Here is a 57,671-nt window from a genome sequence, read left to right as displayed (position 1 = left end):
GCCAGCTTGAACTGGCCGATGGAGGTCTGCGGCAGCGTCCAGAACAGATCCACGTCCCAGCCGTCGGTCTTGATCGAACCCAGGTTGGTCAGTCGGTTGTTGAAGCTGCTGACCGCACCGGTGCTGGCACGGGTGATGCCGTTGCAGTAGATCGGGTCCAGCGTATCCACGCACAGGTCCAGCTGGGTCTGCGCGTTGATCGCCTGGATCGCACCATCGATGGCATGGCGGTAGAAGGTCACCTCCACATCGAAGCGCTCCGACCACGACGCGTTGTTGCCGAACCACGGGCTCCACACGAAGCCGGCGCTGAAGCTGCGCGAACGCTCCGGCTCCAGCTCGCGGTTGCCGCCGGTGGTCACCGAGATCTGCGAGTTGGCCTGCTGGAAGCCGGCCGGCACGCCCAGCGCGGCGCAGTTGGCCGCGCTGCCACGTGGCGGCGTACCGCCCAGGCCCACCGAGCACGGATCGAACAACTGCAGGTCTGCACGTGCGGCCGAGCCGTACAGTTCACCGATCGACGGTGCACGGAAGCCCTCGGCGTAGGTGGTGCGCAGCACGAAGTCGTCGGTCACCTGCCAGCGCAGGCCGTACTTGGGCGTGAACTCGCCACCGAAGGTGGAGTAGTCCGAATAGCGGCCGGCCAGGCTCAGGTCCAGCTTCTTGCCGAACGAGGAGTCGGCGAAGATCGGCACGCTCAACTCCAGGTAGGCCTCGTTGACGTCGTAGGAACCGGAGGTCGGTTGCGACGGCACGCCGTTGTAGTGGCCGATCACCGTCAACGGATCGGGCTGGTAGGAGCCCTTGTACTTGCGGTACTCGAAACCGGTGGCGAAGGACACCGGGCCGGCCGGCAGCGAGAACAGCTCGCTGGACAGGTTGGCGGTGAACAGGCTCAGCTCGTTCTGGCTGCGGTCGCGCACCACCGGCTGGATCCACTTCAGCATGTCCGGGGTGATCGAACCGACGCCGCCGAAGATGTTCAGCGGCACGCAGCCCGGCGTGGCCGCGCACACCGCCGGGTCGCCCAGCGCCATGTTCACCTTGTAGATGTCATAGCTGCCGTAGTTGGTCTGTTCGGCCTTGTTCTTGCTGTACATGCCGTTGACGTCCCAGTACCAGCTGCGGTCGGCGGCGTGGAAGTCACCCACCAGGCCGGTGGCGAAGTAGGTGGTGTCCACCTTCTGCTTGAACACGCGCGCACCGCCTTCCACCGGGCGACGACCGATCAGGCTCATGTTGTCGCCGGAAACCAGATCGAAGCCGAACGGGTTGTAGGGGTTGAGTGCGGAGACGATGATGTTGTCGGCCAGCGGATTGCCGGTGGCGCCATCGGGGCCGAAGAACAGCGGCTCCGGGCCGGCCTGGTTGGTCGACTCACGACGGTTGCCCAGTGCCTTGACGTACCACTGCACGTTGTCGGTGATGTCGAAGCGGAACTGGCCGAACAGGCCTTTGCGCTCCGACGGCGTCAGCACCATGTTGTATTCGGCGAAGTTGAAGCGGTCGGCGGTGGTGAAGCAGTGGTAGTCATCCGTGCGGCTGCAGCCGGCGCTGCCGTCGTAGCGCGGATTGCTCACGCCGGTATTGGGCACGATGTTCTGCACCGCACCGGTGTTCGGGTCGGTGAACATGAAACGGCCCTGCGGAATGCCACCGCTGCCGAACGCCAGGCCGGTGCCGGGAATCGGGAAGCGCGACTGCTCGCGGTCCTTGGCGAATACCGGATCCTGCTTGGTCCAGCTGGCGCCCAGGAACAGGCTGAAGCGGTCGCCACTCTTGCCCCAGGCCAGGTCCACGCCCTTCTGCGTGCCGTCGCCCTTGCTGTACTCGCCGTAGTTCAGCGTCACCTGCCCACCATCAAAGTCACGGCGGGTGATAATGTTGACCACGCCGGCAATGGCATCGGAGCCGTACAGCGACGACGCGCCATCTTCCAGCACCTCGATGCGCTCGACGATGGCCAGCGGAATGGTATTGAGATCGGTAGCCGAGCCGACGCCGGAGGCGGACGACTCATTGACCCAGCGGATGCCATCGACCAGCACCAGCACGCGCTTGGCCCCCAGGTGGCGCAGATCGACCTGCGCCGAGCCGGCACCCACGCCACTGCCATCGGGCGGGAAACCGAAGTTGCCGGACGAGTTGAACTTGGCGTTGAGCGCCGAACCGGAACCGGTGAGCTGCTGCAGCACTTCGCCGATCGAGGTCAGGCCGGTGCGTTCGATGTCACCGCGCGTCAATGTCTGGATCGGCACCTGGCCTTCGACTTCAGCGCGCTTGATGCGGGTACCGGTGACTTCCACCGCATCGAGGTTGGTGGTGGATTGTGCAGTGGCACCCAACGGTGCCAGGGCCGTCACGCACAGCGCGACGGCAACCGCCAACGGGCGGTGATGCAGGTGAATCATTCGCTCTCTCTCCAAAGGAATGTCGGGACATGGACTGCCGCGCTCCCCCCTGCATGGCGGCAGCGTCTCCTTTGTAAACAAGTGGTAAAAATCACGACGTGATGACCGGCACTCTTTCACGCGGAATTGACGCAATTACAGGCCGATTGCGTCAGATAGCTGCAGGTTATGACCGGACGATACTGTTCACAGCAGGCAGCCTTGATGCTGGCTGCGACAGCGGCTTCCCGGCTTTCCCGCAATTGGGCAAGTGCTCTTGCCGATCCGTCCAACGACAATGCACCGGTGCCATCGGCAGCATGATCATCGCCGTTGCCGTCGGTTGACGGCGTCGAACAGATCGCATTTGAGCTGGAACTCATACCAAGATGGCGAGTAATCCATAGGCAGGAGCCCTTGCAATGACGGACTGCAGATCGCCGGGATCACCGTGCGAACCTGAGGCACTCAATGGCTGCTCTTTTGGCTGCTGCCATCTCGATGACAGAGCCACATGCATCGACCAGCTTGAATCTACGAAGCAAATTCAGACAACACTTAGGAATAGTTTGAAAACTGCCCGTCAAACGAATTTCCGGGGCCAACCAAGGTGAGACTGAGAGCCCCAGTCATTCTCATGAGGCTCAATTGTGAAAACAATCACCGTCATGATCCATGTCGCGGTTGTCACGGCATTGCTTCTGTTCCCTACAAGCGAATCGAGAGCGGGGGGCCTGATTGAATGCAACAACTGTGCCTCTCCCAAAGATGCAGCCCTGATGTCAGGCTCCGGGTTGGCGGTTGTAATGGACTTCGAAAAAGCCCGACTGAGCGCCTTCGAAGTTGAATATGATCGCGAGATCAGAAAGTGGCGCGCACTTTCGACACCGGTTCCCGCACAGATTCAAATGGCCTTCCTACGGATTCTGGATGCGACGTCAGCCTTTCGAGGGCCACCTGAAGGGGCCCACGCGATGGCAGGAGGCGGATCAGTGGTCGTGCTGCATCCAGACAACCCCGGAAACTCCAATGGAGTGAGGTTCCCCGAGTCTTACAAGTCCTCCAATACCTTTGACATCGTCGCCTCAGCCACACTGCGAACCCGACTTGGCCAGTATCTAGCCACAGAACTGGCAGGAGCCAATACGGGAAGCCCAACCTGGAACAGCATCGCGCTCTCGATTCAACAAGCGGCCCTGAACTGGGCAGGCCTCAAAGGTGGCGGATCCATAACAATAATGATCACATGGCGTGACGGATCGAAGACGCTTTATCGAGTAACACCGGACAACGTTGCCGAAGCGAAGTATCAGAAGGGCGAAAGTCGCGACAGCATAGGCAACAAGGTTCCTGACGAATCCATCGCCGACCCGATCTCCGCCCCTTCGTACGCCGGACAATACTATTTCGGCCAGCATGGCGACCTGGACAACTGGGTCAGATCCGCACAGATGTATGGAGTCCCCGTCCAGCGCGGAAGCAGCAGCCGCATCTCGTGCAGTTGGGATGGTCGCACAGTCTACTGCCAGCAATACTGACACCCTCATCCGCCGCTCATGTCGCAATCTCCCCCTGAGCGGCGGTTTAGATACGCTATCGCACGAAAGCGATGCGCTCCATGCCGGTGGCTTCGGCCGCAGCCAATATCCGGGCCATGCCTTCGTACTCGGCCGACGGATCGGTGGCGATGCGCAGCTCCGGCGGGTTGCCCGCATGTTCGCCCGCCTGTGCCTGCAGGCGCGCCTGCAGATCGCCGATGGCCATCGGCTGGCCATTCCAGCTCAGCTGGTTCGATGCGTCCAGGCGCAGCTCGGTCAGCGGCGGCGGTTCGGGGCGATCAATCGTGCGAGCGGTGGCCTGTGGCAACTGCACGGCAATCGGCCGGGCCATGATCGGCGCGGTCACGATGAAGATGATCAACAGCACCAGCATCACATCCACCAGTGGCGTGACATTGATGTCCGCCAGCGGGCCGCTTCTTCCTGCGCTACTGAACGCCATGTGCCGCTCCCTGCAGCCGGGCCGTTCGCCCAAGGCTGACAGTACGTCGCCGATGCAGGCTGGCGGCAGTGTCTGCGCGTGGAGCATTCAGCTGCCGTTGCCACCGCCGTAGGCTTGCAGACGTTGCTGCAGAGAGCCGAGTGCATCCGAGCCGATCAGAGCCCACAACAACAGGCGACACTTACGTGGGCACAGTGATCCCGCCATCAGCAGCCCCCGCCGCTGCAGGTGGATTTCGCTGCCAGCAAAGCCATAGGTATGGCGTGCCGTCGCGCCGGCGCCGGTGCGCGAGGCGATGATGACGGGACGATGCACTGCGGCACGCGCCAAGGGTTCAACCCAACTGGACGGGACATGGCCCGCGCCCATGGCCGCCACAACCAGCCCCTCGCATCCACTCTCCAGCAACGAATGCAGCACCTCAGGACCTTCGCCCAGCACCGCCTCGAGCATGGCTACCCGTTGATGAACCCGTGTTGGCACCAGTGCAGGCAGTCGTTCCGGAGGCGATCCTTCATAGCTGCATTGCCCTTCCTGCACCCGCCCGATACAGCCTTTACCTGGCGATTGGAAGGCATCCAGATCCAGACTATGCACCTTGCGCACCTGGTCCGCCGCGTACAGTCGGTCCTGCATGGCGACGACCACCCCGCGCATGCGCGTGTGCGGATCCAGTGCCGCAATCGCCGCAGCCAGCACGTTTCCGGGCCCATCAGCACCGGCTGCATCAGCCCCACGCATGGCACCAGTCAACACCATCGGTTGCGGGTGCGGCCACAGCAGATCCAACAGATACGCTGACTCCTCGAGCGTGTCGGTGCCCTGGGTGATGACCACGCCATCAGCGCCGTCGTCCACCATCGCGTCGGCCCAGTCGCGCGCAGCGAGAACGTCGACCCACGACAGCGACGCACTGGGTGACAGACCAAGCGTATGCGTCTGCACCATTGCCAACCTGCCCAGCCCGGGGACTACCTCCGCCAGCATCTGCGCGGAAACCTTCGGAACGATGCCCACGCCCGCCGCATCACCACGCATGCTGAGGGTGCCGCCGAGTGAGCCCAATGCCAGCCGTCTCATATGGCCCCCTTCAGTATCCAGCCCACTGCAGGGACGATCAGCAGAACGCCTGCCGCCATCGAGAGGAGATTGCCGATATACGGATGCACGTGTGCAGGCAAGCGAGCAGAACATGCCGCGGCCAGCGGTGGCGTCAGCAGTGCCCCCAGCAGCGCGGACAGCACCACCACCGCCGCGCTCCCGCCATGGGCTAGAATGCAGGCAGGAACCACGGAGACAATCGGGATGTACGTGGGATACCAGCCCCCCTGGATCCAGCGCTCCCGCCATACCCAGACCCCCACCGCGGAGGCGAGCGCCTGGCCGCACAGCAATGCCATCAGCCAACCGGTGCCATAGAAGGGTCCGGCCGGCTGCAGAAGGGCGGCAAGCAGTACGCCGCCGATCAGCCCGGCACTGGCGAACTCGTTGCCCAGGAAGGGTGCTTCACTGAAGTCCGCCAGTACCCTGCGCATGCCCCATTGCCAGCCATGCCGCGTGACGGGCGCAGCCGGCGCTGCCCCAGGCGCAGCGGGAACCGGATTCCAGCCCAGCCGCCTCGCGGCGACAAAGGCGGCCGCGCTTGCCAGTGTCATTGCAAGAACGTTGCCGATGACGGCGGGCAGGCCCAGCGGTGCGCAGACCTGATTCACCAGCAACAACGCCAGCGGCGTGACCAGCAATGCGCCAGATGCAGCGGCGATTCCCGTAATCTTCCAGCCGCCACCGAACAGCAGCACCATCGCCGCCGGCAGCGAGACGGCAGCAACGAACGTGGGCTGCCAGCTCCCATCCCGCACCGTGCCGGCAAATATCATGTTGGCAAGCAGCAGTCCGCCAATCGACGCTACCGCGACCCAAGGCCAGCGGCCAGTGCCGTAGCAGATCGGGAACCCCTGCCATCGCTTTCCTCGCCGGTGCGCCCAATGGGCCAATGCAGCACCGCCGATCAGGCCGAGCGAGGCAAACTCATGCTTGTAGAAGGTCACTTCACTGGCATCGCCAACCCACCATCGCCAACGACCTGCCCATGTATCGAGGCTACCCATCATCTGGGCGTGGTCTGGCCAGAGCTGGCCGGGAGACGCCGCGCCCCACCCGACAACCAGCGTCGCGACGATCACCACCGCGAACGCCGCGAGGAAGAGTGCCGAGCCGAAATGGCTGCGGGAGGCTGCCGCTTGTGCATGTGACGGGATGCGCGCCATTTCGGTCCCTCAGCGCGGCAGCATGGGATGCTGGCGATAACCCAGCATAGGATCGAAGAGATCGGTACGCCTGTCGCGGCAGAGATCGTTCAGGGAATTCCAGATCGGCGCACTGCGTGCCGTGGACAGGTCCACCTCGGCCATCACCATTGCCTCACCTTCAGGCGCTGCGATCGGGGCCAGCGGCCATCCGTTGGTACCGACAATCAACGAGCACCCCAGGAAGCGTTCCCCGCGATCTGTACCGACGCGGTTGGCCGCTGCGATGAACACGTTGTTGACGTGTGCGGCGGTCATCGTCAGGTAGCAGGCCATGCAGCACCCGCTTTCATCGAACAATGGCGGCGGCGTCCACACCCAGCAGTTGAGGCTGAGGATGATGTCGGCCCCCTGCAGCGCAAGCAGACGCGGCACCTCGGGGAACCAGACATCCCAGCAGATCATCAGGCCGATGCGGCCAATGCTGGTCTCGAAAACCGGGTAGCCGAGATCCCCGGCACAGAAGTAGAGCTTTTCGCGGCACCACAGGTGGGTCTTGCGATAGCGTCCGATATAGCCGCCGGGCCCGAACAGCACGGCGGTGTTGTACAGACGGCTGCCATCGTATTCAGCAATACCCACGGCCAGGTGAATGCCCGCCTCGCGCGCGAAGGCTTCCCAGAGCCGCGAGGTCGGCCCCTCCGGCACCGACTCAGCCATCGCGAACGCCTCCGCCCGACTGCTGAACGAATAGCCAGTGCAGCATAGCTCGGGCAGCACGATCAGGCGGGCCCCACGTTCCACTGCCTGCGTGGCAAGCAGGCGCGCCCGTTCGATGTTGGCGGGGACGTTCTCCGGCCCGCACTGTGGGTCGAACTGGATGACGGCAACCGAGACAGGACTGAACGGCTTGGGCTGATCTGACATGCGATGGTCCTCTGCAGGGGCGGAGCGGCTGCTTCCGTTTGACTGCAGCAGGCACCCGTTGTGCGGCCGCTTCAACTGGCAAAAGCGTCAACTGCGCGAAACGCCTTCAAAGTGGGCTTTATGCGACGACTCTCACTGAATTCCGCGCTGGACTGGCCCGAGCATCCGGCCTGACCCACCGCCAAAGCGGGCCATTTGCATCAGTGCAGCCACCGTGCACGCAATGCGAAACTGAATTCAGCCATCGCCCGCTATGCTGGTTGCCATGACCCGACGCACTCCCACTGCCCTGTCCTTGCTGCCCTTGGCCACCACGCTGCTGATCGGTTGCGCCAACGCCCAGTCCCTCGACGCCCAGAACGCGCAGCTGAAAGCCGCGATCGCTGCCGCCGAACGCGGCCAGTTCGATCCCGGCCAGGCCGGTGCGCTCAGTCGCCACCCGGCCTATGGCTGGCTGGAGTACGCGAACCTGCGTCGCAACATCGACACCGTCGATACCGCGCAGGCCCAGGCCTTCCTCAAGCGCTATGATGGCCAGGCCGTGGCGACTACCTTCCGCAGCGTGTGGCTGCCCTCGGTCGCACGCCGCCAGGACTGGCCGACGCTGCTGGCCAACTGGGCGCCCACGGACAACGTCGGGCTGCGCTGTGCGCAGCTGACCGCGCGCCAGGTGACGGGCAAGGTCGATCCGCAGTGGATCAGCGAAGCACAGGACCTGTGGCGCAAGAACGGCAAGTCGCTGCCGGACGGCTGCGACGCGGTATTCGCCGTGCTGCAGGCACAAGGCGGCCTGAGCGACGCCCTGCGCTGGGAGCGCATCGATGCCGCCGCCGACGCACAGCAGCCGGCCGTGATGCGCAGCGCCGCACGCGGCCTGCCCGCCGCGGACCTGGCGCAGGCCAACAGCTACGCCGCCTTCGTCGACAAGCCCAACGCCAGCGCGTTGAACTGGCCGCGCAACGAGCGCAGCCGGCGCATCGCCACCGACGGCCTGGCCAAGCTGGCCAAGACCGACCCGGGTGCCACCGAACAACAGCTGCCGCAGTACGCACAGGCCCTCGGCCTGAGCGCCGCCCAGCAGGGCCAGGTGCTGTACCAGATCGCCCTGTGGACCGTGGCCTCCTACCTGCCGGATTCGGCGCGCCGTCTCAATGCGGTACCCGAATCGGCCTATGACGAACGCCTGCACGAATGGCGTGTTCGCGAAGCAATGTCGCGCGGGGACTGGCCCGCAGCGCTGACCGCGATCCGCAAGATGGGCAGCAAGCAGCGCAGCGACCCGCGCTGGGCCTATTTCGAAGGCCGCATGCTGGAGAAGACCGGCCAGGCATCGCAGGCACAGCCGTTGTTCCGCGACGCCGCGCGTGCGCCCACCTTCCACGGCTTCCTGGCTGCCGACAAACTGCAGCAGGGCTACACGCTATGCCCGTGGAAGCCGAACGACAGTGCGCAGGCACAGGCGGTGATCGCGCGCGACCCGGCCATCCAGCGCGCGATGGCGCTTTACCAGATCGACCGCACCGGCTGGGCCGTGGCTGAGTGGAACAGCGCGCTGTCGCGCTTCGATGACACCCAGCGCCGCCTCGCCGTGCGCGTGGCGCAGGACAACGGCTGGTTTGATCGCGCCGTGTTCGCACTGGGCAAGCAACCGCAGGAGCAGCGCCTGTACGACCTGCGCTTCCCGCTGCACCACGACGCCACCATCCGCCGTGAATCAGCACGCAATGCGATCGACCCGGCCTGGGTGGCCGCGGAGATCCGCGCTGAAAGTACCTTTACCCCGCGCGCGCGCTCGCCTGCCAATGCCATGGGCCTGATGCAGGTGCTGCCGGCCACCGGTGCCAGCGTGGCCAAGTCCATCGGCCTGACCGGCTATGGCGGCGCCGACAGCCTGTACGACCCGGACACCAACATCGCCATCGGCACCGCCTACCTGCGCCAGTTGATGAACAAGTACGACGGCCTGCCGTACGTGACCATCGCCGCCTACAACGCCGGCCCGACCCCGACCGCGCGCTGGCAGGGGCAGCGCCCGGGCTTTGAGCCGGATCTGTGGATCGAGACGATCAGCTACAAGGAAACCCGCGAGTACGTGGCCCGCGTGCTGGCCTTCAGCGTGATCTACGACTGGCGCCTCAATGGTGATGCCCTCCCGTTGAGCGACCGCCTGATGGGCCGCCTGGTCGACAAGCGCAAGAGCTTCAGCTGCGCCGCAAACGCCGACCAGGGCGGCGATTGATCACAACACGGTACTGCCGGCCGCTGGCCGGCATTCCCCGGTATCCACGCCCTGGAGTGAAACGATGAGCCTGCTGGCCTGGATCAGGCTGGCCGCTGTATCGGGAGTGCCGGCCGCTGGCCGGCAGCTTCGGGGTGACTGCGGTTGCCGGCCAGCGGCCGGGGGGGGGGCGGGCGGGGGGGGGGGGGGCGGGGGCCCCCCCCCCCCCCCCCCCCACTACCGGTGCATCTGCGCCGGGCATGCGATGATTCCAGCCATGAAGATCTATCTTGTCGGCGGCGCCGTACGCGACCGCCTGCTGCAGCGCCCCGCCGGCGACCACGACTGGGTGGTGGTTGGCGCCACGCCCGCGCAGATGGAAACGCAGGGCTACACCGCAGTCGGCCGCGATTTCCCGGTATTCCTGCATCCAAAGACCGGTGAGGAGTACGCACTGGCGCGCACTGAACGCAAATCCGGCCGCGGCTATCGCGGCTTTGTGGTCGATGCCGACCCGGGAGTGACGCTGGAAGAAGACCTGCAGCGCCGCGACTTCACCATCAATGCAATTGCCTGCGCCGAAGACAGCGGGGCGCTGGTCGATCCTTACGGCGGCGTGCGTGATATCGAGCAGCGCGTGCTGCGCCATGTCGGCCCTGCGTTCGTGGAAGATCCGTTGCGCGTGCTGCGCGCGGCACGCTTCATGGCGCGCTTCGCGCCGCTGGGCTTCACCGTTGCGCCGGAAACGATGGATCTGATGCGCGAGATCGCCGCCAGTGGCGAACTGGATACACTGGTGCCGGAGCGAGTGTGGCAGGAACTGCGCAAGGCGCTGGTCAGTGAGCGGCCCTCCGCCTTCCTGCGCACGCTGCACGATGCACATGCACTGGGCCCGATCCTGCCCGAGCTGGAAGCGCTGTATGGCGTGCCGCAGCGTGCCGAATTCCACCCGGAAGTCGATACCGGCATCCACCAGGAAATGGTCAGCGACATGGCGGCGAAGCTGGCCCCCGGCGATGACCTGGTCGGCTTTGCCGCGCTTACCCACGATCTCGGCAAGGGCCTGACCCCGCCGGGGGAGTGGCCGCGCCACATCATGCACGAACAGCGCGGCATCAAACCCCTGAAGGCACTGTGCGCGCGGTTGAAGATTCCCGCCGAGCACCAGCAGCTGGCCGAAGCGGTCTGCCGGGAGCACTTGAACGTGCACCGCATCGACGAACTCCGCGATGCCACCGTGTTGGAACTACTGGGCCGCTGTGATGCGCTGCGCCGGCCGGAGCGCGTGGCCCGCATCGCACTGTGCTGCGAGGCCGATAAACGCGGCCGGCTCGGCTTCGAGGACGCCGACTACCCGCAGGGCGAAACGCTCAAGCGCCTGCACCAGGCGGCACTGTCAGTACAGGCGCGGGACCTGGATACCACCCATCTGAAGGGCCCGGCCATCGGTGAAGCGTTGGCCAAGGCGCGCGTAAAAGCCATCGCCGCCGCCCGCTGATCCGCAACCGCCGTGGCGGCCGCGCACCGACTCCCATGGGTAGTGCCGGCCGCTGGCCGGCAACCCTATATCGCTGGCTTCAATGCGCCATCCCACGGGTGATCGCCGCGGCGCGCTGCTTCAGCTGGGCCACGGCATCGGGAATCATCTCCATGCCCACGTCCAGGCCGGGGTTCAGCACCAGGCCGACGCCGTCGCCGATCCCGGCCAGCAGCGCGTGCACCGCGATCGGCATGGCGTGGGCGAACTGCGGCAGCTGCTCATGCCACAGGCCGGCACGCTCGTGCGCGGTGAACACCGCGAACATCGGCTCGCCGCTTTCGCTGGTCAGCACCAGCGGCGAGATGCTCTCGTCCCAGGCACCGTCTTCGCCGATGGCCTTGTCCAGCAACACGAACGCCGTCGAGGTCAGCAGGCCGTCGAGGAACTGCGACGCGGTCAGCGTGCCGTCCTGGGCCTGCAGCAGGCGCACCTCGAGGTCGTTGAGGGGGTCGAACGGGGTGTCGTGGTCCATGGTCGGTTCCGGTACGTGGTTGCAGGCTGCAACTTTAGCAGGCCGGGGGTGAGGCACGGCAGCGTGTCGGCAGGGGCGCGCGGGGCTTCAGCGGCCGATGTACCAAAGCGCCCAGCGCTCACCGGCCTGGGCCCCGCCATAGGAATTCGGGGCCGTGCGGAAGTCTTGATAGCTTCGGGAGGAAAGCATGGCGGGCAGGATACGGCCGGCCGCAGATGCTACGAACCCTGCTACCCCACCTGAACCGCTCGACGGGGGAATTGTTAAGGCCTGCTTCGACAGTCTGACGAAATCGTCAATGTGTCCAATTCGCTTGTGACCGTGTGCCGGCGCCGCTCCACTCAATCCTGGAAGGACGTTGAGACTGGCATGACCAAGAGCTTTGAGCACGGCTGGAGCGGGTCGTATAGTCGTATGACGTAGAGCAATGGAACGCCGATGAACGCTACCTCGCAAGGCCTCGCGCCACAGGCATGCATGGATGGAGGCCAAGCAAGCTGGCAGCACGAGCGGCGCAACCTGTCGCATGTGCCCCTTAACGCGGTACATCGCGCCGTCTTCCTCGGCCATCCCTCCTGTCCAGCCGATCAAGGATCAGGGCAATCCTGCCGGTATCCTCACGCGCGGAGAACCGTGCCCCGTAGTAACCCTGAAGAGGCGCCTACTTCAATCAGCGACATGGACCGCTCATGCTGAAACCCTCCCCCTCCCTCACTCACGTGGCGTTGATCGCCTTGATCACACTGGCCGTTTCCGGATGCAACAAGGAACGCTCATACCCGGTCTATCGCGAGAATCCTGCACCCAAGGATGCGCTACCGATTGTGATCCGGGTCCACGATGCGCCTGTGGAGCTCACCCTCCCGAAGGTTTTCGTCTCCTACGAGATAGACCCGCTCTGCCTCCCACCGATCAGCAACTACGAGGGTGTGCAGTACGCCCCCCAACGGCACTCAGTAGAGTTCCCAGTACAACGCGTCAGTGCAACCGAGTTCAGCAGCACCGTGTTCGAGGACGGCATGGCAGTCGCTGACTATTACGGGCGGGGGCCATGCGAATGGAAACCCAGCATCATTCGAGCTTCATTCCCAGTCATTTCCGAGGGACGCGAAGGCTTCATATCAGTTGCCGTCCACCATCTCGAACTGAAGAAACTACTCACGTCGATTTCGTACGCAGACAGTCAAATGACCCTGCAAACAAAGAGTTCGACGCCTGGGTGGGTGCGAACGCAGTCCCAGTATAGCTACAACAGATTGTCTGATATCGAGAAGCAGAAGTACTTTGCCATAGAGATATCGTCTCCTTCGAAAGGAATCGTCCCATGAGACCTCTAACCAATGCAGCCCTAGCCAATGCAGCCTACTCCCCACCGTCACATCCAGCTCCAGGCGATAAGGAATCGCTGCGCGTTGATGGTGAAGACTTCGAAGTTCTAGGGCGACGTGACGCAGTCAGCGGCTATCAAGGCGTTGTGTACCGGAACATCAAGACCAACGAGATCATCATCGCCCACCGAGGCACCGAGTTTGATCGCCAGGCCATACTTGATGGCGGCGTCGACGCAGCGATGGTCAGCGCCAGAGTCAACGCACAGATTGATGATGCCCTCGTACTGACCAAGCAGGCAATCGAGCAAGCTGAGGAAAACGGATATGGTCCGGTGTACGTCACTGGACATTCCCTAGGCGGCGCACTCGCGCAGATCACTGCCTACCACTACAATCTTCCTGGCGACGCCTTCAATCCCTACGGCGCTGCGGGGCTGGCGTATCGCCTGCCTGAAGGCCAGCCGGCCAATGCGGCGCCCTTCACCAACCATGTGATGGCGGGCGACCTGGTTAGTGCGGCCGGCCCTCATTACGGCAAGGTTGAGATGTACGCGCTCCCCAAGGAACTGGGAGTCTTGCGCGATGCCGAACAGGGCCAGCGCATCGCCTCGCTCGTATCGCTTGGGATGAAAAGCGGCCATGTCATGTCCGCTGCGGTTGCGGTCCAGTTGGGTGATTCCCATCGAATGGTTCACTTCATTGACCGTATGACCGACAAGGGCCCAGTGCAGTCCGTACTGGACGACCCCGGGGCGCGGATCACTGATGCCGAGGACCTACGCCGGATAGCGGAGTATCGCAAAGACATCCACCAGTTGCGCCTGGGGGCGACCGTACTTGTCGGCGGTGGCCCTGGACTCCTGCGCGACGGGGTCAATTACCTTCTCGGCACTGGGGAAGCCGGAGCGTACGCCCGTCGCGAAGCCGAAGCCGTGCAGCACGCAGAAAGTGCATTGAAGGCTGGGGAGCGTCCGGTCCAAGAGGCAACCGAAAAGGGCTCGCCCTCTCTGAGCAACCCAGGCTTCGCTCCCAAGAGCCCATTGCAGGAGAGCATAGAATCAACCTTGGACAAGGCAGGCCTGGATCCCCGAAAGGAAGGCCACCCCGACCATGCGCTCTACCGGCAGATTCGCGACGGTGTATCGGCCGTGGATGCCAGGCACGGGCGCGGCTTCGATGAAACCAGTGAGCGCGTGACGGCCGGCCTGCTTGCAACGGCCAAGCGCAGCGGCCTGGAACGCGTCGATCATGTTGTCTTGGGCAACCCTCCCAGCGATGGATCAGGCCCTCGCATGTTCGTCGTGCAGGGAGCGCTCGACAATCCGGCACACCTGAGGGCATCGATTGCGGTCAGCGAGGCCGTCAATACACCCGTAGATCAGTCGCTCGCCAAGGTCGAGCAGATTTCGCAGGCACAGCAGGTCGCTCAGCAAGAGCAAACCCAAGAGCAGACCCGAACAGCGATGCGCATGGGCTAGGCCAGCCTGATGGCTTGGCCCCACCGGAGGCTGGCGCCCGCTGGAACGGCCTGCTGAGGCTGTGTCGGCCCGCCCTCTCCCTAGGAGGAGTGCAGGTTCCGCCACATCCATCCGGCCACCGCCAGCCCCACCACCACCACCAGCATCAACGGCAGGCCGAAGCGGTGCCGCCACGGGATCGGCACCCCGCCCAGCTGCTGGTCCATGGTCTCGGTATCCAGCACCCAGCCGTGCTCGCACCGGGTGCAGGCCAGCTCGTAGCGACGCTGGTAGGTGAAACCGAACAGCAGGTCGATGCGCGCCATCCTGTAGCGCAGCCGGGGCGCGAACTCGGTTTCCGCCTGGCAGCGCAGGCAGTGGTGGGCTTCGGTCGGGCCGACCACCACAACCCGCTCCTGCTGGCCGATTAGGATCATGGGTCAGCGCGCCTGGCAGGCGGGCTGGGCCAGCAGCCAGGCTTGGGCGGCGGCCAAAGTGGCGGCATCACCCTCGATACGCTGGTCGGGCTCGATCTTCAAGCCATCACCACGATCATTGCGGTCGCGCATCACGGTGGTGGTCAGCAGCAGGCGACTGCCATCGGCAAGCGTCTGCACGACATTGCCAGTGGAGACACCCGCAGTGGGCTGACCGAAACTCCGCGTCTGCGGACGACCTCGCCACGCCAGCACCGAGGCCTCGCCCGAACTGCCGGTGCGCGGCCCGAACAGCACCGCCACCGGCGCGCCGGGCTGCCGCAGCACATAGCCAGACTGGCCGAAGTCCAGCACCGACTTGCCTGCACGCTGCACGGCGGTCGCGGTCAACGTCCAGCGCTCAGGCCCCTGTGCAGTTTCGAACGACCCCACATCTTCGTTGTTCACTACCGAGGTGCGCAGCAGCGGTGCCATGCCCAGCAGCATCGGCCACATGTTGCCACCGCTGTTGTCACGCAGGTCGACGATCCAGCCACAGCGCGCGCCGTCGTCCTTGCTGCGGATGACCTGCTGCCACCGCGCAGCACGCTCGATGTCCTGGCGGAACTTTTCCTGCGGCGTCGCGCCCGGCGTGGAGGCGTAGCCCTCGATGACCACCCAGCCGATGCGCATATCCACCGCATCGGCCGCCTTGGCCCGGTCCACGGCGGCGGCGCCGGCCTGCTGCGCGCGCGCAAGGAATTCGCTCTGGCGCTGGGTCGTCGTCCATACGCCGTGATTGCCCGTGCTGACCGCAATAGCTTCGCGCAGAACGGCCAGCCGTTGCGCGGGGTCGCCCTGCGCCGATTGCAGGCGTACGCGGGTGGCGGCCCAGTCCACCCGATCGCGATACAGCGCCTGGCGTTCAAGTAGATTGAGGATCTCGGCCTGGGCCACCGGCGAGGGCACCTCGACCGCGCCTGGCGTATCGGCCATGGCGCCGGTCGCCAGCAACACGAGCATCAGCGCGCCGATGCGACGCACTCCCTTGCGAACCTGCATGTGACGTTTCCTTGTCGTTGAGGCAGGCGCACAGCATAGCCCGCAGGTGATGGCTTTCGCCATGCGCGAACTGTCGTATCTGGCCCCGCCGCGGGTTGCAGCAAGACAGCGTGCACGCGATCAGTAAATTGCAACTTTGCCCATGTCATTGCCACGTAGAACGCGAGAAGGTTGCCTCCGTCGGCGCCTCCTGCGCTGGCCGGGATTGGCGTCCTGAATCAAACATCGAAACGATCGAGTTGCCGCCTCAGCGGCAATCGCGACAATGCACCGGCTTGCCCATGGCGGGCGGTGCGTGGGGATCCTCGTGATCCGTCGGCTTTTTTTCGTTTCGATTTTGACCGGCACGCCAACCCGCACCGCCCGCCACCTTGCACGCCGCAGGTGGCCTTGCCTCGTGAGGTTGCCGCCATGAACACGCCCCACCCCACCTATCCACGCCTGCAGGCATTGCTCGGCGCTGCACTGCCCGGCCTGCAGCTGCCCACTACCGCCGCCGAAGCGTTGGAAGATGCACTCGCCGAAGCCAACGAACAGGCGCCGCCCTCCGCATTCTTCGCGCGGTTGCGCGGCATCGCTCACAGCCACGCAGCCGACGGCCAGGCGTGGCGCGAGCGGCAACTCAGCGAGGGGCGCGGTCGGGAACTGGCCGAGGCGACGCGTTGCCTGGCGGCGTTGTCTGCGTGCGGCGGGGTACTGCTGGCTGCACAGTCGGCGCGCGAGACGGACGATGCGCAGGCGCAGTGTCCGCCGCAGGTGGAGGAAGGCCTGCTGCACGCAATGGTGGTGTTGGCCGATCATGCCGGCGCGCTGGTGGAACCGGATGCGTGCGCACCGCTGCTGTAGAGCCGAGCCGTTGCTGGGCTGCGCGGAGGTCATGGCATCGGTGGGATTCGTGCCGACCAAGGTCGGCACCTACCAGAGCAGGTCATGGCAGTGGAAAGCATCGTGCCGACCAAGGTCGGCACCCACCAGAGCGGATCATGGCAGTGGAAAGCATCGTGCCGACCAAGGTCGGCACCCACCAGAGCGGATCATGGCGTCGATTGGCCCTGTGCCGACCAAGGTCGGCACCTACCAGCAGGTCATGGCAGCGAGAAGCATCGTGTCGGCCAAGGTCGGCGCCTACCAGAGCGGGTCATGACATCTGCACCGCGCGCTACCAGTCCGCGCGCAGGCCGATGTTGCCTTCGATGATGCGGCGCTTCTCGTTGCGGTCGCCGCCCAGTTCGCGAGTGTAGTCGGCCACCGCATAGGCGCTTATCGTGCGGTTGAAACGCCCGACCACGCCCACACCGGCTTCCAGCGCGCGCGAGCGCTGCGAATTGACGATCACGTCGTCGTCGAAGCGGATGCGGTCTTCGCCGGAGCGGCCATGCCAGTAATTGAGCTTGAAATACGGTTGCCAACCGTTGTCGGCCAGCTGGTAATCGCCGGCCAGGCGCAGGCCGATGCGGCCGGTCCAGGCGTTGTCGTTGTCGAAGCGCACGCTCGACACTTCATCGCGGCGGTCGTCCAGCGAGGTGCGTTGCAAGATCACCTGCACCTGCGGTTCCAGCCACCATGCGGACTGACCGAAGCGCAGCAGCGACTTGCCGGCTTCCACCGACACGCTGGTGCCGTCGCCGCTCAGGCCGAAGCCGAGCCCGCGCGAGGAGCGCACGCGGCCGTCGTAGCGGCTCTGCATCGCCACAGCATCGATGTAGCCGCCACTGCTGTCGGTGAAGGTCCAGTACAAGCCCACGTGCTTGTCGTCCAGGCGGTTCTGGCCCACCTGCACGTTCTCCCAGCCCAGCGCCAGGCCGGTGGTCCTGCCCTGCGCGCGGGTGCGGCCGACGAACACGCCGATCTGGTTGCGATGGTTGTCGGACGCTGCCGCCCACACATCGAGGCCAGCCTGCAGCCCCATCACATCGCCATCGAAGCCGGGCTGTGCATCGCCCTTCCAGTAGATCTCGCTGCTCTGCCCCACCAAGCGCCCCCAGGCGGTACGGAATGCGCCCTGGTTGTACAGCAGGCGCTGCTCACCCTGGCGTTCGTGGAACGTGCCGAGGCTGGCCAGCGAGGTCTCGCGCAGCAACGGAGGCACCACGGCATAGGTAGCGGTTTCCACGCGGTACAGCGGCACCACCACGCCTTCAGCCGGACGTGCATCAGAGGTTGGCGGTGCGCCGGTGCCGGGCAGTAAACCACCGGCCACCGGTACATCCGGCACCGCCGGGTCACTGGGCGGTGCCACCGGTGCGGGTTCCGGCGGTGGTGGAGGTGGTGCAGCCTCACCGGCGGTCAGGTCGGGATCAACCGGATCTTCCGGCGGCGGTGGCGGCGCCGGGATAATGGGGGGCGGTGGTGCCACCGGCGGCGTCAGCGGCGGCGGGGTGGCACTGCCACCACCGTTGGGTGCCGGCGTCGGCCCGGTCACCAGGGTCGAGCGCAGGTACCAGTTCTCGCTGGTGCCGGCACTGACACCGCCCTTGAACAGGAAGTACTCGTAGGCACCTGCCGCAACCGGTGCGAACAGCGAGAACGCGCCCGGCTCGGTGCGGCCACCATTCAAGGCCTGCACCACCAGGATGCCATCGGCCAGCGTGGCCGCGCCGCTGCCGCCGGCGTTTAGCACGCCGATGCCGGTGGTCCCGGTGGCGGTACCGCCATCGATCACCAGGCGGTCGCTGCTGGAATTGTCCGCGCCCAGCACGGTGCGCAGGTACAGGCCACCGCCGTCACCACGATAGTTGCCACGCACGGTGAACACGTCGCCCGCGCCGGTACCGGTCAGGTCGATGCGCCCGGCATTGACCATCTCCACCAGTGCAGCGCTGTTGAACGGGCGGATGGCATGTCCCCCACTGCCCGCGTACACGGTACTGGTGTCATCCACCGTCAGCGTGCCGGTGCCGGTAACGCTGTCGCCCAGCACCAGGTCGCCATCGAGGGTCAGCTCGGTGCTGTTGGCCAGGCGGATCGACTCCCAGTTCTGGAAACGGCCCACGCCTGCGGTCTTGACGTTGCTCAGGTTGAGCTGGTCGATGCCACTGCCGCCGTCGAACAGCGGCACCGCCCCCAGGTTGCCCTGGTTGAGGTTGCTGAGATTGGCCACGTCGTCGTCCGGCCCCATGTCGATCGCGCCATAGACGATGCCACCGCCATTCCAGTTGAAGGTGTCATTGCCGGTACTGAGCAGCACCTGCCCGCGCACGGTGCCGTCGGTGATGGTCACACTGTCGTTGCCGCCGCTGACGCTGATGTTGCCGCCGATATAGGCCGTGCCCGAGATGATGATGGTGTCGGTGTCGAAGCCGGTTACCACGTTGCCGTCCACGGTGCCGCCGGACTGGTCCCACAGGTTCTTGTCCAGCTTCATGTTGACGCGGCCGATGCGGCCGCCGGTCATCCACGCCTGGTCGCCATCCTCGAACGCGCCGATGATGCGGCCACCGCTCATGCGGAAGGTATCGATGTTGTCGCCCTGCTGCAGCGCGCCGATCGTGCCGCCGCTCATGATGAAATCATCGCGACCACTGCCCTGTGCCACCAGGCCGGTAACGGTGCCGCCGGTGACGGTCATCTGGTCATCGCCGCTGCCCTGGTCGACGCTGTCGATGGTGCCATTGCCCAGCAGCAGCACGTCGTTGCCATCGCCCTGCAGGACACCGCCGCTGATGCTGCCGGCCTGCATGTCCAGGCGGTCGTTGCCGGCACCGAACTGCACGCCGGTGCGCCCGCTGATCGTTCCGCGGTTGACCAGCACGCTGTCGCCCGCGCCGACGAACTGCAGGGCGGTGTTGTTGCCGGTGCTGATGCTGCCGGCGTTTTCGACGCGGCTGCCACCACCAAGCTGGACCGCCACGCCACCCACCGAACTGATCGTGCCGAGGTTGGACAGCAGGTGCCCGCCGGCCCCGACCAGCGAAATCGCACTGCCACCACCGCTCTGTTGCAGTTGTGCCGTGCTGGCGACATTGACGGTGATACCGGCCGCGCCAGTGGCAGCGACGGGAACGGTCTGCGGATTCGGCGCGCTGGCATCGCAGGTGACCGTGTGGCTGGCAGTCGGGGTGGCATTGTCACAGCCGGCCCAAGCGACACTGGCGGTCAACAGCATGACGGACGGGACAGCCAGGGCCTGAACCACGGAAACAGTGAGGCGGCGCGGACGGAAAGCGCGCGGGACGGCACGGGACATACAGCACTCCTGGACAGGGGATCAGGAACTGCGGATATGCGGTACTGCGAGCGAAGTCTGCGCCATGGTGAACGGTTTCGACAGGTGAATTTGCGTGCCGATCATCACAGTTCAGATGCGAACTTGATGGGGCATCACCTCGCCTTTACGCGGCTGAAACCGTTCATCATGTCGGTAATCGCGCGCCACGCGGAGAGCATCCACGCATGGCGTGGATGTGGCGCGCCGCCGGGGGTCAGATCTTAAGATAGATCTTCCGCCGGTCCAGCCACCACGCCACACCCCACCACAATGCAACGAACGCCATCGCCTGCAACATCGACGCCAGCTCCAATGCGTGCGGCATGGCGGTCGCCAACTGCCGCCAGATCCAGCCCCAGTCACCGCTCGCCATCAGCACCACCGACATCACCGACGCCCCCAGGTAAGCGGTGATTGCATTGACACCGAAGCGCCTGCCCAGCGCCGGCCAGCCCTTCTGGTCGATCAGCACGTGGCCCAGCCACAGCGCCAGCGCGGCCAGGCCGCCGGTCCACAGCACGTAGCTGGGCGTCCACAGCTGCTTGTTCAGCGGAAGCACGATGGCCAGCAGCAGACCGAGCACGGTAGTCGCCACGCCCAGCCCGGCAAGCGCCGCAGCACGCCCGCTGCGCAGCAGGCCACCGGCCAACAGGCCGAGCACGGTACTGGCCAGTGCACCCAGCGTGCTCAGCAATCCTTCCGGGTCATGGCCCAGCCCGGTATCGGCATGCCATTGATAGATCCACGGCGCGAACAGCGCGGTATCCAGGCGGCTGGCCGGATTGGTCCACGGTGCCAGGTCGCCGATGCCGAGCAGCAGCACGGTGTAGCCCACCAGCAGCGCGACCAGCACGCCGGCCTGCACGCGCGGTCGTGCATACACCGCCAGCACGCCCACCAACGCCGCACACAGCGCGATGCGTTGCAGCACGCCCCAGATACGGAAGTGGTGCGTATCCAGCGCCCACCAGATCAGCAGATGCAACAGCGCACCGGCCACCAGGATGCGCAGCGCGCGCACCAGCACGCCGCGCGCCAGCGCAGGACGCGCAGCGGCATCCAGCGCGCGCGGTGCCACGCTGAAGGCCATCGACACGCCGACCAGGAACAGGAAGAACGGGAACACCAGATCGGTGGGCGTGCAGCCGTGCCATTCCGAGTGACGCAGCGGCGCGAACACCGCACTCCAGTCACCCGGATTGTTGACCAGCAGCATCGCCGCCACGGTGATGCCGCGCAGGGCATCGATCGAGCCCAGCCGGCGTGGCGGCGTTGCGCTCATCAGGCGGCCTCGTACTGTCCGGCAATCCAGGTGCCACGCACCTGCAGGGCGTCATCGAGCAGCACCAGGTCGGCCTGGTAGCCCTCGGCGATATGGCCCAGGCGATCATCGACGTTGAGGAACTGCGCTGGGTAGGTCGAGGCCATGCGTGCCGCTTCGGCCAGCGACTGGCCGAGCAGCTGCACGGTGTTACGCACCGCTGTGGACATGTCCAGCGCCGAACCGGCCAGCGAGCCGGCGGCATTGCGCACCACGCCGTCGATGGCGGTGATGGTTTCGCCGTACAGCACGTAGCTGGGATCATCGGCACCGACCGGCGGCATTGCATCGGTGACCAGCAGCAGGCGACCGCGCGGCTTGGCAGCCAGTGCCACGCGCAGGCTGGCCGGATGCACGTGCACGCCATCGACGATGATGCCGATCCAGCTGTCGCGGTCCTCCAGCGCAGCGCCCACCGCGCCGGGCTCACGGCCCTGCAGCGGCGACATCGCGTTGTAAAGGTGGGTGAAGCCGCGCACGCCGGCATCCAGGCCGGCACGAATTTCCTCGTACGTGCCAGCAGTGTGGCCAGCAGCAACGATCACGCCGCGTTCGACCAGCGCGCGGATGGTCTCCAGCGGCACGCGTTCCGGCGCCAGCGTCAGCAGGGTCACGCCGTTGTCCAGCGACGCGGCCAGCGCGATCTCTTCTTCATCCGGCACGCGGAACTTGCTGGCATCGTGCGTGCCCTTGCGCGCCGGCGCGATGTACGGCCCTTCCAGATGGATACCGATCACGCCCGGCACCCCCTGCGCGATGGCCTCGCGCATCGCACCGATCGCCTGGCGCATCACGCCCACGTCATCGCTGATCAGCGTGGGCAGCATCGCGGTGGTGCCGAAGCGACGGTGCGCCTGCGCGATGGTGCGCAGCGAGGCGACATCGGGCGTGTTGTTGAACAGCGCGCCGCCGCCACCATTGACCTGCACGTCGATGAAGCCCGGCAGCAGCCAGCCGCCGCCCAGATCCACCTGCTCATCGGCCTGGCCCAGCTGCGGTGCGGCGTCGGGCAACAGGGCGCTGATCTGCCCGTTCTCGATCACCAGCGCCAGATCATCGCGGAAGTCGTCGCCCGCCAGGATGCGGGCATTGCGCAGCACGGTCACCATTACACGGTCTCCGTCACCTTGTTCAGGTGCGGCGGCAGATCCGGGTTGAAACCACGACGCAGCGCCAGCGCGTTGATCGCGCGGTAGAAACTCTGCACGGTGAGCAGCGGTGCGCAAAGCGGGTGCGGCGCGGCAGCCACCGGCAAGTTGCCACCGGCACCGGCCAGCCAGACCTGCGCGCCACGCGAGGTGAACTCATCGACCACGGCACGGGTTCCGGCGCCGGTCTCATCGGGCTGGGCAAAGGCCAGCACCGGGAACCCACGGTCAACCAGCGCCATCGGGCCGTGCTTCACTTCGGCCGAACTGTAGGCCTCTGCATGCAGACTGCAGGTTTCCTTGAACTTCAGCGCAGCTTCCTGCGCCGCGCCCAGGCCCAGGCCGCGGCCGAGCACGAACAGGTTGGTGGCCTCGACCAGGCCCTCGGTCACCGCGCCCCAGTCGCATTGCCACGCCTCGCGCATCGCGTCCGGCAGCAGGTCCAGCGCGTTGCGCAGGCTGCTGTCCTGCTTCCAGTACGCGGCCAGCTGCAGCAATGCGGCCAGCGAGGCCAGGTAGCTCTTGGTCGCGGCCACGCTCTTCTCGGCACCGGCATGCAGCGGGATGACCGTGTCGGCCAGCTGCGCCAGCGGCGAATCTTCGACGTTGACCAGCGCGACCACGCGTGCGCCGGCCGCCTTGGCGGCTTCGGCGTTGCGCAGCAGGTCCGGGCTCTTGCCCGACTGCGAAATGACGATGAACAGTGCACCGCGCAGCTGCAGCGGTGCGGCATAGACCGAGCCCACCGACGGCGACGCGGAGGCGACCACCAGGCCCAGCTGGGTTTCCAGCAGGTACTTGCCGTAGGTGGCGGCGTGGTCGGAACTGCCGCGTGCGCACGTGACAACGAACGGCGGCGGTGCTGCGCGCAGGCTGGCGGCCAGGGTTTCCATGGTGGCGTGGTTGCGCGAGAACTGGCGGGCAACCACGTCGGCCGCTTCAGCGGCCTCGGCGAACATCAGGGTGGCGGTGGGGTCTGACAGCGACATGGCAGGCTCAGGCAGGATCGGGAGGAAGGGGGCGTGCGCCGGCCGGGCGCATGGGCGCGGTCGAACCGCGCACCACCAGCTGCGGCACGAAGCCCTGGTTGTGCAGCGGCGCCGGCGCGTCGTCGTAGGCGTCGCTGCGCAGCTGCGCGATCAGCAGGCGCGCGGCGTGGCGGGCAATGTCTTCGGTGGCCTGCTTGGCGGTGGTCAGCGGCGGCCACGACTGGCGCGAGAACGGGCTGTCCTCGAAACCGGCGATGGACAGGTCGTACGGCACGTTCATGCCGGCCGACTTGGCGGCTGCCAGTACGCCGGCCGCGATTTCGTCGTTGGAACCGAAGATGGCGGTGGGCGGTTCGCGCAGCGCCAGCAGGCGGCGCGCACCACGGAAACCATCATCGAAGGTGTAGTCGCCCTGCACTACCAGGTGCTTGTCCACGGTTATGCCGTAGTCCTTCAGCGCGGCTTCGTAACCGGCATAGCGTTCGCCCGACGAGCGGTGCGAGCTGCCGCCCCAGAGGAAGCCGATGCGCTGGTGGCCGAGCTGGATCAGATGCTCGGTGATCTCATATGCAGCCTCGCGGTCATCCACGAACACGCAGGCGCCGTCGGCCGGGTCTTCGGTGGCGGCGATGATGCGCACCAGCTTGATGCCGCGCGCGGTCAGCGCCTGGATCAGGTCGCGGCGCTCGGACATCGGCGCGGTCAGCACCAGCCCGGCCAGGCGCGAACGCTGCACCCAGTCGGCCAGTTCATCGGCCAGCAGCGGCGAGCTGGAATCGCAGGGATGGATCTGCAGCCCGAACCCGGTCTCGCGGCAGGCGGCGAGCACGCCGTTCTGCACGCCGATGATGTGGTACGGGTTCGGGTTGTCGTAGACCAGCCCGATCACGAAGGTTGTGCCGCTGCGCAGGTTGCGCGCGGACGGATCGGGTTCGTAGTCGAGCTCGGCAATGGCACGCAGCACCCGCGCACGGGTGGCCTGCATCACCGAAGGCTCGTTGTTGATCACCCGCGAGACTGTCTTCAGCGAGACCTTGGCCTTCTCCGCAACGTCCTTGATGGTCGCTCTGCGCATGGGTTTTCCCTGGGGTTGGCTGCCGTCCATCATCGCCGATCAGGCCTTGTCCTGCGGCAGGCCAGCGCGATGGCCGATCACCGAGTAGAACAGGATGTACAGGTAGCACGGCACCATCAGCAGCACGAACACCAGCTGGAAGTCGATGTGCTGCTTGAGCACGGCGAACAGCTGCGGAATGATCGCGCCACCGGCGATGCCCATCACCAGCAGGGCCGAGCCGGTCTCGGTGAAGCGGCCCAGGCCGCGGATGGCCAGCGGGAAGATCGCCGGCCACATCATCGCGTTGGCAAAGCCCAGCAGGGCCACGAAGGCCACCGACACGTAGCCGTGGGTGGCCCAGGCGCCCAGGCAGAACACAACGCCCAGCACGGCAGAGAAGGTCAGGTAGCGCGACTGCGACACCACGTTGGGAATCACCAGCAGGCCGACCACGTAGCCGATGAGCATGGCGAACAACGTGAACGCCGTGAACATCTTGGTCTGGTCCAGCGGCAGGTCGAAGCCGTGGCCGTAGGTACCGATCGCATCGCCGGCCATCACCTCCACGCCCACGTAGACGAACAGGCACAGCACGCCAAGCCACAGGTGCGGGAACTGGAAGATGCTGCGACGTTCGGCGGCACCGGCCGCGACCGGCGTGGCATTGGCTTCGGACGACTTGATTTCCGGCAGCGGCGAGAACAGCACGCCCACCGCCAGCAGCACCAGCAGGCCGGCCATGGCCAGGTACGGCGCGTGGATCTTGGCGGCGAACTCGTTGAGCAGCTGTGCCTTGGTCGCCTCATCGGCGGCGGCGACCGTTGCCGAGAGATCGCCGATGCCATGCAGCACCACGGTACCGATCACGATCGGCGCCAGGATGCCGGCGATCTTGTTGCAGATGCCCATCAGCGCGATGCGCCGCGCCGCCGTTTCAATCGGCCCCAGGATGGAGATGTAAGGGTTGATGGCCGTCTGCAGCAAGGCCAGGCCGCTGCCGATCACGAACAGGCCGCCGAGCGCGCCGGGGTACCAGCGCTGGGTGGCGAACTCGCCGAACAACGCGGCACCACCGGCCATCACCAGCAGGCTCAGGCTCAGGCCCTTCTTCATGCCGGTGCGGCGCAGGATCCATGACGACGGCAGCGCCAGGAAGAAGTAGGACAGGTAGAACACCATCAGCACCAGGAAGGCGCCGACCTCGCTGAGTTCGAAAGCGAGCTTGACGAAGGTGATCAGCGGGCCATTGAGCCAGGTGAAGAAGCCGATCAGGAAGAACAGCACGCCGACGATGGCGATGGAGGTGGCCACATTGGGGCGCACGCTTGCAGCGGAGACGGCGGACATCGGGAAGGGCTCCTGCGGCGACGGCCGCAGAACGCGGCGTCGGAGAGTGGCTGGGAACAACGTTGTCACATTCTTTCGATGGACAACCGCGGTTTGTCAACTTCCCTGCGTGGCCGCGTGAACCTCGTGCTGCACTGCGCAACCCGATCGCAACGGATCGTGCTGAATGCGCCACAGCCCTTGAGCCCCGTGCAGCAACGGTTCCAGCGTGAAACCCATGCTCACGCCATGTAAACGTTTACTGCACACCACATTCGTTGCGACGCAGCAACGAAAGTGTCACGAACTCGTTGACATCGTTGTCAGCGGGGTTACAGACTCCGCCCCAATCGCTGCCCCCGAACCCGGGGCCGGCCCCACCTGCAGCAGGAGCCCGCGTGACCGCCAGCCACCCCGCCCCGGCCCATGTCCTGTCCCGAGTCGCGCCCTCGTTCCTGGCTGCCGACGTTGGTGGCACCCATGTGCGCGTGGCCCTGGTCCAGGCCAGTGGCGACGCCTCCCATCCGGTGCAGGTGCTGGAGTACCGGAAGTACCGCAACGCCGACCATGGCGGCCTCAGCGCGATCCTGTCCGATTTCCTGGGTGAAGGCCCACGGCCCACGCACTGCGTGGTCGCCAGCGCCGGCTATGCCCGCGAGGACGGCACGGTGATCACCGCCAACCTGCCGTGGCCGCTGTCGGCCCGCCAGGTGGAGGCCGACGTCGGCCTGCAGCGGGTCTACATCGTCAACGACTTCGAAGCCGTGGCCTACGCCGCCGCGCAGGTGGACGCCAGTGGCGTGCTGCACCTGTGCGGGCCGGAGACCGCTGCGCGCGGCCCGACGCTGGTGGTCGGCCCCGGCACCGGCCTTGGTGCCGCGCTGTGGATCCCCACCGCGCACGGCCCGGTGGTACTGCCCACGGAAGCCGGCCAGCCGACCCTGGCAGCGAGCACCGGACTGGAAATGGCCATCGTCCGCCACATGCAGCGCGACCGCGCCCATGTGTCGATCGAGCATGCGATCTCCGGCCCCGGCCTGATGAACCTGTACCGCGCGGTGTGCGCGCTGCAGGGACAGGTGCCGACGCTGGCCAGCCCTGATGCGGTGACCGCCGCCGCCATGGCCGATACCGATGCGCATGCGCGCCAGGCGCTGGATGTGTTCTGCGGCCTGCTCGGCAGCACCATCGGCGACATGGCCCTGTTCTATGGCGCCCATGGTGGCGTCTACCTGGCCGGCGGCATCCTGCCGCAGATCCGCGAATACCTGCACGCCAGCACCTTCGTCGAACGCTACCTGCAGAAGGGGCCGATGGGCGAAGCACTGGCACGCATCCCGGTGAAGGTCGTCGAGCACGGCCAGCTGGGCGTGGTCGGCGCTGCCAGCTGGTACCTGCAGCAGTCGGCCGCCTGACACCGCAACAGGCTTCAACGCAATCGCAGCACGCAGTACGTGGCACGCCAACGCACGGGACTTCGCCGCCGCCCCGCGCATGTCTTCGCAACCGTAACCGAACACCGCCGCCGGCATCCAATCGAGTGATGAGGAGAGACATCATGAACACCCGCAAGACCCTGCTTTCGGCCGCCATCGTCAGCTGCATCGCCTTCAGTGCGCATGCGCAGCAGGCCGCCCAGACCGCCACCGACCTGGATACCGTGCAGGTCACCGGCATCCGTGGATCCATGGAAAAATCGCTGGACACCAAGCGCGAAGCCAATGCGCGCGTGGAGGTGGTCACCGCCGAAGACGTGGGCAAGCTGCCCGCGCACAACGTGGCCGACACCCTGCAGCGCCTGCCGGGCGTGAACATCAGCTCGTCCAGCGCCGACGAAGGCGGCTTCGACGAAGCCGACCGTGTCAGCCTGCGCGGCACCAGCCCGAGCCTGACCCAGACCCTGATCAACGGCCACACCGTCGGCACCGCCGACTGGTTCGTGCTCAGCCAGGGCAACAACGTCGGCCGCAGCGTCAGCTACTCGTTGCTGCCGTCGGAACTGGTGCGCTCGGTGGAGGTGAACAAGTCCTCGCAGGCCAAGCTGCAGGACGGTGGCACCACCGGTACCGTCAACATCCTCACCCGCAAGCCGCTGGAATTCTCCAAGCAGCTCACGGCGGAAGGCTCCATCGGCATGGTGCGTTCGGACCAGGCCAAGTCCAACGACCCGCAGCTGTCGGCACTGTTCAACTACAAGAACGACGAAGGCAACTTCGGTGTGATGGTGCAGGCCTTCAGCCAGAAGCGCGAACTGCGCCGCGAAGCGCAGGAAATCCCGGGCGGCTTCTTCCAGATCGATCCGAATGGCACCGTGGCCAAGTCCAACCCGGACCTGGCCGGCGTGTACGCGCCGGGCCTGCTCGGCTCGACCCTGTTCGAACAGACCCGCGAGCGCAAGGGCGGCCTGATCTCGCTGCAGTTCAAGCCGATGGACAACCTGACCCTGGGCCTGGAAGGCTTCAGCTCGGAACTGAAGGCGAACAACTACAACCGCAACTTCATGCTGTGGGGCGGCCGCATCCTCAACGACCGCACCGTTGAAGATGCCAATGGCAACAAGATCCTGATTCCGGGCCAGGCCCCGAATCCGGGTTACGTCGTCAAGGATGGCGTACTGTCCAACGCCACCTTCGCCGGCCAGGCCGACCGCGACTACGCGGTGTACGACATGATCTACCGCGAGTCGAAGGCCAAGACCAACTACATCACCTTCGATGCCGACTGGCAGATCAGCGACAACCTGGGCATGAAGTTCCAGGCCGGCAGCACCAAGGGCACCGGCGAAACGCCGCGCCAGTACATCGCCGAAGTCAACCTGGCCCGTGGTGGCGGCGCCACCTGGGCAACCCATGGCAACGGCTCGCCGATCGACTGGAACGTCGGTGGCAACATCGGCCCGAGCGGCGTGACCGACTTCGGCACCTGGGGCAACCAGCAGGTCACCGCGATCGACAAGGAAAAGTGGGCTACGCTCGATTTCAACCAGTACTTCGCCGACGCTGGCGTACTGAACTCGATCGATTTCGGCGCCCGCTTCGGCGACCACAAGCGCGAGGCCAAGTCGCCGGAAGGCGCAACCCCGGGCGCGATCTGGAATGCGCTGAAGAACGGCGCTACGGCCAACTTCCCCGGCGGCTTTGCCAACGGCATCGGTGGCAGCTTCCCGCGTGACCTGTGGTACTTCACCCCGGGTGCACTGAAGGAAGCGGTGACCAACAACTCCACCTGGCTGTCCGGCAATGACGGCCCGACCGGCCGCCACAACTACGGCGCCGAGTGGAAGGTGTCCGAGAAGAACTTTGCCGCATACGTACAGGGCAACTTCAGCGGCGACCGCTGGAGCGGCAACGTCGGCCTGCGCTACGTCAGCATCAAGCAGGATATCGATACCTACGCCGCCGCCACCGGCTCGACCGTGCCGGACGTGAGCAGCCTGTTCGGCGCGTGGACCCGCGAAGCTTTCGAGAACAAGCACAACCGCGTGCTGCCGAGCGCCAACTTCAAGTACGACCTGCGCGACGACCTGGTGCTGCGCGTGGCCGCCTCGCAGACCCAGACCCTACCGGACTTCTCGGCACTGGGTGCCTCGTCCTACGGTTCGGACCTGAACCGGACAGGCGGCGGCGGCAATCCGAAGCTGAAGCCGGTGGTGTCGACCAACTTCGATGCCAACCTGGAGTGGTACTTCATGCCGCGTGGCATGTTGTCGATCGGTGCCTACTCGATGCGCCTGAAGGACTACGTGGCCTTCAGCACCGAAAAGGAGATGCTGTTCAGCGAGCTGACCAACCGTCTCGAGGAATACAACATCTCCCGCCCGCGCAATGCCGACGGCAAGGTCCGCGGTATCGAAGTGGCCTATGAGCAGCCGATCGGCGAGTACTTCGGTGTCAATGCCAACTACACCTACGCCGATGGCAGCACCGACCACACCTGGGCCGACGGCAGCGACAACCTGCTGGGTACTTCGAAGAACACCTACAACATCGGTGCCTACTTCGAGAACGATACCTTCGGTGCACGCGTCAGCTACACCCGCCGTTCGTCGTTCCTGATCGGCCTGTCCGGTGCCAACCCGTACTACCAGGATGACTTCGGCACCCTGTCGGCGTCGCTGAGCTACAAGGCCACCGACTGGCTGAGCATCAGCTTCGATGCGCTCAACCTCAACAACCCGACCTACAAGTACTACCAGACCGCGGCCATCCCGACCTCGTTCTACAGCAACGGTCGCCAGTACTACCTCAACTTCCGCTTCAAGTACTGATCCAGCGGCGGCAATATCGCCGAGTCGTGCACGCACGCCGGGCCTGGGTCATTCCGGGCCCGGCGTTTTTCATGTATAGCGTTCATCGCACCGTTCCAAGGAGTCGTACCGATGGTCAAGCCTTCCCGCGCCCGGATGCGCAGCGCAGTGCTGCTGGGCAGCCTGCTCGCCCTGTTGCCGGCGTTGCCGGCACTCGCCGCCGATCCCACGCCCGCCGCTGAAGCACCCGGCCCACAGCTGCGCGCCGGCAGCCTGATGCTGATTCCGGCCCCGGCCACCGTGCAGCGCGGCCAGGGCAACGGCATCACCGTCCGCGCCGACACCGTGCTGCAGGCCGAAGGCGAAGCCGCGCAACGCGTCGCCAACCAGTTCGCCGACCTGCTGGCCCGCAGCGGCGGCCCGCGCCTTGCGCCGGCCAAGGGCACGGCGGCAGCCAAGTCGGGCAGCATCCGCTTCGAGATCGTGCCCACCTTCCGCGACAGCGGCGAAAGCTACACGCTGGAAAGCACCGCGCAGGGCGTGATGATCCAGGCCGGCAACGAAACCGGTCTTTTCTATGGCGCGACTACCCTCGCCCAGCTCGCCACCGGCGGCAGCAACGGGGTGCTGCCCGCGGTGCAGATCCAGGACGCGCCGCGTTTCAGCTGGCGCGGCTTCATGCTCGATTCCGCCCGGCACTTCCAGAGCCTGGACGAGATCAAGCGCGTGCTCGACGCGATGGCCGCGCACAAGCTCAACACCTTCCACTGGCACCTGACCGATGACCAGGGCTGGCGCATGGAGATCAAGCGCTACCCGAAGCTGACCGACGTGGGCAGCTGCCGGCTGCCCGCCGGTGATGGCGGCATTGATCCGGTCAGCGGCCAGGAGCATCCCTACTGCGGCTTCTACACGCAGGACCAGATCCGCGAGGTGATCGCCTATGCGGCCAAGCTGCATATCCAGGTGATCCCGGAAATCGATGTGCCCGGCCATGCCACCGCGGCGATCGCCGCGTATCCGGAACTGGGCTCGATCAATACCCCGCTGAAGCCGATCAGCGAATGGGGCGTGTTCCCGAACCTGTTCAACACCGAAGACAGCACCGTCACCTTCCTCGAGAACGTGCTGGAAGAAGTAATCGCGCTGTTCCCGGCGAAGTACGTGCACGTCGGTGGCGACGAGGCAGTGAAAGACCAGTGGAAAGCCTCCAGGCAGGTGCAGCAGCGCATGCGTGCGCTGGGCATCAAGGATGAGATGGCCATGCAGAGCCACATCATCAAGCGACTGGAGACCTTCCTGGAGGAGCACGACCGGCGCCTGATCGGCTGGGATGAAATCCTCGAAGGCGGCCTGCCGCCGCAGGCCACGGTGATGTCGTGGCAGGGTACCGAAGGCGGCCTGGCCGCCGCCAGCGCCGGCCATGACGTGATCATGTCGCCGGTCGGATACCTCTATCTGGATTACCTGCAGACGGCCTCGCCGAACGAGCCGCCGGGCCGCCCGACCCAGGTCAACCTCGGCAAGCTGTACAACTTCGAACCGGTGCCGGCCGAGCTGGCCGCCGACAAGCGCGGGCACATCCTCGGCCTGCAGGCCAACATGTTCACCGAGCACACGCGCACCTACGCACGCCTGCAGCACAACCTGTTCCCGCGCCTGGCCGCCGTGGCCGAGACCGGCTGGAGTACACCGGAGCATCGCGACTTCCGCGATTTCCTCGCACGCCTGCCCTCCCAGCTGCAGCGCTACCGCGCCTGGGGCCTGGCCTACGCGCAGACGCCGTTTGAAGTGGGTGTGGACTACACCGACAACCGAGCTGGCAACACCGTGACCGTGTCGCTGGCAAATCCGCTGGGCTATGAGGTGCGTTACAGCACCGACGGCCAGGCGGTGAGCGCGCAGTCGCCGCTGTACCAGCAGCCATTGACCGCGACGCTGCCCGCCACCGTGCAGGCCGCCGCGTTCTACCAGGGACGGATGCTGGCGGCGAAGCCGACGGTGGCGGCATTCACCACGCAGTCGCTGCTCAGTCGCCGCAGCGATGAGCTGCTCAGCTGCGTGGGCACGAAGGGCCTGGTGCTGCGCCTGGAAGACGACGGCCCGCGCGAGGGAACGCGTGCGGTGTTCAATGTCGACATCTTCCAGCCGTGCTGGCGCTGGCCGCAGGCACAGCTGGACGGCATCGGCAGCGTGGAGGTCCGCGCGGGCCGCATTCCGTACTACTTCCAGCTGGCCCACGACGAACCCAAGCGTCGCTTCGAGAAAGCCAAGCGGGCGCATGGCGAAATGCTGGTGCGTCGCGGCGACTGCAGCGGCAAGGTGCTGGCTGAAGTACCGCTGCCGGCCAAGCCGGATGCCGATGGCTTCGTGACCCTGAAGGCCACGCTGCCGAAGGGCACGCAGGGCACCGGTGACCTGTGCATCAACTTCACCGGCGACACGCGCCCGGCGATGTGGGTGCTGGATGAGGTGACGCTCAGGTAGGTGCCAACCTTGGTTGGCGCTTTGCGGCCGGATCCACGCATGGCGTGGCTCTACAGGAACCTCACCCGCGCCAGCGCAGCAGCAGGTCGCGCAGCGGGGTCAGGGCCGTGGTCATGCCGACCAGCACGCCAATAGTGTTGGCAATCGCATCCATCGGGTCGGCGGTGCGGTTGGTGGTCAGCGCGCCCTGCGCGAACTCGATGCCGATCCCCATCAGCACCAAGCCCACGCCTACCCACAGCAGCGGACGCCCGCGACGGAACAGCTGTACCGCACTGCCGGCCAGGATGAAGTAGGCGAGGAAGTGCTCGCCCTTGTCGCTGTTTTCCGGCAGCGGAATCGGCGGTGGTGGAATCAGGCAGACCACGACCACCAGCAACACCGCCAGCACCCACAACACGGTCCACAGCCGCGGCCGCCGCAGCGGCTTGATCACCGGCAACGCACTGCTCACAAGCGCCAGCTCAGGTCACCCAGTTCGAAGGCCGGCTCGAAGTCGACGCCACGCTGCAGACCGATCGCCTGGAAGCGCTCGCCCATTTCGGTGGGCAGGGTCAGCTTCTTCACCTGGTCGCGCAGCTGGATGCGACCGACCTCATCCGTACGCTCTTCGGCCAGCAGCAGCACCTGGTCCAGGCCGTTGCCGAGCAGGAAACTGGCCTGGCTGCAGTAACCGGCCAGCTCGAAACCACCGTGCATGCCCGCCTCGGCCATCGCGGTGAAATCCACCGATGCGGTGATGTCCTGCAGGCCCGGCCAGCGATGCACGTCGTTGTGCACGTGGTGGCGGTAGAAGGCACGCACGGTGCCGTCGTCGCGATCGTGCTGGTAGAACTCGCCGCGGTTGTAGCCGTAATCGACGAACAGCATCGCGCCACGCTGCAGGCCGCCGGCCACCGCCTGCAGCCAGTACGGCAGCTGCGGCAGTACTTCGGAACGGTAGCCCTCGGCGAAAGGCTTCTCCAGATAGCGCTCGATGTGGCGCACCGCGCCATTGAGCAGGATGTCGGCCGGCTGCGCGCCGCGGATGAAATTGCCGTCGCCATCCAGTTCAACGGTTTCCTCATAGACCTCGCCATCCCGGATCAGGAAGCGCGGGGTCGGCAGTGCGTCGATCACTTCATTGGCGAACACCACGCCTTCCCAGTCCTCTTCGAACGGGCGGTCGACCCAGTCCACACGCGCGGCCAGTTCGGCCGGCAGGTTCTGTTGCAGGCGCTGCTGCTGGCGCTCGCGCAGGTCGGCGCTGGGTTCAAGGATGGCGTAGCGCGACGGCAGCGCGTCCAGCTCGGCCAGGCGCAGCAGTACCGCCTCGGCGAAGGCGCCGGTGCCGCCGCCCAGCTCCAGCATCCGCGCCTGCGCACCCAGCTGGGCGAACACCGGGGCCAGCGCATTGGCCACGCTGCCGGCGAACAGGCTGCCGAGCTCGGGCGCGGTGGTGAAGTCGCCACTGCCACCGAACTTGCTGGCGCCGGCGCTGTAATAGCCCCAGCCGGGGGTGTACAGGCACAGCTCCATGAAGCGGGAGAACGGCATTGCCCCGCCCTGCGCAAGGATTTCGGCGCGCAGGGCGGCAGCCAGCTGGTCGCTGTGGGCCAGGGCATCGGCTTCGGGCAGGGGGAAGGTGGGCTGCATGGCGTCTTCGAATGCGGTGACAATGGTGCACAGGATAGCCGAGCCTTGGAGGACCCTCGATGAGCGATACCCACCCCGTGGTCCTGATCACCGGCAGCGCGCGCCGGATCGGTGCGGCCATCGCCCGCCAGTTCCACGCCTGCGGCTGGTCGGTGGTGCTGCACGCCAACACCTCCAGCGCGGAACTGCAGCAGGCCGCGTTCGACTTCGACAACGTGCGCCCGGGCAGCGTGCTGGCGCTGCAGGCCGATCTGCGTGACGCCGACGCCCTGCCCGATCTGGTGGAACAGGCCGTCACCCACTTCGGCCGCCTGGACGCGCTGGTCAACAATGCCTCCAACTTCTATGCCACCCCGCTCGGCCAGGTGACCGCCGAGGCGATGGACGAGCTGTATGCGGTCAATGCGCGCGCGCCATTGCTGCTGTCACAGGCCGCCGCGCCCTACCTGCGCCGCCAGCAAGGCTGCATCGTCAACCTGACCGACCTGCACGGCACCGACCCGATGCGCGACCACATCGCCTACACCATGGCCAAGGCCGCGCTGGAAATGGCCACCCGTTCGCTGGCGCTGGAGCTGGCGCCGAAGGTGCGGGTCAATGCGGTGGCGCCCGGCGCGATCCTGTGGCCGGAACAGGGCAAGGACGATTTCGCCCGCGAGGCGCTGCTGGCGCGCACGCCTCTGGCGCGGATCGGTACAGTCGAGGAGATTGCCGAAGCGGTTTACTGGCTGGTGGCCGAAGCCGGCTTCGTCACCGGCCACACATTGCGCGTGGATGGTGGGCGCACGGTCAGTTGACACCGGGCAGGACGGACGACGGGGTCAGATCCCTTTTCACTGCGGGAAAAGGGATCTGACCCCAACGCAACCTGATCATTCCAGATCAACGATCTCAAACGCTTCGCCATGCTGCCGGTGCGCGCGCCACAGCGTGGCCAGATCCTGCCCACTGACCGGGTCGATGAAATCCGGCGCGATGTCTGCCAGCGGCTTCAGCACGAAGGCGTGTTTCAGCTCCGGGCGCGGGATGCGCAGATGGCCGGGGCCTTCCACCACCAGGTCACCGTAGAACACCACGTCGATGTCCAGGGTCCGGTCCGAGAAGCGTGGCCCGCTGCGGTCGCGGCCGTGCGCGTCTTCCAGCGCATGCAGCCAGTCGTCCAGTTCCTGCAGCGGCAGGTCGGTGTCGATCGCCACGGCGTTGTTGAGGAAGGCCGGGCCGTCGAAGCCGACCGCGGCGGTACGGTAGGCGGGCGACACCTGCAGTGCGCCGAAGCGCTCGCGCAGGGCCGTCACCGCGGCGTGGAGGTAGCGGCGGGGCTGGACGTTGCTGCCCAGGCTCAGGAGCACGGTGGTCATGCGGTTCAGGTGACGGCACTTGGGGGGCGTGGACATGCCGTCGTCACGGCGGCCTGCCTACAATCCGGGACGCACATGATAGGGCACCGACATGACCTATTGCGTTGGAATCGAGGTGGACGAGGGCCTGGTCTTCGCTGCCGACACCCGGACCAATGCCTCGCTGGACGATGTGCGCGTGCACCGCAAGCTGCACGTGTTCGAGTACCCCGGCCAGGCAGCCTACGTACTGATGGCGGCCGGCAACCTGGCCACCACCCAGCTGCTGGTGTCGCGCCTGGGGCGCGACGCCGACGAGAGACGCACGCCCAACCTGCGCGACATGACCCACCTGTTCGAGGCTGCCGAGTATGTCGGCCAGCTGCTGGTCGACAGCCAGGTGCACAGCAGCCACAGCGAGCACGGCCATGACGGGGTCAACACCCAGGCCACGCTGATCTTCGGCGGCCAGATCGCCGGCGAGCGGCCAGGTCTGTACATGGTCTATCCACTCGGCAACGCCATCGCTGCGTCGCCGGAGACGCCCTATCTGCAGATCGGTGAGTCCAAGTACGGCAAGCCGATCCTCGACCGCATCCTCAGCCCGGCCACCCGCCTGGAGGACGCGGCGCGCACGGCGATCGTCTCGTTGGACTCGACCATCCGTTCCAACCTGTCGGTGGGCCTGCCGATCGACCTGGCGCTGCTGCGCGGCGGTGAGCTGCGCATCGGCCAGCAACTGCGGCTGGGTGCGGATTCAGCGCTGTATGCCGATATCCACCAGAACTGGTCACGGCGCCTGGAACAGGCGGTGGACGCCCTGCCACGCTTCCCGTGGGAAACCGCCCTGTAGAGCCGAGCCCACGCTCGGCTGTCGAGGTCAATGCGAACAGCAGCCGAGCATGGGCTCGGCTCTACAGAACCCCAGCGGCATCACCCCAGCGCTTCGGCGACCGCGCGGAACACCTGCTGCATCTGCAGCGGCTTGTGCAGCACATGCACCTCCACGCCATCCGGGAATGCATCGGCCGCGACGGGCACTGCAGGGTCCTCCAGTACCAGTGCCGGGCCGCGATAGCCCAGCGTGGCCATCTCGCCCAGCAGCTGGCTGGCCGGCAGCAGCTTGGAGCCTGCATCGGCGATCACCAGCGCAGGCATCGCCTCCTGCTGCATCCAGCGCAGCGCGGCGGGGCCGTCAGAGGCCAGCTGCAGCTGGTAACCCTGGCTGGACAGCGCATTGCCCAGCAGCGACAGGCGCGTGGCTTCCCCATCGACCACCAGGATCGACTGGCCGCTGCCCAAGGCCACCAGCTGCTCGATGGGCTCGCCGCCGTCGATGGCTTCGTGCATCGGCAGGCGCAGTTCGAAGCAGGTGCCCTGCCCCGGCTGGCTGCTGACATGAATGCTGCCGCCGGCACCTTCGACGATGCGCTTGCAGGAAATCAGCCCCAGCCCGGTGCCATCGGCCTTGGTGGTGAAGAACGGATTGAACAGGTGCGACAGCGTGTCCGCATCCATGCCGATGCCTTCGTCGGCCACGCGGATATGCATCCAGTCCACGCCATCGCGTTGGCCTGCATGGCTGGCGGTGAGGCTCAGGCGGCCGCCCTTGGGCATCGCCTGGATCGCATTGAGCGCCAGGTTCAGCATCACCTGCTGGAGTTCGGTGTAGTTGGCATCGACCACCAGGCCTTCGTCCTGCACCTGCAGCTCCAGGCGCACGGCGTCGGGCACGTTGCTGCGCAACAGCAGAGCCACCGCATCGAACAGGCCGTCGATCTCGATGCGCTCGCTCGGCTTGCGCGAACCGCGCACGAACGACAGCATCGATTCGGCCATCTCATGGCCACGGCGACCGCACTCGGCGATGACATCGGCCAGGTGGTGCAGCTGCGGATCGTCGGTACGCGCCTTCAACAGGTCCGGCATGATCAGCAACGGCTGCAGGATGTTGCGCAGGTCGTGGCTGAGGCCAGCCGCGAGCAGCGACAGGCTTTCCAGGCGCTGTGCACGCATCAGCTCGGTTTCCACCCGTGCGCGCTCGATCGCACTGCGTGCATCGCGGATCGCACGCGCCACCGCCGAGGGCAGGCGCGCCGGCAGGTGCTTGATGATGTAGTCATTGGCACCCTTCTGCAGCGCCGCCACCGCGTTCTCCTCACCCATGGTGCCGGAGACGAAGATGAAGGGCACTTCCGGCGAGGTCTCGCGCACGATGCGCAGCGCATCGTCACCGGAGAACCCCGGCATGCTCAGGTCGGACAGCACGATGTCCGGCTGGAACGCGGCCAGCGCCTGGCGCAGCTCGGCCTCGCTCTCGACACGCTCGAAGCGGGCCTCCAGGCCCGCCTCGAGCATCTGTTCGGACATCAGCTCGGCATCTTCCGGTGAGTCCTCCACCAGCAGGATGCGCAGCGCCCCCAGGGCGGGACCGGTCAGGGGCATGGGCTCACTCGAGTTCCGGTGCCTGGTTGATCAACGCCCAGAACTTGCCCAGGGTCTGCACCGCACCAAAGAACTGGTCGACGTCCACCGGCTTGACCACGTAAGCGTTCACGCCCATGTCCCAGCTCCGGGCCAGATCGCTTTCCTCGCGCGAGGACGACAGGATCACCACCGGCAGGCGCTTGAGCTCTTCGTGCTCGCGGATCTGCCGCAGCACTTCCAGGCCATCCATGCGCGGCATCTTGATATCCAGCAACAGCACCGCCGGCAGGCCTTCCTCACGGTTGGCGAAGGCGCCGCGGCGCAGCAGGTAGTCCATCACTTCCACGCCATCCTCGACGTGCACGATGGGGTTGGCCAGACGCGCCTCTTCCAGGGCATCGATCGCCATCTCGGCATCGGCCGGGCTGTCTTCGGCAAGAAGAATGGTGCGCAGAGTCGTCATGCAGAGGGACCTTGTTTGTCCGCGTCGATCGCGGGAGGCAGGTAGAAGTGGAAGGTGGCGCCGACGTCCGGTTCGGCCTCGGCCCAGATACGGCCGCCATGGCGGGTCAGCACGCGGCGCACGCTGGCCAGACCGATACCGGTACCGGGGTAGTCGCTGGCCTTGTGCAGGCGCTGGAACACGCCGAACAGTTTCCCGGCGTACGCCATGTCGAAGCCTGCACCATTGTCGCTGACCGTGAACTGATGACCGCCATCGGGCTGCGGCTGGTAGTCCACGCGGATCTTCGCCGGCTCGCGGTTGCCCGAATACTTCACTGCATTGCCGAGCAGGTTCAGCCAGACCTGGCGGATCATGTTCTCGTCGCCCACCACGATCGGCAGCGGCGCGATGCTCCACTCCACCTGGTGCGCATGGCCGCTGTTCTCGGCCTCGGCCTGCAGGTTGGCATCGAGCATGGCGCGTGTATCGGCCACCAGCGACTGCATGTCCACCGCCTGCTGGCGCATCGCCGCGCGGCCCAGCCGCGAGTAGACCAGAAGGTCGTCGATCAATGCCGCCATGCGCCGGGCCGAACTGGAGATCACGTCCAGGTAGTGGCGGCTCTTGTCATCGGCCTGGTCGCCGAGGTGGCGCGACAGCTTGTCGGAGAAACCGGCCACGTGGCGCAACGGTGCACGCAGGTCGTGCGACACCGAGTAGCTGAAGGCCTCCAGCTCACGATTGACCTCCGATACCTGAGCGACCTTGCCTTCCAGCTGGCGGTTGAGCTCTTCAACGCGCAGCTGGACTGCGCGTTGCATGGTGACATCGCTGACCGTCATCAGCACCACTTCGTCATCGGTATCGGGCAACGGCATGCGGCGCGCGTTCAGCAGCATGTAGCGCGCCATGCCATCGGCAGTGCGCTGTTCGTGCTCGAAATCCCACAGTTCGCGACCGCGCAGCAGCACGTCGGACAGGCGCTGGCGCACTACGGCGTCCTTCCAGGCGCCGTCACCGACGGCTTCCAGCAACAGGCCATCGGCACGCTCGTCCTGAAGCCCGTACAACTCGGCGAAGGCCGGGTTATGCAGCTGCACGCGCAGGTCGCCGTCGAGCAGCACGATGGGTTCACGAACGGTCTGCAGCACCGAGGCGGCGCGTGCGGCCGAGCGCAGCGACTGCCGTTCGGCATGCAGGCGGCGGCCGATCTGCCGCTGCAGCAGCCACAGCACGAGACCAAGCAGCGCCAGCTGCACCACCAGCGAACTCCACGACACCAGCTCGGTCTGCTTGCGCTGGCGCGCGGCCTGCTCGGCACGCAATGTCAGCAGTTTCTGCTCGCTGTCCTGCAGTTCTTCAACCAGTCCACGAATCGGGTAGCGCGTGCTGAGATCCTGCACCAGTTCGCGCTGGTCGCTGTTGGGCTCGGATCTGGCGAGCTCACGGGCAAGTGCCATGCGCCCTTCCAGCATCGATTCGATGCGGCCGATCCGGATCAGCTGGTCGGGATTGTCGCGGGTCATCCGGCCCAGCTCCGCCAGGCGCCCGGGGATGTCGTTGGCCCTGGCCATACGCTCGCGCAGGCCCGGTGCGTCCACGCCCTTGGACAGGGTCAGCGCCGCCGACTCGACGTCACGCACATCGGCCTGCAGCTGCTGCAGGGCCACACTCACGGCCTGGGTATGGTTCACCCAAGCCATCGCCTGCTCGTTGTCCTGCTGCAGTTTGCGCAGGGTCAACCACGGCACCGCGATGATCGCGGCAGCCGCCAGTGCCAAGGCCGGCAACCGCCAGCGGTCCCAGATGTCGTCACTGAAAACCAGCGCCATAGTTCCTCTTCAGCACGGCCGCGGAGCGTCGGCCGGGACCTGCCCAGCTGCGGCGGAACCGGCAATATAGCGCAGGCGGTCACAACACTGGGCTTTCCGGCCCGGTTGGCTGAACGGGTTGGCAATCACACCTGTAGAGCCGGGCCCACGCTCGGCTCGAACCCAAAGGCAGCCGAGCATGGGCTCGGCTCTACATGGCGGCGGGCGCCCCGCTTGGGGCGCCCGATAGGGCTTAGCGCTTGGCGGCAGCGCTGACCTTCAACGCGGCAGCATCAACGCGGGTCACGCCCTTGATGCCCTTGGCGGTGGTGACCGCCTTGTCCTTCTCTGCCTGGGTGGCCACGGCACCGCTCAGGCTGACCACGCCGTTCACCGTTTCCACCTTGATTTCGGTGCCCGGAACGTTGCTGCTGGCAAGCAGGTCGGCCTTCACCTTGGTGGTGATCCAGGTATCGGTCACCGGCTCGTTGGAATCGTGGCGATCAGCATGGGTCGCCGGATGCGCACTGGTCGGCGGGCTCTTTGCAGCCGGATCCTTGGCGAACGCGGCCGAGGAGGACAGCGCCAGGCCCAGCGTCAGGGCAGAAGCAATCAGCGTGCGGGTGGTATTGCTCATCGTGTCGTACTCCTTCGGAATGTGCTGCCAGTCTGGACAAGCAGACGTGGAGCAGGCGTGGCGTTGCGGTCATGCCGCCGTGAATCGGGGCATCGGCAACGACAACCGTTCAGCTTGGGCTCGTGACCCCGCGTCGTTTACCCTGCCCTTCCCACTCCCGAAGCTCTGTCATGCGCCCCGACCTGCAACTGGCCCTGATCGGCTACGGCCTCGCCGGCCGTGTCTTCCACGCACCGCTGATCCAGCACACACCGGGCCTGGCACTGCACAGCATCGTCAGTTCGCAACGCGACACGCTGCTGCGCGCGTTCAGCGACGTGCACGTGCGTGCCACGCCGCAGGAGGTGTTCGACGATCCGGCCGTGGATGCCGTAGTGATCGCCACGCCGAATGAACAGCATGCGCCGCTGGCAATCGCGGCACTGGCTGCGGGCAAGCATGTGCTGGTCGACAAGCCGTTCGCGCTGGACGTGGCCGAAGCGGAAACGGTATTGGCTGCGGCACGCGATGCCGGACGCATCGCCACCGTGTTCCAGAACCGGCGCTTCGATGCCGACTTCCTCACGCTGCAGGCGCTGCTTGCGGACGGGACGCTGGGCGACATTGCCGAGTGCCATGCGCACTTCGATCGCTACCGTCCACAGGTACGCGACCGCTGGCGCGAACAGGATGGTCCCGGCAGTGGCCTGTGGTACGACCTGGGCCCGCACCTGCTGGACCAGATGCTGGTGCTGTTCGGCTGGCCCGAAGCGATCGACGCGGACCTGGCCGTGCAGCGCGATGGCGGCAGCGGCATCGATTACTTCCACGCCGTGCTGCACTACCCACGGCATCGCGCGATCGTGCATTCCGGTTCTCTGGTGGCAGCGCCCACACCGCACTTCAGCGTGCATGGCAGCAAGGCCAGTTGGATCAAACATGGCCTGGATGTGCAGGAAGCGCAACTGCGCCGTGGTGTTGCACCCGGTGCACCCGGCTGGGGCATCGACCCGCGGCATGGCGAGCTGGTGCGCTGCGACGCCGAAGACAACGTGCAGCGGACAACGATCGACAACCTCCCGGGTGACTACCGGCGGCTGTATGCACAGTTCGCCGCGGCGATGCACGGCGACGGCGAAGCGACGGTCAGCGCGGTGCAGGCATTGCAGCTGATGCGGCTGCTGCAGGCTGGCATGGACAGCGCGCGCGAGGGGCGGCGGATGCAGTTGGGATGATCGGCAGGGCTGCGCCCTGCACCTGCCGAATCAACGGCAACGGCAACGGCAACGTCAAAAGCAAGCTATCCGTGAGATGGCGGGGTGGCTCAGGCCGCGGGGGACGGCGCAAGTACGTCCATGTAGCCTCGGTCGCGCCATCCCTGGCGCTCACGCCCCCGCAACCTGAGCCACCCCGCCTTCGACAGTTTCCTGCGGGCTATTGGAACCTGCTGCTGTTGGTGGGTACCGACCGTTGGTCGGCACTGGATCGGATCTGGTAGGTGTCGACCTTGGTCGACACAGTAATGGGTTGATGGCTTCGGAGCCCTTTCCTACGGAAAGGGCTCCGAAGCCACCGCAGTGCTTACGACTTCTTGATCGCGTGGCCGCCGAATTCATTGCGCATCGCCGACAGCAGGCGATCGGTGAACGAATTGGATTCGCGCGAACGCAGGCGCTCCAGCAGTGACAGGGTGATTACCGGTGCCGGCACATCAAGTGCGATCGCTTCGGCCACGGTCCAGCGGCCTTCGCCGGAATCCTCCACGTATGGCGCGATGCCATCCAGCGAGGGATTGCGCTTGAGCGCTTCGGTGCTCAGGTCCAGCAGCCAGGAACGCACCACGCTGCCGTGGCGCCACACCTCGGCCACCTGCGCCAGGTCCAGCTCCATCTCCTGCTTGCGCTCCATCAGCGCGAAGCCTTCGGCATAGGCCTGCATCATTCCGTACTCGATGCCGTTGTGGACCATCTTGGTGAAGTGGCCGGCGCCAGACGGTCCGACACGTGCCCAGCCGCGATCTTCGGCCGGTGCCAGCGTGCGCAGCAGCGGTGTGATCTGCTCCACCACCGGCGCTTCGCCACCGACCATCAGGCTGTAGCCTTCCTGCAAGCCCCACACGCCACCGCTGGTGCCGCAGTCCACGTAGCCCAGGTCATCCTCGGCCAGCGCCTTGGCGCGGCGGATCGAGTCCTGGTAGTTGGAGTTGCCGCCGTCGATGACGATGTCACCCTCGGCCAGGTGCGGGGTCAGTTGGCCCAGGGTCTGGTCGACGGTTTCGCCGGCCGGCACCATCAGCCACACCACGCGTGGCACCGGCAGCGCGGCAACCGCGGCGGCCAGCGAATCAACCACCTCCAGGCCAGCCTCGGCGGCGCGCTGGCGGGCGCCTTCGCCCGGGTCGTAGCCGACCACGCGGTGGCCGCCGCGATGCAGGCGCTGGGCCATGTTGGCGCCCATGCGGCCGAGGCCGATCATTGCAATATCCATTGTTTCACCTTCAGTTGGGGTCTAGGGTCAGGCTGCCTGGCCTGCCGGTAGCCGCGCAGTGACGCAGCTGCGCCTCGCGCCAACGCCGGTAGAGCGTGGTATGCAGATTGTGCACTGCCAGGTCGATCGAAAACGGAGTTCTCGGGTTGCGGTCGAGCAGGCGGGCGATGTGGTAGCCGATGGGACGTATACCGCGTGGGTGCACATAGATCACGAACTGCTGGTAGAACGGATCGTCCAGCAGCTGGTCCATGCGTGCCAGCGTGGCGTGGTAGCGCGGTTCCAGCCGTGCACGAAGGTCCGGATCGCGCTCGAACAGCAGGCGCTCGAAGTAGCGCTGGCCGATACGCGGGATGTCCTGCGCGAGTTTCCATAGTTCGACATTGCGCTGGTCGTACCAGGCCAGGCCGCCGTGCGCAGCCAGGGCCTGCGCGGCCTCCTCGCCCACCGACACCACCACGAAGTTCTCGGCCTGGTTGCTCAGGTCGTCCAGCGTGCCCTTGTCGTACACATGTTCGATGAAACCAGGCACGCCGACGAAGGCCTGCCGGCCCATCGCCGATGTGCGTATCGCCTTGCCATCGGCGAAGAGATCACCCGCATGTGCGCCGAGCAGGATGCTGTCGGTCTCGTGCAATGCGAGGAAGGTGCCGATCGACAGTTCGTCTGCGGCGAATTCAGCATCGAATGCCGTGTCGCCATACAGTTCGCGCTGGGTGGCCAATTGAGCGACCTGGCGACCGACCCCGCATTCGGCGCGCACATTGCCGCTGTAGAACGCCTGCAGCGCCTGGCTGTTGCCCGCAGTGGGCGCGAAACCACGGCCGAAGCTTCGCGTGCGCTGCCAACCTTGCACCTGTGCGCCGTGCAGACCGAAGCCGATCCAACCGAGCTGCAGGCCAGAGAAACGGAATCCTGGATTGCCCTGCAGTGCACTAGCGGCACGTTGCGTGGCGGCGCCCAGTTGGAAGGCGTAGGCGCAAACCGTAGCTGGATCGTCCAGCACCTGCTGCAGCAACGCCTTGCGCGCTACAGCGGGCATGTCCACCGGCCATTGCACGCGCAGATCGCCCGCCGCCTGTGCCTCCGGCAGCGACGCGCGCGTGCACACAGGACCACCATGCACCTGCGGTGCACTGATCGCGCGTGCTTCGAAGTGCCAGCCCAGGCGCTGCAGCAGCCCTTGTGTACAGTCCAGCGGCGTGGCTGTCGCGCCCAGCGCAGGCAGCAGCAGGGCCACGGCCATCCATCTACCGCGCACAATCAACCCTGGTCCGTGCTGGCCGGTGGGGGTTCGGGAGTTGCAGACGCGGGAGGCGCAGGCGTGCCGGTGTCCGATGGCAGGTACTGTTGCAGGCGCTGGAAGAAGCGGCGATAGAACTCGGCATCGGTGACCGTGCTGCTGGCCACCTTCACCAGCGAGTCGTCGTTGCTGCCGAACGGCAGCGACACCGAACCCAACGCGCCAACACCGACGCTGGCCGAAGTCGGACTCTTCTTCAACGCATAGCGATCCTGCACGGCACTGACGAATACCAGTGTCTGGTTCCCCCGTGGTGCGCAGGAAATGCGCAGCACCAGCTGCTCATGGTCGTCCTCGCGCGGCTGGAAATTCTTGTTGCCTTCCACCTGCGCCGTGTCGGAACGGGCGATGGCATAGCCCTGGCTGAGCAGGGTGCGCCGCGCAGCCTCGCACGCATCCCCCGGGCGACCATCGACGGTACGCGAGAAGGTATCGCTGGAATCAAAGGATTCGCGCAGCAGCGTGCTGTCTGCGGCACGACCACCACAGGCCGACAGGATCAGGGCGCCGGACAGCGCCACGGCAACGCTGGAAAGACGGGAGGCCCGCATGGGTACTCCTGCGAGGACGGTACCGCCAAGGGTAGTCCCGCCACCGTGTGCGGCAGGTCGACAACGCCGCCCACGTTGTTCCCGGTTCATGCGCCGGTAGCGCCGGGATCAGGTCCCCAGACGAAGAGGGGCCGGCAATGCCGGCCCCTCGGGTATACACGCGTCCTGCCGGCTCAGTCAGCCCAGCGGCCGGCACCGGTGGACTGCGGCAGCACCTGCGCCGACAGCGGGCGGTCGTTGGCCAGCAGGTTCACCGCGTCGGCCAGGATCGAGGCCGACTCGCGCAGCAACGGGTCCGGACGCTTCTCGGCGGCCTTCTCGCGGGCGGCATCCTTCACGATGTCGCGCTCGTTGCCGGTCAGGCCGTCGTCGTTGCTGTCATCGGCCAGCGGGTCCAGGGCCAGGCCCAGTTCCTTGCGCATCGCCTGGCGCTCCTTGCGCTGGGTGTCCTGGCGCTCACGCTCGGCGCGGCGGGTGGCCTCGTTGAGCGAGATGTACTTCTTCGCGGCCTCGGTGCGGAACTGCTGGACGTCCTCGTTCCACCACTGGAATTCCTTGTCGGCGGCAATGCGCGCGTCATGGCGGGTTTCCAGCTTCGGCAGCAGCGGCGCGAAGTTGCCGTACTGGGTGTGCGGCACGGCAGCGATGCGGGTCCACGGCAGCGCGTTGTCGTAGGTGCTCTCGCCGAACTCGGTGGCATCGACGCTGGCCGGGAAGGCCAGATCCGGCACCACACCCTTGTGCTGGGTGCTGCTGCCGCTGATGCGGAAGAACTGGGCGATGGTCAGCTTGACCTGGCCGAAGCGCTGGGTCTCGCCACTCGGCCAGCGATCCAGGTCGACGATGTTCTGCACGGTGCCCTTGCCGAAGCTGGTCTCACCGATCACCAGGCCACGGCCGTAGTCCTGGATGGCACCGGCGAAGATCTCCGAGGCCGAGGCCGAACCGCGGTTGATCAGCACCGCCAGCGGGCCGTCCCACGCCACGCCCTGGTTGCGGTCGCTGTTGACGGTGACGCGGCCACCGGACTCACGCACCTGCACCACGGGGCCCTGCTCGATGAACAGGCCGGTCAGTTCGATCGCCTCATCCAGCGAACCACCACCGTTGTTGCGCAGGTCCAGCACCACGCCATCCAGCTTGTCGTTCTTGAAACCGGCCAGCAGCTTGGCCACGTCACGGGTCGCCGAGGCATAGTCGGCCGCATTGCGGCGACGGCCTTCGAAGTCCTGGTAGAAAGTCGGCAGCTTGATCACGCCGATCTTGCGCGCCGGTTCGCCATTGGCGGCCGGAATGGTCATGGTCTCGCCCTTGGCAGCCTGTTCGGCCAGGCGCACCTTCTGGCGGGTCAGCACCAGCGTGTGGTGCTTGCCGTCGGCACCCTCGGCGGCCGGGATGAACTCCAGCTTGACCTGGGTATCCTTGGCGCCGCGGATCTTGGCCACGACATCGTCGATGCGCCAGCCGATCACGTCCTCGACCAGGCCGGACTTGCCCTGGCCAACGCCGACGATACGGTCACCCGGTTTCAACGTGCCGTCTACCGCCGCCGGGCCACCGGCGATGATCTCGCGGATCACCACCACGTCGTCCTGGCGCTGCAGCTGCGCGCCAATGCCTTCCAGCGACAGCGACATCGCCTGGTTGAAGTTCTCGGCGGTGCGCGGGGTGAAGTAATCGGTGTGCGGATCGACCGCACTGGTGTACGAATTCATGAAGAACTGGAAGACGTCCTCGCCCTTCAGTTCATTGACCGACTTTTCCAGCGTGGCGTATCGCTTGTCCAGCGTCTTGCGGATGTCATCCGGCTTCTTGCCGGCCAGCTTCAGGCGCAGCCAGTCGTTCTTGACCGACTTGCGCCACAGCTCATCCAGCTCGGCACTGCTGGCCGCCCACGGCACCTTCTTGCGGTCGTACTCGAAGCGTTCGTCGGTGGTGAAGTCCGGCTCCTGCTTGAGCAGCTTGCGCGCATAGGCCACGCGCTCCCCGACGCGCTGCTTGTAGACGGCGAACACCTGGAACGCCGGCTCCAGCTCGCCACCACGGATGGCCGAGGAGATGTTGGCCTCGAACGGTGCGAAGCGCGCCACATCGGCCTGGGTGAAGTACTGCTTGCCGCCGTCCAGCGTTTCCAGATAGCGCTTGAACACGTCCTTGGAGGTGGCCTCGTCCAGCGCCCGAGGGCGGTAGGCGTAGCGGCTGTCGGACAGCAGGCCGTACACCAGCTTGGAGGTGGTCACCTGATCGGCGGTTGCCGCGGCGGGCAATGCCGGCGAGTCGGCCTTGGCCGCCAACGCCAGCGGCGCGACCAGCGCCAGGGCCATCAGGAATGCGGGGGCTTTGAATTTCATTGACGTGCTCGAAGGCGCCTTGCCAAGGGGGAGACTGCGTAGTGTTCAGACACCACGACAGTGCCGAAAGTTGCCGGGTTTGTCACCCGCCCACATCCGGTGGAAAACCAGCCTAGCGGGGCCGGTGTAGCAAATTGTGAATGCAGGCGAAGGCTGGGCCGGCCCTGTAGAGCCAAGCCTGTGCTCGGCTGTGCGACCGAAAGCAGCCGAGCATGGGGCTCGGCTCTACGGCAGGCAGAGGCGTGCGAACCAAGGTTCGCACCCACAGGAAACAATCCCCCCACCGGCTGGGCGTCAGGAAACCCCTGCGCCCTTGGCCTGGACGTCGGCGTGGTACGACGAGCGCACCATCGGGCCGGAGGCCACGTGGCTGAAGCCCAGCGCGTAGCCGTAGTCTTCCAGCGCCTTGTAGTCTTCCGGGGTCCAGTACTTCAGCACTGGATGGTGGTGCGCGGTCGGCTGCAGGTACTGGCCGATGGTGATCATGTCCACGTCGTGCGCGCGCAGGTCGCGCATGGTGGCCTTGATCTGTTCGAAGTCTTCACCCAGGCCCAGCATGATGCCGCTCTTGGTCGGCACCTCCGGGTGCTGCGCCTTGAAGTTCTTCAGCAGGTTCAGCGACCACTGGTAGTCCGCACCCGGGCGCACGTTGCGGTACAGGTCGGGCACGGTTTCGATGTTGTGGTTGAACACGTCCGGCGGGTTCTGCGCCAGGATCTCCAGCGCGCGCTCCATGCGGCCCTTGCCGCGGAAGTCCGGGGTCAGCACTTCGATGCGGGTGCCCGGCGACTTCTCGCGGATGGCGGTGATGCAGTCGACGAAGTGCTGGGCACCACCGTCACGCAGGTCATCGCGGTCGACGCTGGTCACCACCACGTACTTCAGGCCCATGTCGGCCACGGTCTGGCCGAGGCTGGCCGGTTCGTTGGCATCCGGCGGCTTCGGGCGACCGTGGGCCACGTCGCAGAACGAGCAACGCCGGGTGCAGACCTCACCGAGGATCATGAAGGTGGCGGTGCCGTGGCCGAAGCACTCGTGGATGTTCGGGCAGCTGGCTTCCTCGCACACGGTCACCAGGCGGTTCTCGCGCAGCTTGGCCTTCAGGTTCTGCACGGCATTGCCCGAAGGAATGCGCACGCGGATCCAGGACGGCTTGCGCAGCACCGGCGCATCGGCGAACTGCACCGGCGAGCGGTTGATCTTGTCACCGCCCAGCTGCTTGACCCCGGCCTGCAAAGGCGCGGCGGACGGGGAGTCGCCCTGCACGATCTGCAGGGGAATGGAACGGGCGGTGGTTTCAGTCATGGCAGTTCCGGGGAGCGGTCAGGCGGCCGCAGAAAGATCGGGCAGTTCGGGGGTGTGCCGCAGCAGCAGGCCGAACTGGCGGGCCAGGTGGTCCAGCAGCACCGGCTTGACGGCCTCCATCCCGGAGGGGCCGCCCAAGTCTACCACCGAGGTCACCTGCAACCCCTGATAGCCACAGGGATTGATGCGGTGGAAGGGTTCCAGGTCCATGGCCACATTGAAGGCCAGGCCATGGAAGGTGCAGCCGCGACGCACGCGGATGCCGAGTGCAGCGATCTTGGCGCCACCGACATAGACACCCGGGGCGCCCTCGCGCCGTTCGGCACCGATGTTCCACTCGCCCAGCGTATCGATGATGGCCTGTTCGATGCGGCACACGTAGTCGCGCACGCCGATGCCCAGCCGCGGCAGGCGCAGCAACGGGTAGACCACGATCTGGCCGGGGCCGTGATAGGTCACCTGGCCGCCACGGTCCACATGCAGCACCGGGATGTCGCCCGGCGCCAGCACGTGCTCGTCCTTGCCGGCTTGGCCCAGGGTGAACACCGGGTCGTGCTCGACGACCCACAGTTCGTCGGCATCGGTGTCGCTGCGCTGGTCGGTGAAGCGCTGCATGGCACGCCACACCGGCTCGTACGCCTGGCGGCCGAGGTCACGGACCACCGCCGGACGCGGCGCACGGTCTTCCGGGGCGGCGTCGGCCGAGCAGCTGTCGGCTACAGCGTCCACTTCACTTCCGGGTGGTCGCGCAGCGCCTGGTGCGCCAGGTCGTACTGTTCGCGGCTCTCGGCCTTGAACACGATGCGGACGGACACGTACTTGCCGTTGGAAGAATGCTTCCAGCTGATGCGTTCATTGACGACATCGATGCCGGCAGCCAGCAGCAGGCGGGGGAGCTCATGTTCCAGGCCGCGGTTGGCCGGGCCCATGGCGCTGAGCTCGAACTGGCCGGGGAACTGGAAGCCGTGGTCGGGGTTGTCGGACTTGATTTCCATGGACCCATTATCGGGCCGCAGGGCAACAAACCCAAGAGTATTCATCAAAGTCAAAGGCGGCACGGGCGAGCCGCTGCGTTGCAGCGAGCGGCGGCGCCCCTGGTGGCCAAACGCCAGCTGACTGGAACCGGCGCGCTGCGGGCCGGATCCGGCCATGGCACCGATCGCACGCATGTAACGAATTGTGTCCGCCGGACAATGTTGTTTTCGGAACAGACAAGTGATCGGAAAGCGCTCGTTCCGCCACGTACTCACGCGTACCGTGTCGTTGCATAAATCGACAGACAACCGCCCCCTTCCCCATGAGCATTCCATCCATGCGTAGCGTCGCAGTCCTCGGGCTGTCCGGCCTGCTGGCCGCCCCCCTCCCCCTTGTCGCCCAGGCGGCCGAACAATGTGGCCCGGACGCGATGCGCGACCACCCGCCGCAGGTCAACTTCCGCGTCGACAACGACCTGTTTGGTGGCCGCCACCAGGACCAGGGCTATACCAACGGCGCGCAGCTGACCCTGGTCTCGCCCAACCTGGTCGACTACACCGACGACCCCTGCCTGCCGCGCATGGCGCGCTGGGTGAACCAGTACCTGGAAGGCCTGCACCCGGGCAGGTTCGAGCAGCAGAACATGATCTTCAGCATCGGCCAGGGCATCTTCACCCCGACCGACCCGACCCGCCGCGACCTGATCGAGGATGACCGCCCGTATGCCGGCGTGCTGCTGGTCAGCTTCGGTTTCAACGCACGCAGCGGCGACCGCCTGCAGACCACCCAGCTGGCCGTGGGCGTGGTCGGGCCGTGGGCACAGGGCAAGCAGGTGCAGGATGCCGTGCACAACATCCTGGGCGACAAGAAATTCGAAGGCTGGGACAACCAGCTGCACAACGAGCCGGTGTTCATGCTCACCCACGAGCGCATGCGCCGCTGGCCGGCCGATGCCAGCGTCAATGCCGGCGGCTGGGGCTGGGATGCGATCAGCCACTATGGTGGTGCGATCGGCAACCTGGAAACCAAGGCCAACGCCGGTGGCGAAGTGCGCTTCGGCTGGAAGCTGCCAGACGACTTCGGCAGCACGCCGCTGCGCCCGGCCGGCGAGAACACCGCGCCGACCCGTGGCGGCCGCCCCAGCGGCTGGTCCTGGCACCTGTTCGCGACCGCCGACGCAGCATGGGTGATCCGCGACATCACCCTGGACGGCAACACCTTCCGCAACAGCCACAGCGTGGACAAGCGCCACGTGGTGGCCCAGGGTGGCTACGGCGTCGCAGTGATGCGCGGGCGCTGGAAGTTCGCAGTGGCGCGCTACCACAGCACCCGCGAGTTCAATGGCCAGCGCCAGTCGCCGGTGTTCGGCAGCTTCACCATCAGCCGCTCGCTGTAAGCGAGGGGCTGATGGTGAAGCGGGTGGGTGCCGACCGTTGGTCGGCACACCGGTTTGCGCCGCTCGCTGCATAAGGCACATCGTCCGCCGGGCATGACCCGGCGGCATTGCCCAGGCAAAGGCCGAAACAGGTGACCTCCAGGCCGCGTTGAACCTCGAAAGGGTCCACCCGATCACAGGCCATCGACGAAGTGGGCTGAAAGTACAACTTGTCTCATGGCACTACCGCTGGCGCCACGCTATCTCTGTTAGCACTCCGAGCAGAGGGCCTGTCATGCACCAACACCGACATGCGTTTCGCATGGCATCGGGTATAGCAATCACCGCATGCGCCACATTCCCGACCACTGCGTCGGCTGGCGATCTGGTTGAACACTGGATGGAGACCTCCCAGGAAGAGATCCTCGCCTACTGGACGAACGAAAGACTGGCTGCTGTGCCCGACAAGGGAGACGCTCCCATCAAGCCGCCGGGGCAGGATCCTCTGCAGACCGACGGTGACCCGTGGCGGGGCACAGGACCACACCCTGTGGGTGTCGGGCGGCTTTTCCTGACACGCCCGGATGGCAAGGACGCTTCGTGCACCGCCACCGTGGTCGACAGCCTTGGTGGCGACATCCTGGTGACAGCGTGGCATTGCCTTGCGCAGCTGGACGAGCAAGGTGCGGTCCACTGGAGCCACCACCTTCTCTTCGCACCATATTTCGAGAATGGCACTGCCCCGCTGGGAAGGTACCCAATACGGCGGATCGTCGCACCGCAGGCCTCGATTTCCGGCGCACTCGACACCAGTTTCCTGCAGACCCACACCGGTGCATCCGGCGAAGGACCGGCGCGCCACGCTGGCAGCCAGGCCATCCGCTTCGATGAGCGACCCGCAGCCGGTCCCCGCGTTACGTTCGGCTACCCCGTTTCAGCCAATGGCATCGGCCTCATCCCCCCGACGCCCTGGTACGAATTCGGAAATCCCGAATACACCGGCCAGCAACTGGCCTATTGCGCCACTGCACGCGTTGAACTTTCGGCGTGTCGACCCTTCGGTTCGGAGAAAATTCTTCAGTGGGGCCTTGCCTGCGTGCAGGGCCCGGGCTCCAGCGGAGGACCGGTACTGGAAGACTTCGATTTCGACAGCGGCCATGGAGTCGTCGTGGGGGTAAACAGCATGGGCGTGGTCAACGACGGCCGCGCCCACCTGTGTTCGGCCGAGACCGAGGCACTGGCTGAGCGTGCCTACCGGTACATCCAGCAGCAGACCCCCTGAAGCTTCAAGGTTCTCCATTCAAGCCTGCATCGCGATTCCAAAGGAGAGAAGAAAAAAGGCCGGCATTTGCCGGCCTTTTCCTTCACCACACCGGGGCGTGGATCATTCCGATTCCCACCACATCCAGAAGCTGTCCCACAGGCGCTTGAAGAAGCCGGCCTGCTCGACGGCAGCCACGGCCACCAGCGGTGCCTCGGCGATGACCTTGCCATCCAGGGTGACCTTCACGGTGCCGATCTGCTGGCCAGCGGTGAACGGTGCTTCCAGGGTCTTGGGCACGTCGATGCTCGGCTTCAGGTCGTTGTAGCGGCCGCGCGGCACGCTGACCAGCATCGGCTGGGCCACGCCCAGCTGCACCTTGTCGGTGGTGCCCTTCCAGACCTTGTGCTCGGCCACGGCCTTGCCCGGCTCGTACAGGCGATGGGTCTCGAAGAAGCGGAAGCCCCAGTTCAGCAGGGCCAGGCTGTCATCGGCACGCTGCTTCTCAGACGCACCACCCAGCACCACCGCGATCAGGCGCTGGTCGCCACGCTGGGCCGAGCTCATCAGGCAGTAGCCCGCCTCGGAGGTGTGGCCGGTCTTGATGCCGTCCACGCTGCCATCGCGCCACAGCAGCAGGTTGCGGTTCGGCTGCTTGATGTTGCCGACCTGGAATTCCTTGATCTTGTTGTACGCGTAGGTTTCCGGGTAATCGCGCACCATCGCGCGGCCCAGCAGTGCCAGGTCGTACGCGGTGCTGTGGTGGCCCTGCGCGGTCAGGCCGTGCGCGTTGACGAAGTGCGAGTCCTTCATGCCGATCTTGGCGGCGTAGCTGTTCATCAGCGAGGCAAAGGCTTCTTCGCTGCCGGCCACGTGTTCGGCCAGGGCGATCGCGGCGTCATTGCCGGACTGGATCGCCATGCCCTTTTCCATGTCTTCCAGGCGTGCAGTCTGGTTGACAGGGAAGCCGCTGTAGCTGCCGTCGGTACCGGCGCCACCTTCGCGCCAGGCGCGCTCGCTCATCATCACCTGGTCATCTGCACGGACCTTGCCGTTCTTGACCTCGGCGGCGATCACGTAGGACGTCATCACCTTGGTGATGCTGGCCGGGGCCAGCTGCTCGTGGACGTTTTCACCGGCCAGCACCTGGCCGGTGGCGTAATCCATCAGCACCCAGGCCTTGGACACGCTCGGCGCCGGGGCCGGCGGAGTGGCGACGGTGGCCGGGGCGGCAGCGGCAGCGGCGGGCGCCGGCGTGGCCGGAGTCGGCAGCGGCGTCTGGGCGGAAGCCAGGCCCACCACCAGGGTGGCGGCCAGGGCGGTGGCGGCGGAACGGAAATTCATTGGACAGCAGGCTCCAGGGGACGGCCGGGAATGGAGGGTGGAACGTAACGGCCATTGTAAGGCCGGGGGAGCATGGGCCGGCAGCACCGGCCCGGGCGGATCAATCCTTGACGATCTGCGGCGAACCCAGGCCAAGACCGGCGATGCGACCGACAAGTTCCGCAGCACTGGCATGGTCGCTGGCAGGAACGCGCAGGCGGAACAGGGTACGGCCACCGGCGGCGATGTCGCTGATGGTCGCGCCCACGATGCCGGCGGCACTGAGCTGGCCCATCGCGCGGTTGGCGTTGTCGCGGTTGGAGAAGCTGGCGACCTGCACCATCACCGCGCCGACCACCTGCTGCGACAGGCTGGGTGCGGCCGGGGTGGCACGCACCGGTGCCGGTACCACCGCGCGCGGGGCAGCACTGGCCACCACGGCCGATGCCGGTGCCGTACTGCGCACCGGCGGCGCGCTCGGCGGCAGGCTGCTGACCGCCACGTCCGGCACGGTGCTGGCCACGCCCTGGGTGGTGGCCGGCTGGCCACGCGCCGGGGCGCCATCGGTGGGCAGGCGGTTGACCAGGCGATCGATGTCGCTGTCGGTGGAAGCACGCGGAGCCGGCACCGGGCGCGCACTGGCCACGGCGGCGGCGGCTTCAGCAGCGCGACGCTCGCGACGCGACGGCTTCTGCGCCATCAGGTTGCTCTCACCCGGCTGCAGCGCGCGCACCTCGACGTTGCCGGTACCGCGCTGGGTGATGCCCAGCCGCACAGCGGCGGCGTAGCTGAGATCGACCACGCGGCCATCATGGAACGGGCCACGATCATTGACGCGCACGATCACCGACTCGCCGTTGTCCAGATTGGTCACGCGGGCGAAGCTGGGCAGCGGCAGCGTCTTGTGCGCGGCGGTGAACTGGTACATGTCGTAGACCTCGCGGTTGGAGGTCAGGCGGCCATGGAACTTGGCGCCGTAGTACGACGCGGTGCCGCGCTCGACGTAGTTGCGGGTGTCGTCAAGCACGTTGTACGACTTGCCCAGCACCACGTAGGGCGACTTGTTGCCGATCGCCGAACGTTCCTCAGCGGTCACTTCCGGCTCGGGAATGCAGGCCACGTTGGGAATGTAGGTGGGCGTGCTGTCCTTCACCCCGGGCTTGTACAGGCCACCGGCAGTGTAGTTGCCGCGGGTGCTCAGGTCTTCCTTGGCTGCCGCATAGGGCGAACCTTCCGGGCAGTGCGCCGGTCGCGAACCGCGGCCCTGCACCAGCGTGCCGCTGGACTTGCCACCATGACCGGCCGTGGCCGGCTTCTTCGGCGCGCTGCTGCAGGCCGCCAGCGCGAGGACGATCAAGCTCGGGACCAGCCATCTGATGTTCATGCCGGGGGCAGCTCCTGTCCGGCGATGGCCTGGGACAGCTGGAACACGGCCATCGCGTACATCTTCGAGAGGTTGTAGCGGGTGATCGCGTAGTAGTTCTGGAAGCCCAGCCAGTACTGCTTGCCGGTGCTGCCTTCAAGCGTGATCGGAGTGGCGGTGGCGCCCGGCTGCACCGGCGCGCTGGGCTGGTAGCCACGCTGCGCCAGGTCGGCCAGCGACCAGGTGGGCATCCACTCGGTCGGGTTGAACTCATCGCGGCCCGGCGCCAGCGTAGCCGGCACGGCCACCTGGCCGCCACGCACCCAGCCGCCCTTTTTGACGAAGTAGTTGGCGATCGACGAGAACACGTCGTCGTAGCTGTTGAACAGGTCGCGACGGCCATCGCCGTTGCCGTCCACCGCGTAATCAAGGTAACTGGACGGCATGAACTGGCCCATGCCCATCGCACCGGCATAGCTGCCCTTGAGCGTGGTGATGTCGAGCTTTTCTTCGCGCCCCAGTTCGAACAGCTTGGCCAGCTCATCGCGGAAGAACAGCTCGCGGCGCACTTCGCGTTCCAGCTTGGCCGGATCGCCGCTGCGCGGGTAATAGAAGGCCAGCGTGTACAGCGCATCGAGCACACGATGGCTGCCGGCGTTCTTGCCGTAGCTGGTTTCCACGCCGATGATCGCCACGATCACTTCGGCCGGCACGCCGGTGCGCTGCTGCACGCGATCCAGTTCAGCGCGGTGTTCGGCCAGGAACGCGCGGCCACCATCAATGCGTGCCTTGCTGATGAACATCGGCCGGTATTCGTTCCACGGCTTGACCCGCTCGGCCGGGCGCGACATCGCGGCGATGATCGCCTGGCGCACCTGCGCCTGGTCCAGCACGCTGCTGATCTGCTCCGGCTTCAGGCCATAACGCTTGGCGGTATCGGCAATGAAGCGCGCCCGCGCGGTCTCGAACGGCACCGGGGTGAGATCGACCGGCGGCGCGGTGGCTGCGGTAGCTTCAGGTGCTGCCTCGGCCGGGCCATGGGCCTTGGTGGCGGGCTGGCGCGGCGTACTGCTGGCCTGGGGCGAAGACGGTGGGGACTTCGGCTGGGTCGCGCAGGCGACCAGGCCGAGGGTGAGCATGCAGGCCAGAGTGCGTCGAATCATCGTCGCAGGTTAGCAGGTCATGGATGAATTAAAACCCCTAACACCATGAATCACAACGATTTGCCCGCGTTCAGCGGGAAATGTGAAGACGTCGTGATCGTGCTTCCCCATTCAGAGAGAGGTGGCCGGTTGCGTCCCCATCCCCGCAGACGCAACCGGCGACCGGATCCGGTCGATACCTGCGCGGCTGCCGCTCCCCAGTGGCAGTACCCCGCGCTCCTTGTATCCGTTGGATCAGTACTGCTCCCGCCCGACGCCCCCCTCGCGCTGCAACGATTGACGGCGCGCCGTGCCGAACGGGCCGCCATTGTGCAGGCCGATTACGACAAGTCCATTGATCAGGATCAACGCGGCGTAAAAGTGTGAACTCCTTAACAATTTTTCTGGACTTTGGTCGGTGGGCGGGCGTCCGCGCGTTGTTGTGAGAACGCTTCCACAACAGGCGTTGCGCAGAGTCAGGAAGGTTTCATCCAACGGCGCAGCCCCTCGTGGGTGGCCGCGCAAAGCAGTTCATGGGTGGGGCCGGGTAGATGGGCTGCGCAGGGGGCGCTGCAAGTACGTCCATGTAAGCTCGGTCGCCGCTTGCTCGTGTGCGCTGTCCTGCGCACACGGCAAGACCCGGGTTGGGCGTCCTGCCCAACCCGCCCGAGGCATGCCTCGGGCCCATGCGGCTCACGCCCCTGCGCAGCCCATCTACCCGGCCACGGACAGGCTCCCGTGCGCGTCCACCCACGGAAAAGAAGAGAAGATCAAAAGCAAAAGCAGCCTGGCAGGCCGCTATTTGTAGAGCCGAGCCCATGCTCGGCTTCGCGGACCCGGCGGAAAGGAGCCGAGCGTGGGCTCGGCTCTACACGAGCAAGCGCAGCGCTGCGATCGGCTGTTGATTTTCTCTTTCTTCTCCGTGGGTGGCAGACCGCCAAAATCTGTCTGAGGCCGGTGGGGGGGGGGGGGGGGGGGGGGGGCCCCCCCCCCCCGCGGCGCCCCCCCCCCCCCCCCCCCCCCGCCCCCGCCCCCCCCCCCCCCCCCCCCCCCCCCCCCCCCCCCCCCCCCACCCGCGGCTTCTGCTTTCCGAGACCCCCCAGACACCACCCACGAGGGGCTG

General features: G+C 66.2%; 45 protein-coding genes (1 of these 45 running past the window's edge). 14 read left to right on the top strand and 31 right to left on the bottom strand.

Annotated elements, in window-relative coordinates; all coding sequences use genetic code 11:
* A protein-coding gene (locus V3B41_RS16485) for a TonB-dependent receptor (RefSeq protein ID WP_329861698.1) crosses the window boundary here: on the bottom strand, positions 1-2,411 show its 5' portion. The gene continues 451 nt to the left of window position 1, outside the view; only the first 2,411 of its 2,862 coding nucleotides appear in the window; the start codon lies at positions 2,409-2,411; its stop codon lies off the left edge, out of view.
* A 629-nt stretch (positions 2,412-3,040) separates the two neighbouring features.
* Here V3B41_RS16485 and V3B41_RS16480 point away from each other — a divergent pair.
* Entirely contained in the window at positions 3,041-3,928 is an 888-nt protein-coding gene (locus tag V3B41_RS16480) for a hypothetical protein (protein ID WP_152906579.1), read from the top strand.
* A 55-nt stretch (positions 3,929-3,983) separates the two neighbouring features.
* Here the strand turns inward: V3B41_RS16480 and V3B41_RS16475 are convergent, their stop codons facing one another.
* The 4 genes from V3B41_RS16475 to V3B41_RS16460 all read right to left on the bottom strand — a co-directional run bounded on the left by V3B41_RS16475 (position 3,984) and on the right by V3B41_RS16460 (position 7,564).
* Positions 3,984-4,391 (bottom strand): biopolymer transporter ExbD, encoded by a 408-nt coding sequence (locus V3B41_RS16475; RefSeq protein ID WP_329861697.1) that lies wholly within the window; start codon positions 4,389-4,391, stop codon positions 3,984-3,986.
* 87 nt (positions 4,392-4,478) lie between these two features.
* Entirely contained in the window at positions 4,479-5,471 is a 993-nt protein-coding gene (locus V3B41_RS16470) for an asparaginase (RefSeq protein ID WP_329861696.1), read from the bottom strand.
* Positions 5,468-6,658 (bottom strand): hypothetical protein, encoded by a 1,191-nt coding sequence (locus tag V3B41_RS16465; protein WP_329861695.1) that lies wholly within the window; start codon positions 6,656-6,658, stop codon positions 5,468-5,470. The genes V3B41_RS16470 and V3B41_RS16465 overlap by 4 nt, the downstream gene beginning before the upstream one ends.
* A 9-nt stretch (positions 6,659-6,667) precedes the next feature.
* On the bottom strand, positions 6,668-7,564 hold the full coding sequence (locus V3B41_RS16460; RefSeq protein ID WP_329861694.1) for a nitrilase family protein: 897 nt from the start codon (positions 7,562-7,564) through the stop codon (positions 6,668-6,670).
* 253 nt (positions 7,565-7,817) lie between these two features.
* Here V3B41_RS16460 and V3B41_RS16455 point away from each other — a divergent pair, with 253 nt between their 5' ends.
* Positions 7,818-9,803 (top strand): transglycosylase SLT domain-containing protein, encoded by a 1,986-nt coding sequence (locus V3B41_RS16455; protein WP_197620011.1) that lies wholly within the window; start codon positions 7,818-7,820, stop codon positions 9,801-9,803.
* 256 nt (positions 9,804-10,059) lie between these two features.
* Positions 10,060-11,280: a multifunctional CCA addition/repair protein gene (locus V3B41_RS16450; protein WP_329861693.1), complete on the top strand. Its 1,221-nt coding sequence runs from the start codon at positions 10,060-10,062 to the stop codon at positions 11,278-11,280.
* Positions 11,281-11,359: 79 nt separating this feature from the next.
* On the opposite strand, the gene V3B41_RS16445 is transcribed toward V3B41_RS16450, so the two are convergent.
* Positions 11,360-11,794 (bottom strand): SseB family protein, encoded by a 435-nt coding sequence (locus tag V3B41_RS16445; RefSeq protein WP_329861692.1) that lies wholly within the window; start codon positions 11,792-11,794, stop codon positions 11,360-11,362.
* Positions 11,795-12,483: 689 nt separating this feature from the next.
* Between V3B41_RS16445 and V3B41_RS16440 the strand changes: the two genes are divergently transcribed.
* Both V3B41_RS16440 and V3B41_RS16435 read left to right on the top strand, forming a co-directional pair.
* Entirely contained in the window at positions 12,484-13,122 is a 639-nt protein-coding gene (locus V3B41_RS16440; RefSeq protein WP_329861691.1) for a hypothetical protein, read from the top strand.
* Positions 13,119-14,603 carry an XVIPCD domain-containing protein gene (locus tag V3B41_RS16435; RefSeq protein ID WP_329861690.1) on the top strand — a complete coding sequence of 495 codons (1,485 nt, stop codon included), beginning with the start codon at positions 13,119-13,121 and terminating at the stop codon, positions 14,601-14,603. Before V3B41_RS16440 ends, V3B41_RS16435 begins: the two co-directional genes overlap by 4 nt.
* An 80-nt stretch (positions 14,604-14,683) precedes the next feature.
* Here the strand turns inward: V3B41_RS16435 and V3B41_RS16430 are convergent, their stop codons facing one another.
* On the bottom strand, positions 14,684-15,019 hold the full coding sequence (locus tag V3B41_RS16430) for a hypothetical protein (protein WP_329861689.1): 336 nt from the start codon (positions 15,017-15,019) through the stop codon (positions 14,684-14,686).
* 3 nt (positions 15,020-15,022) lie between these two features.
* Positions 15,023-16,060, bottom strand: a complete 1,038-nt coding sequence (locus V3B41_RS16425; RefSeq protein WP_197614051.1) for a S41 family peptidase — start codon at positions 16,058-16,060, stop codon at positions 15,023-15,025.
* 411 nt (positions 16,061-16,471) lie between these two features.
* Between V3B41_RS16425 and V3B41_RS16420 the strand changes: the two genes are divergently transcribed.
* Positions 16,472-16,906 carry a hypothetical protein gene (locus V3B41_RS16420; protein WP_043034009.1) on the top strand — a complete coding sequence of 145 codons (435 nt, stop codon included), beginning with the start codon at positions 16,472-16,474 and terminating at the stop codon, positions 16,904-16,906.
* Positions 16,907-17,219: 313 nt separating this feature from the next.
* On the opposite strand, the gene V3B41_RS16415 is transcribed toward V3B41_RS16420, so the two are convergent.
* The 6 genes from V3B41_RS16415 to V3B41_RS16390 all read right to left on the bottom strand — a co-directional run bounded on the left by V3B41_RS16415 (position 17,220) and on the right by V3B41_RS16390 (position 26,129).
* Complete coding sequence (locus tag V3B41_RS16415; RefSeq protein WP_295547873.1) at positions 17,220-20,246, bottom strand: autotransporter outer membrane beta-barrel domain-containing protein; 3,027 nt, start codon at positions 20,244-20,246, stop codon at positions 17,220-17,222.
* A gap of 235 nt (positions 20,247-20,481) precedes the next feature.
* Positions 20,482-21,549, bottom strand: a complete 1,068-nt coding sequence (locus V3B41_RS16410) for a heparan-alpha-glucosaminide N-acetyltransferase domain-containing protein (RefSeq protein ID WP_295547870.1) — start codon at positions 21,547-21,549, stop codon at positions 20,482-20,484.
* Positions 21,549-22,697: an N-acetylglucosamine-6-phosphate deacetylase gene (gene nagA / locus V3B41_RS16405; RefSeq protein ID WP_295547867.1), complete on the bottom strand. Its 1,149-nt coding sequence runs from the start codon at positions 22,695-22,697 to the stop codon at positions 21,549-21,551. The genes V3B41_RS16410 and nagA overlap by 1 nt, the downstream gene beginning before the upstream one ends.
* Positions 22,697-23,725 (bottom strand): SIS domain-containing protein, encoded by a 1,029-nt coding sequence (locus tag V3B41_RS16400; RefSeq protein WP_049429393.1) that lies wholly within the window; start codon positions 23,723-23,725, stop codon positions 22,697-22,699. The genes nagA and V3B41_RS16400 overlap by 1 nt, the downstream gene beginning before the upstream one ends.
* Before the next feature lie 7 nt (positions 23,726-23,732).
* Positions 23,733-24,800, bottom strand: a complete 1,068-nt coding sequence (locus tag V3B41_RS16395; RefSeq protein ID WP_295547864.1) for a LacI family DNA-binding transcriptional regulator — start codon at positions 24,798-24,800, stop codon at positions 23,733-23,735.
* 39 nt (positions 24,801-24,839) lie between these two features.
* Complete coding sequence (locus tag V3B41_RS16390; RefSeq protein WP_049429391.1) at positions 24,840-26,129, bottom strand: sugar MFS transporter; 1,290 nt, start codon at positions 26,127-26,129, stop codon at positions 24,840-24,842.
* 377 nt (positions 26,130-26,506) lie between these two features.
* Between V3B41_RS16390 and V3B41_RS16385 the strand changes: the two genes are divergently transcribed.
* The 3 genes from V3B41_RS16385 to V3B41_RS16375 all read left to right on the top strand — a co-directional run bounded on the left by V3B41_RS16385 (position 26,507) and on the right by V3B41_RS16375 (position 32,841).
* Positions 26,507-27,523, top strand: coding sequence for a glucokinase family protein (locus V3B41_RS16385; protein WP_197632646.1), 1,017 nt, complete (start codon positions 26,507-26,509; stop codon positions 27,521-27,523).
* A gap of 143 nt (positions 27,524-27,666) precedes the next feature.
* Complete coding sequence (locus V3B41_RS16380) at positions 27,667-30,375, top strand: TonB-dependent receptor (RefSeq protein ID WP_049429389.1); 2,709 nt, start codon at positions 27,667-27,669, stop codon at positions 30,373-30,375.
* A 111-nt stretch (positions 30,376-30,486) separates the two neighbouring features.
* Positions 30,487-32,841, top strand: coding sequence for a family 20 glycosylhydrolase (locus V3B41_RS16375; protein ID WP_197620007.1), 2,355 nt, complete (start codon positions 30,487-30,489; stop codon positions 32,839-32,841).
* 61 nt (positions 32,842-32,902) lie between these two features.
* On the opposite strand, the gene V3B41_RS16370 is transcribed toward V3B41_RS16375, so the two are convergent.
* Positions 32,903-33,295, bottom strand: a complete 393-nt coding sequence (locus tag V3B41_RS16370; RefSeq protein WP_049429387.1) for a membrane protein — start codon at positions 33,293-33,295, stop codon at positions 32,903-32,905.
* A complete protein-coding gene (locus tag V3B41_RS16365; protein WP_295547853.1) occupies positions 33,292-34,476 on the bottom strand; it encodes an SAM-dependent methyltransferase in 1,185 nt (394 codons plus the stop codon). Before V3B41_RS16365 ends, V3B41_RS16370 begins: the two co-directional genes overlap by 4 nt.
* Positions 34,477-34,535: 59 nt before the next feature.
* Between V3B41_RS16365 and V3B41_RS16360 the strand changes: the two genes are divergently transcribed.
* Positions 34,536-35,273, top strand: coding sequence for a pteridine reductase (locus V3B41_RS16360; protein ID WP_049429385.1), 738 nt, complete (start codon positions 34,536-34,538; stop codon positions 35,271-35,273).
* 75 nt (positions 35,274-35,348) lie between these two features.
* On the opposite strand, the gene folK is transcribed toward V3B41_RS16360, so the two are convergent.
* A complete protein-coding gene (gene folK / locus V3B41_RS16355; RefSeq protein WP_100443680.1) occupies positions 35,349-35,834 on the bottom strand; it encodes a 2-amino-4-hydroxy-6-hydroxymethyldihydropteridine diphosphokinase in 486 nt (161 codons plus the stop codon).
* Between the two features lie 91 nt (positions 35,835-35,925).
* On the opposite strand from folK, the gene V3B41_RS16350 reads away from it, so the two are divergent.
* On the top strand, positions 35,926-36,666 hold the full coding sequence (locus V3B41_RS16350; protein WP_329861688.1) for a 20S proteasome subunit A/B: 741 nt from the start codon (positions 35,926-35,928) through the stop codon (positions 36,664-36,666).
* An 80-nt stretch (positions 36,667-36,746) separates the two neighbouring features.
* Here V3B41_RS16350 and V3B41_RS16345 read toward each other — a convergent pair whose 3' ends face one another.
* The 4 genes from V3B41_RS16345 to V3B41_RS16330 all read right to left on the bottom strand — a co-directional run bounded on the left by V3B41_RS16345 (position 36,747) and on the right by V3B41_RS16330 (position 41,133).
* Positions 36,747-38,258, bottom strand: a complete 1,512-nt coding sequence (locus V3B41_RS16345) for an ATP-binding protein (RefSeq protein WP_049429382.1) — start codon at positions 38,256-38,258, stop codon at positions 36,747-36,749.
* A 4-nt stretch (positions 38,259-38,262) separates the two neighbouring features.
* The gene (locus V3B41_RS16340; protein WP_005411057.1) at positions 38,263-38,703 is read right to left on the bottom strand and encodes a response regulator; all 441 of its coding nucleotides are present in this window, start codon (positions 38,701-38,703) and stop codon (positions 38,263-38,265) included.
* The gene (locus tag V3B41_RS16335) at positions 38,700-40,517 is read right to left on the bottom strand and encodes an ATP-binding protein (protein ID WP_197620006.1); all 1,818 of its coding nucleotides are present in this window, start codon (positions 40,515-40,517) and stop codon (positions 38,700-38,702) included. The genes V3B41_RS16340 and V3B41_RS16335 overlap by 4 nt, the downstream gene beginning before the upstream one ends.
* A 232-nt stretch (positions 40,518-40,749) precedes the next feature.
* On the bottom strand, positions 40,750-41,133 hold the full coding sequence (locus V3B41_RS16330; RefSeq protein ID WP_049429380.1) for a BON domain-containing protein: 384 nt from the start codon (positions 41,131-41,133) through the stop codon (positions 40,750-40,752).
* A 170-nt stretch (positions 41,134-41,303) separates the two neighbouring features.
* Between V3B41_RS16330 and V3B41_RS16325 the strand changes: the two genes are divergently transcribed.
* Positions 41,304-42,347, top strand: coding sequence for an oxidoreductase (locus tag V3B41_RS16325; protein ID WP_197632644.1), 1,044 nt, complete (start codon positions 41,304-41,306; stop codon positions 42,345-42,347).
* A gap of 346 nt (positions 42,348-42,693) precedes the next feature.
* On the opposite strand, the gene gnd is transcribed toward V3B41_RS16325, so the two are convergent.
* The 7 genes from gnd to V3B41_RS16290 form a co-directional block, all read right to left on the bottom strand.
* On the bottom strand, positions 42,694-43,599 hold the full coding sequence (gene gnd, locus V3B41_RS16320) for a phosphogluconate dehydrogenase (NAD(+)-dependent, decarboxylating) (protein WP_049429378.1): 906 nt from the start codon (positions 43,597-43,599) through the stop codon (positions 42,694-42,696).
* A gap of 10 nt (positions 43,600-43,609) precedes the next feature.
* On the bottom strand, positions 43,610-44,845 hold the full coding sequence (locus tag V3B41_RS16315) for a hypothetical protein (RefSeq protein WP_100443682.1): 1,236 nt from the start codon (positions 44,843-44,845) through the stop codon (positions 43,610-43,612).
* 17 nt (positions 44,846-44,862) lie between these two features.
* A complete protein-coding gene (locus tag V3B41_RS16310) occupies positions 44,863-45,453 on the bottom strand; it encodes a DUF2242 domain-containing protein (RefSeq protein WP_197632642.1) in 591 nt (196 codons plus the stop codon).
* A gap of 173 nt (positions 45,454-45,626) precedes the next feature.
* Positions 45,627-47,804: a carboxy terminal-processing peptidase gene (locus V3B41_RS16305; protein ID WP_049429375.1), complete on the bottom strand. Its 2,178-nt coding sequence runs from the start codon at positions 47,802-47,804 to the stop codon at positions 45,627-45,629.
* 294 nt (positions 47,805-48,098) lie between these two features.
* Positions 48,099-49,109, bottom strand: a complete 1,011-nt coding sequence (lipA, locus tag V3B41_RS16300; protein ID WP_049429374.1) for a lipoyl synthase — start codon at positions 49,107-49,109, stop codon at positions 48,099-48,101.
* 18 nt (positions 49,110-49,127) lie between these two features.
* Positions 49,128-49,838 (bottom strand): lipoyl(octanoyl) transferase LipB, encoded by a 711-nt coding sequence (lipB, locus tag V3B41_RS16295; protein WP_100443683.1) that lies wholly within the window; start codon positions 49,836-49,838, stop codon positions 49,128-49,130.
* Positions 49,826-50,104: a YbeD family protein gene (locus V3B41_RS16290; RefSeq protein ID WP_005411067.1), complete on the bottom strand. Its 279-nt coding sequence runs from the start codon at positions 50,102-50,104 to the stop codon at positions 49,826-49,828. Before V3B41_RS16290 ends, lipB begins: the two co-directional genes overlap by 13 nt.
* A 317-nt stretch (positions 50,105-50,421) precedes the next feature.
* Here V3B41_RS16290 and V3B41_RS16285 point away from each other — a divergent pair, with 317 nt between their 5' ends.
* Both V3B41_RS16285 and V3B41_RS16280 read left to right on the top strand, forming a co-directional pair.
* Positions 50,422-51,480, top strand: a complete 1,059-nt coding sequence (locus V3B41_RS16285) for a lipid A deacylase LpxR family protein (protein ID WP_329861687.1) — start codon at positions 50,422-50,424, stop codon at positions 51,478-51,480.
* A gap of 379 nt (positions 51,481-51,859) precedes the next feature.
* Entirely contained in the window at positions 51,860-52,741 is an 882-nt protein-coding gene (locus V3B41_RS16280) for a hypothetical protein (RefSeq protein ID WP_049432837.1), read from the top strand.
* 102 nt (positions 52,742-52,843) lie between these two features.
* On the opposite strand, the gene V3B41_RS16275 is transcribed toward V3B41_RS16280, so the two are convergent.
* From V3B41_RS16275 to mltB, 3 genes are all read right to left on the bottom strand, one after another.
* A complete protein-coding gene (locus V3B41_RS16275; protein ID WP_049447834.1) occupies positions 52,844-54,064 on the bottom strand; it encodes a D-alanyl-D-alanine carboxypeptidase family protein in 1,221 nt (406 codons plus the stop codon).
* A 100-nt stretch (positions 54,065-54,164) separates the two neighbouring features.
* A complete protein-coding gene (locus tag V3B41_RS16270; protein ID WP_049432842.1) occupies positions 54,165-55,427 on the bottom strand; it encodes a septal ring lytic transglycosylase RlpA family protein in 1,263 nt (420 codons plus the stop codon).
* Positions 55,424-56,569, bottom strand: coding sequence for a lytic murein transglycosylase B (gene mltB / locus V3B41_RS16265; protein ID WP_049432845.1), 1,146 nt, complete (start codon positions 56,567-56,569; stop codon positions 55,424-55,426). Before mltB ends, V3B41_RS16270 begins: the two co-directional genes overlap by 4 nt.
* Between the last annotated feature and the right edge of the window lie 1,102 nt (positions 56,570-57,671).

The sequence above is a fragment of the Stenotrophomonas sp. SMYL89 genome, assembly GCF_036319985.1.
In the GTDB taxonomy this organism is placed as follows: domain Bacteria; phylum Pseudomonadota; class Gammaproteobacteria; order Xanthomonadales; family Xanthomonadaceae; genus Stenotrophomonas; species Stenotrophomonas maltophilia_Q.
The sequence above is the reverse complement of the archived record's forward strand: the minus strand, read 5'-3'. Positions and strand labels throughout refer to the sequence as shown.

Bases quoted from the DNA above. Each gene is read 5' to 3' on its own strand.
- nagA (WP_295547867.1), bottom strand. From the start codon at position 22,697: ATGGTGACCGTGCTGCGCAATGCCCGCATCCTGGCGGGCGACGACTTC.
- V3B41_RS16270 (WP_049432842.1), bottom strand. From the start codon at position 55,427: ATGAACATCAGATGGCTGGTCCCGAGCTTGATCGTCCTCGCGCTGGCG.
- V3B41_RS16410 (WP_295547870.1), bottom strand. From the start codon at position 21,549: ATGAGCGCAACGCCGCCACGCCGGCTGGGCTCGATCGATGCCCTGCGC.
- V3B41_RS16450 (WP_329861693.1), top strand. From the start codon at position 10,060: ATGAAGATCTATCTTGTCGGCGGCGCCGTACGCGACCGCCTGCTGCAG.
- folK (WP_100443680.1), bottom strand. From the start codon at position 35,834: ATGACCACCGTGCTCCTGAGCCTGGGCAGCAACGTCCAGCCCCGCCGC.
- V3B41_RS16305 (WP_049429375.1), bottom strand. From the start codon at position 47,804: ATGAAATTCAAAGCCCCCGCATTCCTGATGGCCCTGGCGCTGGTCGCG.
- mltB (WP_049432845.1), bottom strand. From the start codon at position 56,569: ATGATTCGACGCACTCTGGCCTGCATGCTCACCCTCGGCCTGGTCGCC.
- V3B41_RS16325 (WP_197632644.1), top strand. From the start codon at position 41,304: ATGCGCCCCGACCTGCAACTGGCCCTGATCGGCTACGGCCTCGCCGGC.
- V3B41_RS16430 (WP_329861689.1), bottom strand. From the start codon at position 15,019: ATGATCCTAATCGGCCAGCAGGAGCGGGTTGTGGTGGTCGGCCCGACC.
- V3B41_RS16310 (WP_197632642.1), bottom strand. From the start codon at position 45,453: ATGCGGGCCTCCCGTCTTTCCAGCGTTGCCGTGGCGCTGTCCGGCGCC.
- V3B41_RS16400 (WP_049429393.1), bottom strand. From the start codon at position 23,725: ATGTCGCTGTCAGACCCCACCGCCACCCTGATGTTCGCCGAGGCCGCT.
- V3B41_RS16365 (WP_295547853.1), bottom strand. From the start codon at position 34,476: ATGCAGCCCACCTTCCCCCTGCCCGAAGCCGATGCCCTGGCCCACAGC.
- V3B41_RS16475 (WP_329861697.1), bottom strand. From the start codon at position 4,391: ATGGCGTTCAGTAGCGCAGGAAGAAGCGGCCCGCTGGCGGACATCAAT.
- V3B41_RS16390 (WP_049429391.1), bottom strand. From the start codon at position 26,129: ATGTCCGCCGTCTCCGCTGCAAGCGTGCGCCCCAATGTGGCCACCTCC.
- V3B41_RS16395 (WP_295547864.1), bottom strand. From the start codon at position 24,800: ATGCGCAGAGCGACCATCAAGGACGTTGCGGAGAAGGCCAAGGTCTCG.
- V3B41_RS16445 (WP_329861692.1), bottom strand. From the start codon at position 11,794: ATGGACCACGACACCCCGTTCGACCCCCTCAACGACCTCGAGGTGCGC.
- V3B41_RS16435 (WP_329861690.1), top strand. From the start codon at position 13,119: ATGAGACCTCTAACCAATGCAGCCCTAGCCAATGCAGCCTACTCCCCA.
- V3B41_RS16375 (WP_197620007.1), top strand. From the start codon at position 30,487: ATGGTCAAGCCTTCCCGCGCCCGGATGCGCAGCGCAGTGCTGCTGGGC.
- lipA (WP_049429374.1), bottom strand. From the start codon at position 49,109: ATGACTGAAACCACCGCCCGTTCCATTCCCCTGCAGATCGTGCAGGGC.
- V3B41_RS16380 (WP_049429389.1), top strand. From the start codon at position 27,667: ATGAACACCCGCAAGACCCTGCTTTCGGCCGCCATCGTCAGCTGCATC.
- V3B41_RS16330 (WP_049429380.1), bottom strand. From the start codon at position 41,133: ATGAGCAATACCACCCGCACGCTGATTGCTTCTGCCCTGACGCTGGGC.
- V3B41_RS16465 (WP_329861695.1), bottom strand. From the start codon at position 6,658: ATGGCGCGCATCCCGTCACATGCACAAGCGGCAGCCTCCCGCAGCCAT.
- V3B41_RS16420 (WP_043034009.1), top strand. From the start codon at position 16,472: ATGAACACGCCCCACCCCACCTATCCACGCCTGCAGGCATTGCTCGGC.
- V3B41_RS16285 (WP_329861687.1), top strand. From the start codon at position 50,422: ATGCGTAGCGTCGCAGTCCTCGGGCTGTCCGGCCTGCTGGCCGCCCCC.
- gnd (WP_049429378.1), bottom strand. From the start codon at position 43,599: ATGGATATTGCAATGATCGGCCTCGGCCGCATGGGCGCCAACATGGCC.
- V3B41_RS16335 (WP_197620006.1), bottom strand. From the start codon at position 40,517: ATGGCGCTGGTTTTCAGTGACGACATCTGGGACCGCTGGCGGTTGCCG.
- V3B41_RS16455 (WP_197620011.1), top strand. From the start codon at position 7,818: ATGCTGGTTGCCATGACCCGACGCACTCCCACTGCCCTGTCCTTGCTG.
- V3B41_RS16280 (WP_049432837.1), top strand. From the start codon at position 51,860: ATGGAGACCTCCCAGGAAGAGATCCTCGCCTACTGGACGAACGAAAGA.
- V3B41_RS16290 (WP_005411067.1), bottom strand. From the start codon at position 50,104: ATGGAAATCAAGTCCGACAACCCCGACCACGGCTTCCAGTTCCCCGGC.
- V3B41_RS16275 (WP_049447834.1), bottom strand. From the start codon at position 54,064: ATGAATTTCCGTTCCGCCGCCACCGCCCTGGCCGCCACCCTGGTGGTG.
- V3B41_RS16425 (WP_197614051.1), bottom strand. From the start codon at position 16,060: ATGCAGGTTCGCAAGGGAGTGCGTCGCATCGGCGCGCTGATGCTCGTG.
- V3B41_RS16345 (WP_049429382.1), bottom strand. From the start codon at position 38,258: ATGCCCCTGACCGGTCCCGCCCTGGGGGCGCTGCGCATCCTGCTGGTG.
- V3B41_RS16350 (WP_329861688.1), top strand. From the start codon at position 35,926: ATGACCTATTGCGTTGGAATCGAGGTGGACGAGGGCCTGGTCTTCGCT.
- V3B41_RS16340 (WP_005411057.1), bottom strand. From the start codon at position 38,703: ATGACGACTCTGCGCACCATTCTTCTTGCCGAAGACAGCCCGGCCGAT.
- V3B41_RS16315 (WP_100443682.1), bottom strand. From the start codon at position 44,845: ATGGCCGTGGCCCTGCTGCTGCCTGCGCTGGGCGCGACAGCCACGCCG.
- V3B41_RS16460 (WP_329861694.1), bottom strand. From the start codon at position 7,564: ATGTCAGATCAGCCCAAGCCGTTCAGTCCTGTCTCGGTTGCCGTCATC.
- V3B41_RS16470 (WP_329861696.1), bottom strand. From the start codon at position 5,471: ATGAGACGGCTGGCATTGGGCTCACTCGGCGGCACCCTCAGCATGCGT.
- V3B41_RS16360 (WP_049429385.1), top strand. From the start codon at position 34,536: ATGAGCGATACCCACCCCGTGGTCCTGATCACCGGCAGCGCGCGCCGG.
- V3B41_RS16440 (WP_329861691.1), top strand. From the start codon at position 12,484: ATGCTGAAACCCTCCCCCTCCCTCACTCACGTGGCGTTGATCGCCTTG.
- V3B41_RS16415 (WP_295547873.1), bottom strand. From the start codon at position 20,246: ATGTCCCGTGCCGTCCCGCGCGCTTTCCGTCCGCGCCGCCTCACTGTT.